The sequence below is a fragment of the Kribbella sp. NBC_00382 genome (assembly GCF_036067295.1).
Lineage (GTDB): Bacteria > Actinomycetota > Actinomycetes > Propionibacteriales > Kribbellaceae > Kribbella.
In genome coordinates, this window is sequence record NZ_CP107954.1 from 506140 (window position 1) to 561824 (window position 55685).

The 55685-nt window shown below is 67.1% G+C and carries 60 protein-coding genes and 1 pseudogene (2 of these 61 only partly in view); 30 read left to right on the forward strand and 31 right to left on the reverse strand.

Features of this window, described 5'->3' with window-relative positions:
• From OHA70_RS02465 to OHA70_RS02480, 4 genes are all read left to right on the forward strand, one after another.
• Positions 1-9 carry the end of a hypothetical protein gene (locus OHA70_RS02465; protein WP_328328027.1) on the forward strand. The gene continues 285 nt to the left of window position 1, outside the view, so only the last 9 of its 294 coding nucleotides appear in the window; the start codon falls outside the window, past its left edge; its stop codon occupies positions 7-9.
• Entirely contained in the window at positions 9-812 is an 804-nt protein-coding gene (locus OHA70_RS02470; protein ID WP_328328029.1) for a hypothetical protein, read from the forward strand. Before OHA70_RS02465 ends, OHA70_RS02470 begins: the two co-directional genes overlap by 1 nt.
• Positions 813-845: 33 nt before the next feature.
• On the forward strand, positions 846-2729 hold the full coding sequence (locus OHA70_RS02475) for a fumarate reductase/succinate dehydrogenase flavoprotein subunit (RefSeq protein WP_328328031.1): 1884 nt from the start codon (positions 846-848) through the stop codon (positions 2727-2729).
• Positions 2730-2798: 69 nt separating this feature from the next.
• Positions 2799-3551 (forward strand): succinate dehydrogenase/fumarate reductase iron-sulfur subunit, encoded by a 753-nt coding sequence (locus tag OHA70_RS02480; protein ID WP_328328033.1) that lies wholly within the window; start codon positions 2799-2801, stop codon positions 3549-3551.
• A gap of 454 nt (positions 3552-4005) precedes the next feature.
• Here the strand turns inward: OHA70_RS02480 and OHA70_RS02485 are convergent, their stop codons facing one another.
• The 3 genes from OHA70_RS02485 to OHA70_RS02495 are packed head-to-tail and all read right to left on the reverse strand — an operon-like array spanning position 4006 to position 6706.
• Complete coding sequence (locus OHA70_RS02485) at positions 4006-5049, reverse strand: ABC transporter substrate-binding protein (RefSeq protein ID WP_328328035.1); 1044 nt, start codon at positions 5047-5049, stop codon at positions 4006-4008.
• An 18-nt stretch (positions 5050-5067) separates the two neighbouring features.
• Entirely contained in the window at positions 5068-5913 is an 846-nt protein-coding gene (locus tag OHA70_RS02490) for an ABC transporter permease (protein WP_328328037.1), read from the reverse strand.
• Complete coding sequence (locus OHA70_RS02495) at positions 5903-6706, reverse strand: ABC transporter ATP-binding protein (RefSeq protein ID WP_328328039.1); 804 nt, start codon at positions 6704-6706, stop codon at positions 5903-5905. Before OHA70_RS02495 ends, OHA70_RS02490 begins: the two co-directional genes overlap by 11 nt.
• Before the next feature lie 175 nt (positions 6707-6881).
• Here OHA70_RS02495 and OHA70_RS02500 point away from each other — a divergent pair, with 175 nt between their 5' ends.
• On the forward strand, positions 6882-8474 hold the full coding sequence (locus tag OHA70_RS02500; protein ID WP_328328041.1) for a sensor histidine kinase: 1593 nt from the start codon (positions 6882-6884) through the stop codon (positions 8472-8474).
• Complete coding sequence (locus OHA70_RS02505) at positions 8471-9133, forward strand: response regulator (RefSeq protein WP_328328043.1); 663 nt, start codon at positions 8471-8473, stop codon at positions 9131-9133. The genes OHA70_RS02500 and OHA70_RS02505 overlap by 4 nt, the downstream gene beginning before the upstream one ends.
• Here the strand turns inward: OHA70_RS02505 and OHA70_RS02510 are convergent.
• Positions 9125-9952 carry a deoxyribonuclease IV gene (locus OHA70_RS02510; protein ID WP_328328045.1) on the reverse strand — a complete coding sequence of 276 codons (828 nt, stop codon included), beginning with the start codon at positions 9950-9952 and terminating at the stop codon, positions 9125-9127. The two genes, OHA70_RS02505 and OHA70_RS02510, sit on opposite strands and share 9 nt — an antisense overlap.
• A gap of 120 nt (positions 9953-10072) precedes the next feature.
• On the opposite strand from OHA70_RS02510, the gene OHA70_RS02515 reads away from it, so the two are divergent.
• From OHA70_RS02515 to OHA70_RS02535, 5 genes are all read left to right on the forward strand, one after another.
• Entirely contained in the window at positions 10073-12043 is a 1971-nt protein-coding gene (locus tag OHA70_RS02515) for an ABC1 kinase family protein (RefSeq protein WP_328328047.1), read from the forward strand.
• Positions 12044-12077: 34 nt separating this feature from the next.
• Positions 12078-13472, forward strand: a complete 1395-nt coding sequence (locus OHA70_RS02520; protein ID WP_328328049.1) for an MFS transporter — start codon at positions 12078-12080, stop codon at positions 13470-13472.
• A gap of 14 nt (positions 13473-13486) precedes the next feature.
• Complete coding sequence (locus OHA70_RS02525; protein WP_328328051.1) at positions 13487-14065, forward strand: TetR family transcriptional regulator; 579 nt, start codon at positions 13487-13489, stop codon at positions 14063-14065.
• 2 nt (positions 14066-14067) lie between these two features.
• Positions 14068-15648 carry a carboxylesterase/lipase family protein gene (locus tag OHA70_RS02530; protein ID WP_328328053.1) on the forward strand — a complete coding sequence of 527 codons (1581 nt, stop codon included), beginning with the start codon at positions 14068-14070 and terminating at the stop codon, positions 15646-15648.
• Positions 15649-15822: 174 nt separating this feature from the next.
• Positions 15823-16110 carry a 4a-hydroxytetrahydrobiopterin dehydratase gene (locus tag OHA70_RS02535; protein ID WP_328328055.1) on the forward strand — a complete coding sequence of 96 codons (288 nt, stop codon included), beginning with the start codon at positions 15823-15825 and terminating at the stop codon, positions 16108-16110.
• Positions 16111-16167: 57 nt separating this feature from the next.
• On the opposite strand, the gene OHA70_RS02540 is transcribed toward OHA70_RS02535, so the two are convergent.
• The 4 genes and pseudogenes from OHA70_RS02540 to OHA70_RS39750 form a co-directional block, all read right to left on the reverse strand.
• Positions 16168-16710 (reverse strand): GNAT family N-acetyltransferase, encoded by a 543-nt coding sequence (locus OHA70_RS02540; protein WP_328328057.1) that lies wholly within the window; start codon positions 16708-16710, stop codon positions 16168-16170.
• Positions 16711-16720: 10 nt separating this feature from the next.
• Positions 16721-17068: a VOC family protein gene (locus OHA70_RS02545; RefSeq protein WP_328328058.1), complete on the reverse strand. Its 348-nt coding sequence runs from the start codon at positions 17066-17068 to the stop codon at positions 16721-16723.
• 45 nt (positions 17069-17113) lie between these two features.
• A complete protein-coding gene (locus OHA70_RS02550) occupies positions 17114-17482 on the reverse strand; it encodes a helix-turn-helix domain-containing protein (protein ID WP_328328060.1) in 369 nt (122 codons plus the stop codon).
• A gap of 86 nt (positions 17483-17568) precedes the next feature.
• Positions 17569-17859, reverse strand: a pseudogene (locus OHA70_RS39750) (DUF6597 domain-containing transcriptional factor); the annotation flags it as partial.
• A gap of 93 nt (positions 17860-17952) precedes the next feature.
• On the opposite strand from OHA70_RS39750, the gene OHA70_RS02555 reads away from it, so the two are divergent.
• Complete coding sequence (locus OHA70_RS02555) at positions 17953-18780, forward strand: acyltransferase domain-containing protein (protein WP_328328062.1); 828 nt, start codon at positions 17953-17955, stop codon at positions 18778-18780.
• On the opposite strand, the gene OHA70_RS02560 is transcribed toward OHA70_RS02555, so the two are convergent.
• The 4 genes from OHA70_RS02560 to OHA70_RS02575 all read right to left on the reverse strand — a co-directional run bounded on the left by OHA70_RS02560 (position 18770) and on the right by OHA70_RS02575 (position 24451).
• Positions 18770-19951, reverse strand: a complete 1182-nt coding sequence (locus OHA70_RS02560) for a hypothetical protein (RefSeq protein ID WP_328328064.1) — start codon at positions 19949-19951, stop codon at positions 18770-18772. The genes OHA70_RS02555 and OHA70_RS02560 overlap by 11 nt on opposite strands.
• Positions 19952-20026: 75 nt before the next feature.
• Positions 20027-20665, reverse strand: a complete 639-nt coding sequence (locus OHA70_RS02565) for a DedA family protein (protein ID WP_328328066.1) — start codon at positions 20663-20665, stop codon at positions 20027-20029.
• A 53-nt stretch (positions 20666-20718) separates the two neighbouring features.
• Positions 20719-21690, reverse strand: coding sequence for a hypothetical protein (locus OHA70_RS02570; RefSeq protein ID WP_328328068.1), 972 nt, complete (start codon positions 21688-21690; stop codon positions 20719-20721).
• A 40-nt stretch (positions 21691-21730) separates the two neighbouring features.
• On the reverse strand, positions 21731-24451 hold the full coding sequence (locus OHA70_RS02575; protein ID WP_328328070.1) for a helix-turn-helix transcriptional regulator: 2721 nt from the start codon (positions 24449-24451) through the stop codon (positions 21731-21733).
• Between the two features lie 92 nt (positions 24452-24543).
• On the opposite strand from OHA70_RS02575, the gene OHA70_RS02580 reads away from it, so the two are divergent.
• The 4 genes from OHA70_RS02580 to OHA70_RS02595 are packed head-to-tail and all read left to right on the forward strand — an operon-like array spanning position 24544 to position 28672.
• On the forward strand, positions 24544-25611 hold the full coding sequence (locus tag OHA70_RS02580) for a class I SAM-dependent methyltransferase (protein ID WP_328328072.1): 1068 nt from the start codon (positions 24544-24546) through the stop codon (positions 25609-25611).
• A 55-nt stretch (positions 25612-25666) separates the two neighbouring features.
• Positions 25667-27886 carry an alpha/beta hydrolase gene (locus tag OHA70_RS02585; protein WP_328328074.1) on the forward strand — a complete coding sequence of 740 codons (2220 nt, stop codon included), beginning with the start codon at positions 25667-25669 and terminating at the stop codon, positions 27884-27886.
• 41 nt (positions 27887-27927) lie between these two features.
• Positions 27928-28245 (forward strand): ArsR/SmtB family transcription factor, encoded by a 318-nt coding sequence (locus tag OHA70_RS02590; RefSeq protein ID WP_328328076.1) that lies wholly within the window; start codon positions 27928-27930, stop codon positions 28243-28245.
• The gene (locus tag OHA70_RS02595) at positions 28235-28672 is read left to right on the forward strand and encodes an SRPBCC family protein (RefSeq protein WP_328328078.1); all 438 of its coding nucleotides are present in this window, start codon (positions 28235-28237) and stop codon (positions 28670-28672) included. Before OHA70_RS02590 ends, OHA70_RS02595 begins: the two co-directional genes overlap by 11 nt.
• Here OHA70_RS02595 and OHA70_RS02600 read toward each other — a convergent pair.
• From OHA70_RS02600 to OHA70_RS02635, 8 genes are all read right to left on the reverse strand, one after another.
• Positions 28632-29429, reverse strand: coding sequence for an ABC transporter permease (locus tag OHA70_RS02600; protein WP_328328079.1), 798 nt, complete (start codon positions 29427-29429; stop codon positions 28632-28634). The genes OHA70_RS02595 and OHA70_RS02600 overlap by 41 nt on opposite strands.
• Positions 29413-30267 (reverse strand): 2-aminoethylphosphonate ABC transporter permease subunit, encoded by an 855-nt coding sequence (locus OHA70_RS02605; protein WP_328328081.1) that lies wholly within the window; start codon positions 30265-30267, stop codon positions 29413-29415. Before OHA70_RS02605 ends, OHA70_RS02600 begins: the two co-directional genes overlap by 17 nt.
• Positions 30267-31304, reverse strand: coding sequence for an ABC transporter ATP-binding protein (locus OHA70_RS02610; RefSeq protein ID WP_328328083.1), 1038 nt, complete (start codon positions 31302-31304; stop codon positions 30267-30269). Before OHA70_RS02610 ends, OHA70_RS02605 begins: the two co-directional genes overlap by 1 nt.
• Positions 31301-32344, reverse strand: a complete 1044-nt coding sequence (locus OHA70_RS02615; RefSeq protein ID WP_328328085.1) for a 2-aminoethylphosphonate ABC transporter substrate-binding protein — start codon at positions 32342-32344, stop codon at positions 31301-31303. The genes OHA70_RS02610 and OHA70_RS02615 overlap by 4 nt, the downstream gene beginning before the upstream one ends.
• Positions 32344-33024, reverse strand: a complete 681-nt coding sequence (locus OHA70_RS02620; protein WP_328328087.1) for a phosphonatase-like hydrolase — start codon at positions 33022-33024, stop codon at positions 32344-32346. The genes OHA70_RS02615 and OHA70_RS02620 overlap by 1 nt, the downstream gene beginning before the upstream one ends.
• Positions 33021-34121 carry a TIGR03364 family FAD-dependent oxidoreductase gene (locus OHA70_RS02625; protein WP_328328089.1) on the reverse strand — a complete coding sequence of 367 codons (1101 nt, stop codon included), beginning with the start codon at positions 34119-34121 and terminating at the stop codon, positions 33021-33023. The genes OHA70_RS02620 and OHA70_RS02625 overlap by 4 nt, the downstream gene beginning before the upstream one ends.
• Positions 34122-34410: 289 nt before the next feature.
• On the reverse strand, positions 34411-35112 hold the full coding sequence (locus tag OHA70_RS02630) for a GntR family transcriptional regulator (protein ID WP_328328091.1): 702 nt from the start codon (positions 35110-35112) through the stop codon (positions 34411-34413).
• Between the two features lie 166 nt (positions 35113-35278).
• On the reverse strand, positions 35279-35458 hold the full coding sequence (locus OHA70_RS02635) for a DUF5302 domain-containing protein (protein ID WP_328328093.1): 180 nt from the start codon (positions 35456-35458) through the stop codon (positions 35279-35281).
• Between the two features lie 166 nt (positions 35459-35624).
• Here OHA70_RS02635 and OHA70_RS02640 point away from each other — a divergent pair, with 166 nt between their 5' ends.
• On the forward strand, positions 35625-36272 hold the full coding sequence (locus tag OHA70_RS02640) for a LysE family translocator (RefSeq protein ID WP_328328095.1): 648 nt from the start codon (positions 35625-35627) through the stop codon (positions 36270-36272).
• A gap of 291 nt (positions 36273-36563) precedes the next feature.
• On the opposite strand, the gene OHA70_RS02645 is transcribed toward OHA70_RS02640, so the two are convergent.
• Positions 36564-37283 carry a class I SAM-dependent methyltransferase gene (locus OHA70_RS02645; RefSeq protein WP_328328097.1) on the reverse strand — a complete coding sequence of 240 codons (720 nt, stop codon included), beginning with the start codon at positions 37281-37283 and terminating at the stop codon, positions 36564-36566.
• Between the two features lie 194 nt (positions 37284-37477).
• Here OHA70_RS02645 and OHA70_RS02650 point away from each other — a divergent pair, with 194 nt between their 5' ends.
• On the forward strand, positions 37478-37870 hold the full coding sequence (locus OHA70_RS02650; RefSeq protein ID WP_328328099.1) for a type II toxin-antitoxin system VapC family toxin: 393 nt from the start codon (positions 37478-37480) through the stop codon (positions 37868-37870).
• A 17-nt stretch (positions 37871-37887) separates the two neighbouring features.
• Here OHA70_RS02650 and OHA70_RS02655 read toward each other — a convergent pair whose 3' ends face one another.
• From OHA70_RS02655 to OHA70_RS02680, 6 genes are all read right to left on the reverse strand, one after another.
• Complete coding sequence (locus OHA70_RS02655) at positions 37888-38580, reverse strand: DUF5984 family protein (RefSeq protein WP_328328101.1); 693 nt, start codon at positions 38578-38580, stop codon at positions 37888-37890.
• Between the two features lie 3 nt (positions 38581-38583).
• A complete protein-coding gene (locus OHA70_RS02660) occupies positions 38584-38865 on the reverse strand; it encodes a hypothetical protein (protein WP_328328103.1) in 282 nt (93 codons plus the stop codon).
• Between the two features lie 194 nt (positions 38866-39059).
• Complete coding sequence (locus tag OHA70_RS02665; RefSeq protein ID WP_328328105.1) at positions 39060-40286, reverse strand: DUF6357 family protein; 1227 nt, start codon at positions 40284-40286, stop codon at positions 39060-39062.
• Positions 40283-40927: a hypothetical protein gene (locus tag OHA70_RS02670; RefSeq protein ID WP_328328107.1), complete on the reverse strand. Its 645-nt coding sequence runs from the start codon at positions 40925-40927 to the stop codon at positions 40283-40285. Before OHA70_RS02670 ends, OHA70_RS02665 begins: the two co-directional genes overlap by 4 nt.
• 85 nt (positions 40928-41012) lie before the next feature.
• Positions 41013-42089: a redox-regulated ATPase YchF gene (gene ychF, locus OHA70_RS02675; RefSeq protein WP_328328109.1), complete on the reverse strand. Its 1077-nt coding sequence runs from the start codon at positions 42087-42089 to the stop codon at positions 41013-41015.
• A gap of 34 nt (positions 42090-42123) precedes the next feature.
• A complete protein-coding gene (locus OHA70_RS02680; protein ID WP_328328111.1) occupies positions 42124-42645 on the reverse strand; it encodes a GNAT family N-acetyltransferase in 522 nt (173 codons plus the stop codon).
• A gap of 70 nt (positions 42646-42715) precedes the next feature.
• Between OHA70_RS02680 and OHA70_RS02685 the strand changes: the two genes are divergently transcribed.
• From OHA70_RS02685 to OHA70_RS02725, 9 genes are all read left to right on the forward strand, one after another.
• Positions 42716-43600: a DUF817 domain-containing protein gene (locus OHA70_RS02685; protein WP_328328113.1), complete on the forward strand. Its 885-nt coding sequence runs from the start codon at positions 42716-42718 to the stop codon at positions 43598-43600.
• A 74-nt stretch (positions 43601-43674) separates the two neighbouring features.
• A complete protein-coding gene (locus OHA70_RS02690) occupies positions 43675-44454 on the forward strand; it encodes a polysaccharide deacetylase family protein (RefSeq protein WP_328328115.1) in 780 nt (259 codons plus the stop codon).
• A gap of 58 nt (positions 44455-44512) precedes the next feature.
• The gene (locus tag OHA70_RS02695; protein WP_328328117.1) at positions 44513-45928 is read left to right on the forward strand and encodes an MFS transporter; all 1416 of its coding nucleotides are present in this window, start codon (positions 44513-44515) and stop codon (positions 45926-45928) included.
• 62 nt (positions 45929-45990) lie between these two features.
• Positions 45991-47217 (forward strand): DNA recombination protein RmuC, encoded by a 1227-nt coding sequence (locus OHA70_RS02700; protein WP_328328119.1) that lies wholly within the window; start codon positions 45991-45993, stop codon positions 47215-47217.
• A 218-nt stretch (positions 47218-47435) separates the two neighbouring features.
• A complete protein-coding gene (locus OHA70_RS02705) occupies positions 47436-47723 on the forward strand; it encodes a YiaA/YiaB family inner membrane protein (RefSeq protein ID WP_328328121.1) in 288 nt (95 codons plus the stop codon).
• Positions 47724-48165: 442 nt separating this feature from the next.
• Entirely contained in the window at positions 48166-49356 is a 1191-nt protein-coding gene (locus OHA70_RS02710; RefSeq protein WP_328328123.1) for a glycoside hydrolase family 64 protein, read from the forward strand.
• 98 nt (positions 49357-49454) lie between these two features.
• Positions 49455-49592, forward strand: coding sequence for an ArsR family transcriptional regulator (locus tag OHA70_RS02715; protein WP_328328125.1), 138 nt, complete (start codon positions 49455-49457; stop codon positions 49590-49592).
• A complete protein-coding gene (locus OHA70_RS02720) occupies positions 49592-50029 on the forward strand; it encodes an SRPBCC domain-containing protein (RefSeq protein ID WP_328328127.1) in 438 nt (145 codons plus the stop codon). The genes OHA70_RS02715 and OHA70_RS02720 overlap by 1 nt, the downstream gene beginning before the upstream one ends.
• 7 nt (positions 50030-50036) lie before the next feature.
• Positions 50037-51152 (forward strand): aromatic ring-hydroxylating oxygenase subunit alpha, encoded by a 1116-nt coding sequence (locus tag OHA70_RS02725; RefSeq protein ID WP_328328129.1) that lies wholly within the window; start codon positions 50037-50039, stop codon positions 51150-51152.
• Between the two features lie 22 nt (positions 51153-51174).
• Here the strand turns inward: OHA70_RS02725 and OHA70_RS02730 are convergent, their stop codons facing one another.
• The gene (locus OHA70_RS02730; RefSeq protein WP_328328131.1) at positions 51175-51783 is read right to left on the reverse strand and encodes an NAD(P)-dependent oxidoreductase; all 609 of its coding nucleotides are present in this window, start codon (positions 51781-51783) and stop codon (positions 51175-51177) included.
• Positions 51784-51873: 90 nt separating this feature from the next.
• Here OHA70_RS02730 and OHA70_RS02735 point away from each other — a divergent pair, with 90 nt between their 5' ends.
• The 3 genes from OHA70_RS02735 to OHA70_RS02745 all read left to right on the forward strand — a co-directional run bounded on the left by OHA70_RS02735 (position 51874) and on the right by OHA70_RS02745 (position 53557).
• Entirely contained in the window at positions 51874-52287 is a 414-nt protein-coding gene (locus OHA70_RS02735; protein ID WP_328328133.1) for a winged helix-turn-helix transcriptional regulator, read from the forward strand.
• Between the two features lie 81 nt (positions 52288-52368).
• Positions 52369-52920 carry a SigE family RNA polymerase sigma factor gene (locus OHA70_RS02740; protein ID WP_328328135.1) on the forward strand — a complete coding sequence of 184 codons (552 nt, stop codon included), beginning with the start codon at positions 52369-52371 and terminating at the stop codon, positions 52918-52920.
• A complete protein-coding gene (locus OHA70_RS02745; RefSeq protein WP_328328137.1) occupies positions 52910-53557 on the forward strand; it encodes a hypothetical protein in 648 nt (215 codons plus the stop codon). Before OHA70_RS02740 ends, OHA70_RS02745 begins: the two co-directional genes overlap by 11 nt.
• Here the strand turns inward: OHA70_RS02745 and OHA70_RS02750 are convergent.
• The 3 genes in view from OHA70_RS02750 to OHA70_RS02760 are tightly spaced (at most 42 nt apart) and all read right to left on the reverse strand, a layout consistent with a single transcriptional unit that may run on beyond the window.
• On the reverse strand, positions 53554-54585 hold the full coding sequence (locus OHA70_RS02750) for a 4-hydroxy-3-methylbut-2-enyl diphosphate reductase (protein WP_328328139.1): 1032 nt from the start codon (positions 54583-54585) through the stop codon (positions 53554-53556). The two genes, OHA70_RS02745 and OHA70_RS02750, sit on opposite strands and share 4 nt — an antisense overlap.
• Positions 54586-54627: 42 nt before the next feature.
• Positions 54628-55263: a response regulator transcription factor gene (locus OHA70_RS02755; protein ID WP_328328141.1), complete on the reverse strand. Its 636-nt coding sequence runs from the start codon at positions 55261-55263 to the stop codon at positions 54628-54630.
• Positions 55260-55685, reverse strand: partial view of a sensor histidine kinase gene (locus OHA70_RS02760; RefSeq protein WP_328328143.1) — the 3' end only. 780 nt of this gene lie beyond the right edge of the window; the window shows 426 of its 1206 coding nt (coding positions 781-1206); the start codon falls outside the window, past its right edge — the gene reads right to left on this strand; it ends in the stop codon at positions 55260-55262. The genes OHA70_RS02755 and OHA70_RS02760 overlap by 4 nt, the downstream gene beginning before the upstream one ends.

The following is a 55685-nucleotide window of genomic DNA, read 5'->3' on the forward strand; positions in this document are numbered from 1 at the left end:
GCTCCCTGATGGCGACGACGGGCGTTGGCGCGCCGGGTCGCGCAGAGATCAAGCAGAAGACTCTACGGACCGATCGCTGGTGGCTCGCGCCGCTGCGGATCGGTGTGATCCTGGGCTTCTTCGTCGTCTACGCGACGGTCCGGATCTTCATGAACAAGTACTACTGGGTCGACGCGTACCACTACCTCACCCCGTTGTACTCGCCGTGCGTGACCTCGTCCTGTGTCGAGGGCTCGAGCCATCTGGGCACCTGGTTCGGGGACTTCCCCCGGGTCATCCCGTTCAGCATCATCACGTTCGCCGTGCTGGCCGGCTTCCGCGGTACTTGCTACTACTACCGCAAGGCGGGCTGGCGCTCGCTGCTGCTCGCCCCGGGCGCCTGCGCAGTGCCGGAGCCGCACAAGAAGTACAACGGTGAGCGCAAGTTCCCGATCACCGCGGTGAACCTGCACCGGTACTTCTTCTACGGCGCGCTGCTCTTCGGCCTGCTCAACGTCTACGACGGCACCCAGGCCTTCCACGGCAAGGACGGCGGCTTCGGCATCGGCCTCGGCACCGTGATCATCTGGGTCAACCTGGTGATGCTGTGGATGTACACGCTGTCGTGCCACGCCTGCCGGCACATCGTCGGCGGCCGGCTGAAGAACTTCTCCAAGCACCCGTTGCGCTACCGGTACTGGACCTTCGTGTCGAAGCTGAACCCCAAGCACGGCACGTACGCGATGATCTCGCTCTTCACCGTGATCATCACCGACGCGTACATCATGTCGGTCTCGGCCGGCTGGTTCTCCGACCTGCGGTTCCTCAACTGACGCAGCATCAACTGATTCGGACGTTTGATTTTTATGACTGAGCTGGAACGACACCAGTACGACGTGATCGTGATCGGCGCCGGCGGCGCCGGTCTCCGCGCGGCGATCGAGGCCCGTGAGCAGGGCAAGCGCACCGCGATCATCTGCAAGTCGCTGTTCGGCAAGGCGCACACCGTGATGGCCGAGGGTGGCTGTGCCGCGGCGATGGGCAACGCGAACTCGAACGACAACTGGAAGACGCACTACGTCGACACGATGCGTGGCGGCAAGTTCCTGAACAACTGGCGGATGGCCGAACTGCACGCGCAGGAAGCCCCCGACCGGGTCTGGGAGCTGGAGACGTACGGCGCGCTGTTCGACCGGACGCCGGACGGCAAGATCAGCCAGCGCAACTTCGGTGGGCACACCTACCCGCGGCTCGCGCACGTCGGCGACCGCACCGGCCTGGAGCTGATCCGCACCCTGCAGCAGAAGATCGTCTCGCTGCAGCAGGAGGACTTCAAGGCCACCGGCGACTACGAGGCCAACCTCAAGGTCTACGCCGAGTGCACGATCACGGAGCTGCTCAAGGATGGCGACGCGATCTCCGGCGCCTTCGGCTACTGGCGTGAGTCCGGCCGGTTCGTACTGTTCGACGCACCGGCCGTCATCCTGGCCACCGGCGGCGTCGGCAAGTCGTTCAAGGTCACCTCGAACTCGTGGGAGTACACCGGTGACGGTCACGCCCTCGCGATGCGGGCCGGCGCGACGCTGATCAACATGGAGTTCATCCAGTTCCACCCGACCGGCATGGTCTGGCCGCCGTCGGTGAAGGGCATCCTGGTCACCGAGTCCGTCCGTGGTGACGGCGGTGTGCTGAAGAACTCCGAGGGCAAGCGGTTCATGTTCGACTACGTGCCGGACGTGTTCCGCGCGCAGTACGCGGAGACCGAAGAAGAGGCCGACCGCTGGTACAAGGACGCCGACAACAACCGGCGCCCACCGGAGCTGCTGCCGCGGGACGAGGTCGCCCGGGCGATCAACTCCGAGGTCAAGGCCGGCCGCGGAACCCCGCACGGCGGCGTCTTCCTGGACGTGTCCTCGCGGCTGCCCGCCGAGGAGATCCAGCGCCGGCTGCCGTCGATGTACCACCAGTTCAAGGAGCTGGCGGACGTCGACATCACCGCGGAGCCGATGGAGGTCGGCCCGACCTGTCACTACGTGATGGGTGGCGTCGAGGTCGAGCCGGACACCGCACAGTCGTCGGTCAAGGGCCTGTACGCCGCTGGTGAGGTTGCCGGTGGCATGCACGGGTCGAACCGGCTCGGTGGCAACTCGCTGTCCGATCTGCTCGTCTTCGGCCGTCGCGCCGGAGCCGGTGCGGCGATGTACGTCGAGTCGCTCGGCGAGAACCGGCCGAAGATCTCGGAGGCCGACGTCGACGCGGCTGCCGCCGAGGCCCTCGCGCCGTTCGAGCTCGAGGGCGGGGAGAACCCGTACACGATCCACCAGGAACTGCAGCAGTCGATGAACGACCTGGTCGGCATCATCCGCAAGGCCGGTGAGATCGAGCAGGCGCTGGCCCGGCTGGTCGAGTTCCGCGGCCGGATCGCGAAGATGACGGTCGAGGGCCACCGGCAGTTCAACCCGGGCTGGCACCTCGCGCTGGATCTCCGCAACATGCTGACCGTGTCGGAGTGCGTCGCGAAGGCCGCGCTGATCCGCGAGGAGTCCCGTGGCGGTCACACCCGCGACGACTTCCCGGGGATGAACGCGGAGTGGCGCAAGCTGCTGCTGGTCTGCTCGTTGCAGAGCACCGACGACGGGGTGACCGTGGTCAAGAAGGACCAGATCCCTATGCGCGAGGACCTGCTGGAACTGTTCGAGCGCGACGAGCTGAAGAAGTACCTCACTGAGGAGGAGCTGCCTCGTGGCTGAGCGAAGCGAAGACACCAATTGGCACAGCGAGCTCCGCTCATCGGCGCCCGCAGCGAAGCGAGGACGGCGATGAGCTACCTGGCGAAGTTCCGGGTCTGGCGTGGGGACGCCGAGAGCGGGGACCTCAAGGACTACGAGGTCGAGGTGAACGAGGGCGAGGTCGTCCTCGACGTCATCCACCGGCTGCAGGCGACCCAGACCCCGGATCTGGCGGTCCGCTGGAACTGCAAGGCCGGCAAGTGCGGCTCCTGCAGCGCCGAGATCAACGGCATGCCGAAGCTGATGTGCATGTGCCGGATGAACACGTTCGAGGAGGGTGAGACCGTCACGGTCACCCCGATGCGGACGTTCCCGGTGATCAAGGACCTGGTCACGGACGTCTCCTTCAACTACCAGAAGGCGCGCGAGGTACCGGCGTTCTCTCCCCCGGCCGACCTGAAGCCGGGCGAGTACCGGATGCAGCAGGTCGACGTGGAGCGCTCGCAGGAGTTCCGCAAGTGCATCGAGTGCTTCCTGTGCCAGGACACCTGCCACGTGATCCGGGACCACGAGGAGAACAAGGAGTCCTTCTCCGGTCCGCGTTTCCTGATGCGGATCGCCGAGCTGGACATGCACCCGCTGGACTCCGCGGACCGCCAGAAGGCGGCCCAGGACCAGCACGGCCTCGGCTTCTGCAACATCACCAAGTGCTGCACCGAGGTCTGCCCCGAGCACATCAAGATCACCGACAACGCCCTCATCCCGATGAAGGAACGCGTCGCCGATCGCAAGTACGACCCGATCGTCTGGCTCGGCAACAAGATCCGCCGCCGCGACAGCTGATCCTCGCAGCACAGCGAAAGGCCGCCCGCAGCTACCAGGCTACGGGCGGCCTTCTGCGTCCCAAGACAACACAACAAGGGAAACAAATCCAAGAAAGAAAAATAGAAGACAATTACTCGACAACACTAAATCATGAAGAACAAAAATATAAGGAAAAAGAAGAAGAGAGAGAAATATAGCGGGCTGGGCGCCTGGCAGGGTTCGGCGTGCGGGCGCCGGTCGGCAGGCTGACCGGGCAGGAGAACAGCCAGGGCCCTGAGGTGCTGGTGGTCTGGCCCGAAGGGGCCGAGCGCGAGGCGGGGGTTCCGACAACCTCAGCGCCAGACTGCCGCAGGTCGGCAGGCGACCTGCGGCAGCACAACTAACATCTTCTTTTTTGCAGTTTGCTCTTTAAAGCTCTTCTGTATTCTTTTCTCTGTTTTATTCTCTTTTTGTTCTTTTGGTTCTTTTTTTGTCAGCTCTTGGCGGCGGTGGCGAACTCGGTGGTGTAGGTCTTGGTGATGTCGATGGTGTCCTTCTTCGGCTTGACCGCCGGCGAGAACTTGCCGAGCACGGCCAGCGCGTTCTCGGCGCCCTTGGCGTCCATCACGCCGGTGGCGTTGAACATGCCCTTGGAGTCGGTGATCGACTTGACGTACAGGTCCTTGTCGGTGCCCGCGTAGTCGGCCGGCATCTTCGCCGCGATGGTGGCGGCGTCGTTGCTGGTTATGAAGCCGAGCGTCTTCACGAAGGCGTTCGCGAGCTTCTGTACGACGTCCTTGTGCGAGGCAACATAATCGCAGGACATGTAGAGCGAGCTGGCCGGATACAGCCCACCCAGCGCCGCCTTCGTCCCCTCCTCGGTCCGCAGGTCGAGCAGGATCTGCCCTTCACCCGTCTTGGTCAGCCTGGCCACCGTCGGGTCCGTCGTCATGCCGGCGTCGATGCCACCCGAGTTCATCGCGGCGATGAAGGTCGAGTCGGCTCCCGCCTTCACCGTCGTGTAGTCCGCGGTACTGACTCCGGCGTTGCCCGCCAGGTACTGGGTCAGGAAGTCCGTCGAGGACCCGGCACTCGTCACGCCGAGCTTGCGGCCCTTGAAGTCCGCGGGGGTCTTGATCGTGCCGGCCTGAGCCTTGGACACCATCTCCACCTCCCCCGGCACGTTCGCGAACTGGACGACGCTCTGCAGGCACTTGCCCTTGGCCTGCATGTCGATCGTGTGGTCGTAGAACCCGACGACGCCCTGGGCCTGATTGGCCAGCAGCGCCGTCTCGGCCGTGACGCCGGCCGGGGTGTCGACGAGCTCGACGTTGAGCCCCTGATCCTTGAAGTAGCCGAGCTGTTCGGTCAGCTTGGCCGGCATGTAGATCACCTTGGCAGCGCCACCGACCATGATGGTGACCTTGTCGGACGAGGAGCCCGAGCCGGACGAAGTACCGGATTTGTTCTGGGTCTGACAGCCGGTCAGGACGAGGACAGCGGCCAGTGCTGGGAGGGCGAGTACACGGATCTTCACGATTGTCTCCTAGGGAAGTCAGATGGCGGCGGCGAAGGATGCCTGGGCGGGAGGTCGCCAGCGCAGCAGCCGCCGTTCGGCCAGGCCCAGGACGACCTCGGCCAGCAGAGCGAGCACGGTGGTGATGAGCATTCCGGCATAGATGCCGGCTGCGTCGAAGGAGCCCTGGGCGGTGCTGATCAGCAGGCCCAGGCCCCGGGTGGCGCCGGTGTACTCACCGACGATGGCGCCGATCAGCGCGAACCCGAAGGCGGTGTGCAGCGACGCCAGGATCCACGAGGTCGAGCTCGGTACGACGATCGACCAGAGCACCTGGGCCCGGCCGGCGCCCAGGATGCGCGCGTTGTTCACCAGGTTCCGATCGACCTCGCGAGCGCCCTGGAAGGCGTTGAAGAACACCGGGAAGAACACCAGCACGAACGCGGTCGCGATCTTGGACTCCATCCCGAGCCCGAACCAAATCACGAACAGCGCGGCCAGCACGATCCGCGGTACGGCGTTGAGCGCCTGGATATAAGGCGACACCACCTCGGCGAGCAGCCGGGCGCGGCCGAGCAGGATGCCGAGTACGACGCCGGCCAGCGAGCCGAGGACGAAGCCCGCGGCCGCTTCCTCCAGGGTGACCGCGATCTGCGCCCAGATGGAGCCCTGCGCGGTGCCGTCGGTGAACCAGATGACCAGCTTGTCCCAGATCAGGCTGGGCTTGGAGTAGAAGAACGGATCGAGCCACAGGCTGACCGACAGTTCCCAGCCGCCGAGGATGACCAGCAGCAACAGGAGTCTGAGCGCGTAGACGAGCGCTTTGTGCTTACGGCGTACGACGGCGGCGGTCTGGGCCGTCCTGGCCGGGGCTTTACGCAACACGGGTGGCTCCTGTCTGGCGGGCGATCGCGACCTCGGCGGACAGCGAACTCCACACCTCGCGGTAGATCGCGATGAACTCGGGCGTCATCCGGATCTCCTCGACGTTGCGGGGCCGCTCGAGTTCGATCGGGAAGGCGTCCTTGATCCGGGCCGGACTGGCGGTCATCACCACGACCCGGTCGGCCAGCGTGATCGCTTCCTCCAGGTCGTGGGTGACGAAGATGACCGCGGCGCTGGTCCCCGACCACAGGTCGAGCAGCTCGTTCTGCATCAGCGCCCGGGTCTGCACGTCCAGCGCCGAGAACGGCTCGTCCATCAGCAGGATCGACGGCTCGTTGACGAGGGTCTGAGCCAGCGCCACCCGCTTGCGCATGCCGCCGGACAGCTGGTGCATGTAGTAGTCCTCGAAGCCGGCCAGCCCGACCCGGGCGACCCAGTCCCGGGCCGCCGCGTCAGCCTGCTCCTTCGGTTTGCCTCGCCAAAGGGGGCCGGAGGCAACGTTTGCCAGTACGGTCCGCCAGGGCAGCATCGCGTCGGCCTGGAACATGTACCCGACACCGTCCGGGATGCCGCGTACCGGCTGTCCGTTGACCTCGACGGTGCCCTCGGACGGCGGCTCCAGCCCGGAGACCAGTGACAAGGTGGTGGACTTGCCACACCCGGTCGGCCCGACGACGGCCACGAACTCCCCGGCGCTAACCTGCAGGGTGATGTCCTGTACTGCGGTGTGGGCGGTCCCCGCGCTGGTCAGGAACCGCTTGGTCGCATGGTCGATGTCGACCAGATAGGTCATGGCGCCCTCCTACCTCTCCTCGTACCCGCCTGCGGTGTTACCGGCGGATCACAGCTCTGTTGCTCGAAAGGTAGGGAGGATCGGGCGGGAGCGGATCCCTTGCTGTCGTTACCCGCCCATTCCCCATAGTCCGCGTTCTGCGCATTCCGCTCACGGGCGGGTTTACGGTGGGCGGATGATGGCTCGATTGCGCGGGATGCGCTTCACGCGGCAGCTCCTGCTGCTGCAGATCGGCCTGGTCACGTTGATCGTCGGCATCGGTTTCGGACTGGTCGCCTGGCTGCTCGACCAGAGCCTGGAGCACCAGTACGAGCAGCGCGCGCTCAATGTCGCCAGGACGGTCGCCGCCGAGCAGCACCTGGGCGACCTGGTCCGCGACGGCGACCAGCCCGCGGTCCAGCAGATCGCCATCGCCGCCTCCCGAGCCACCGGCGCGCTGTTCGTCGTGGTGACCGATGCGCGCGGCATCCGGCTGGCGCATCCGACGCCCGACCAGATCGGCAAGCCGGTCAGCACCGATCCGTCCGGGGCGCTGTCCGGGCAGGAGGTGGTCAACATCGAGCGCGGCACGCTCGGCCTGTCCGCGCGCGGCAAGGTCCCGGTCCGCGACACGTCGGGCGCGATCGTCGGCGAGGTCAGTGTCGGCTTCGACGCGGCCGACATCCGGCACGCCCTGCTGGACCTGATCGGCGCGACCGCTCCGTTCGCCGTCGGCGCCCTCGCGCTCGGGGTGGCCGGCTCGACCTGGCTGTCCCGGGTGCTGAAACGACGGACGTTCGGCCTCGAGCCCGCCGATCTGGCCGATCTGGTCCGCGAGCGGGAGGCGGTCCTGCACGGCGTCGGCGAGGGAGTCCTCGCGGTCGACACCGACCGCCGGGTGACGATGTGCAACGACGAGGCGATCCGGCTGCTGGGCCGCCCGATCCACGCCGGGACGCCGCTCGACGACCTGCAGCTTCCACCGCGGTTGAGATCCGTCCTGGACGGCGACCGGGCGGACAACATCCTCACCGTGGCCGGCGACCGGGTGCTGGTGGCTAACCACCGACCGGTTCACCGCGACGGCCGCGATCTGGGCAGCGTACTGACGCTGCGGGATCGTACCGACCTGGAGCAGCTGACGAGCGAGCTGGACGCGGTACGGAGCATGACCGGCGCTCTTCGCGCGCAGCGGCACGAGTTCGCCAATCGCATGCACACGGTCCTCGGATTGCTGCAGGCGGACGCGCACGCCGATGCGCTGGAGTATCTGCGCTCCGTGACCCAGTTCCAGGAGGCCGACGCGATCAGCGAGTCACCGGCCGTCCGGTCGGCGACGATCCGGTCGTTCATGGCGGCCAAGACCGCGCGGGCCACCGAGCTGGGCGTGACGCTGAAACTGTCCGAGGCCAGCTGGGTCCAGCAACGGCTGGTCGCACCGGTCGAGGTCGTCACGGTGCTCGGCAATCTCGTCGACAACGCCCTGGATGCGGCTCATGTCTCGACCCGGCGGCCGGGTGGCGTCGAGGTCGACCTGCTGTCCGACGGAACGCGGCTGGTCATCTCGGTGGCCAATACCGGCGACGGGGTCTCGCCCGAGCAGACCGAGGCGATCTTCGTCGAAGGCATCTCCACCCGCGGCACCGATCGCGGGCTCGGGCTGGCGATCGCCCGGCAGACAGCCCGTGGGCTCGGCGGCGACATCACCTTGGCGAATCCGGGCTGTGACGGCAGCGAGACGGTGTTCGTCGCGCAACTGCCCGACGTACTGGAGGAGGCCGGCGCATGATCGGCGTACTGGTGGTGGAGGACGACTTCCGCGTCGCTCAGGTCCATGCACTGTTCGTTGCCCAGGTCATCGGTCTTGAGGTTGTCGGCGTTGCCCACACCGCGGCCGACGCGCTGCGGCTGGCCGCCGAGCTCAAGCCCGACCTCGTGCTGCTGGACAGCTATCTGCCCGACCGGCCGGGGATCGAGCTCGCGACGGACCTGACGGCCGACATCTTCATGGTCACCGCGGATTCGTCGGCAACCTCAGTTCGGGCCGCCTTCGCTGCGGGTGCACTGAACTACTTGATCAAGCCGTTCAGCTCCGAGCAACTGACCTCGCGCCTGCGTGCGTACGTCCGCTACCGCACCCTGCTGGGCGGTCAACTGGAGGAATTGAGCCAGCAGGCTATCGACCGAGCGGTGGACGCCCTGCACGACGCCGACCGCCCGCCGACACCGAAGGGCCAGTCGCCGGTCACTGCCCGGCTGGTGACGAGCGCCCTGCGGAAGGCCGGTGAGCCGCGGACCGCTGCTGACCTGGCGGCGCAACTCGGAATCTCCCGGGCGACTGCCCAGCGCTATCTGGCCGCACTGGCCGACGACGGCCGCGCAGTACTGAGTCTGCGCTACGGATCGACCGGACGCCCAGAACATCAGTACCACTGGGCATCACGCTGAGTACTTGCTACAAGCAACCTTTCGGGTGGCGCGCAGGTTCTTGAGCAGGGCAACATCGCGTACGTGGGTCGGGGTCTCCACCAGAACCGGTACGTCCACCAGTGCCGGATGGGCGAGGAAGGCGGCCAGTGTCGGCAGCCCGATGGTGCCGACGTCGAGGGATTCGTGCCGGTCCCGGTGCGAGCCTCGAGGGTCTCGGCTGTCGTTGACGTGGATCAGCTCGATCGCGCTCGCCAGACCGTCGATCAGCTGCGGATCGGCGAGATCCTCACCGGCGGCATGCAGGTGGCAAGTGTCCAGGCAGAGGCCGACCCGCTCGTCGTCGACGGCCCCGAGGTACTCGATCGTGCTGCCGATGGTCGACGCCATCGATTCGCCCGCACCCGCGGTCGGCTCGATCAGCAGGCGGACGGCCGGATCGGCCCGATCGACGAGCGGGCTGATCAACCCGGGCAGGGCAGCCAAGGCCGTCGTACGCCGTCCCGGGGTGACCGATGACCCGGCGTGGACGACGACTGCGGTGGCGCCGAGGTCCGACGCACGTTGCAGGGTCAGCTCCAGGGCAGCCAGCGAACGGGACAGCACCAACTCCGACGGAGCACCGAGGTTGATCAGGTGTGGGGCGTGCACCACGACCGGCAGCGCGCGCTCGGCACACGCGGCCCGGAAGGCCTCGTCAGCGGCGGGGTCGGCGGCTCGCGGCGCCCAACTGCGTGGGTTGCCCGCGAACAGCTGGATGATCTCGGCACCGACCTCGTCCGCCTCCGCCAGCCCGACCTTCACCAGCCCACCGCCGACTGCCACGTGCGATCCGATCACTGCCCCAGCCTAGGCATGCCCTCCACCCGAACGTCCGGCCGCTCCGCTCACCTGAGCGATTGGGTTGGGTCCCCCGCGTGGGTGAGGCGGGTGGACTGGTGGACGTCCTAGGGTGCGGGGATGGACGTGGCGTTGGTCGGCCTGGTCAATATCGGGATCTTCATGTTCTTGTTCGTGCCGGTGTCGCAACGGTTGCTGGGGGTGCGGTTCGGGTTCGGGCGGCTGGCGGTCGGGGCCGCGCTGACGCTGGCCATCGCCGGGCCGCTGGCGACCGCGCTCTCAGGACCGCAACCGTGGACCGGGTCGAACGGGGCCGCGTTTGCCTTGCTGGCTTTGACGGCGCTGTGTTCGATGCTTGCCGGACTCATCTTTCTCGTCCTCGCCGAGGCGCTGGTACCGACCGGATCGTTGCCCAGGGCCCGTGACCTCCGCCGGGACCTGACCGGCCGGATCGCACGCACCCGGCGGTACCTGCAGATCCTCCGGATCGCGATCAAGCACGGCCTCGGCCCATACCTGCGTGGCCGCCGCCGACCCGGTCACGAGAACGCAGCCGGGCAGGCGGATCTGGCCCGATCGCTCCGGCTCGCGCTCGACGAGGCCGGCGTCACCTTTGTGAAGCTCGGCCAGGTGCTGTCCACCCGCAGCGACGTGATCCCGGCCTCGGTCGCGCTCGAGCTCAGCCGATTGCAGGACCAGGTCTCCCCCGCGCCATGGGATCAGATCGAGGCCGTACTCACTGAGGAACTCGGTGCACCACCCCAGCAGGTGTTCGCCGACTTCTCCACCGAGCCGCTTGCCGCCGCATCGGTGGCTCAGGTCTACACGGCCCGGCTGGACGGTGTACCGGTCGTCGTGAAGGTGCAGCGTCCCGGGATCGCGTCGGTCGTCGAGCGAGATCTGGACATCGTGCAGCGGTTGGCCCGGTTGCTCGAGCGCAACACCGACTGGGGCAAGTCGATGGGCGTGCGTTCCCTCGCGACCGGGTTCGCCGATGCGATGCGCGAGGAACTCGACTTCACGGTCGAGGCAGGCAATATGGCCAGCGTCGCGGCCGGTAAGTCGGTGGTGGGCAACCGCGACATCGTCGTACCGGAGTTGTATCCGAAGTACTCCACCCGCCGTGTGCTGACCATGCAGCGCCTCGACGGGATCGGCCTCGGTGGCGCCGCCAAGTCGATCGCGGAGCGCGGGCTGGACGCCGCCCGGCTGGCGAAGGTGCTGTTCGAGTGTCTGCTCGGCCAGGTCGCGATCGATGGCGTCTTCCACGCGGATCCGCATCCGGGCAACTTCCTGCTGCTCACCGACGGCCGGATCGGCATGCTCGACCTGGGCTCGGTCGGGCGGCTCGATCCGTCCACGCGCGAGGCGTTGCAGCGGTTCCTGCTCGCCGTCGACCACGGCGATCCGGTGGCCGCGACCGATGCGCTGCTGGAGATCGTCTACCGGCCGGACGTGATCGACGAGCAGAGCCTGGAGCGCGCGGTCGGGCAGTTCATGGCCCGGCACCTGGGCGCCGGCGCGGCGATCGGGCCGGCGATGTTCAACGACCTGTTCAAGATCATCACCACACATGAGTTGGGTGTTCCGCCCGAGGTCGCCGCGGTCTTCCGAGCGCTGGCGACCGTCGAGGGCACGATCGCGCGGATCTTCCCTGCCTTCGACCTCGTTGCTGCCTCACGGTCGTTCGCCGCTGCCCACGTCACCGACCGGCTCGCACCCGACGCACTCCGCCGTACTGCCACCGAGGAGCTGGCCACGTTGCTGCCGATGCTCCGCAGGCTGCCGCGCCGGATCGACCGGATCGCGGCCGCCGCGGAGAGCGGTCGGCTCGGCCTCAACGTCCGCCTCTTCGCCGACGAACGCGACCGGCGGCACCTGACCGGTCTCCTCCACCAGGCGCTGCTGGCTGTCCTCGGCGCGACGGCGGGCCTGATGGCAGTACTCCTCCTCGGTACCCCGGGCGGCCCCAAGGTCACCGATACCGTGACGCTCTACCAACTCTTCGCCTACAACCTGCTGGTCATCTGCGCCGTTCTGGTGCTCCGGGTTCTCGTTCTGGTGTTCCGGCTGCCTGATTCCCGCAGTTGACCTCAAGCGCGCTTTAAGTCCAACGATGGGGGCCATGTCTGTGACCGAGGTCCCCACGAAACCGCCGCGCCTGTTCAGCGGGCCGCATCTCCCCCTCGTCTTCGGCGCCGTCGCCCTGGTGACGCTGAGCGCGTTCGAGAACCGGGCGGTGGGGACCGCGTTGCCGACGATGGTCCGGGAGTTCGACGCGCTCGGCCTGTTCGGGCTGGCGAGTGCGGCGCCCAATGCGAGCTACCTGGTCGCGCTCGCGATTGCCGGCCAGTGGAGTGATCGTCGCGGGCCGATCCCGACCCTGCGGGCAGGCGCGATCGCGTTCGCCCTCGCCCAACTGCTCGTCGGTACTGCGCAAGGCATGCCGATGGTGGTGGCCGGGCGGTTGCTGAGCGGGCTGGCGGAAGGGCTGCTCGACGTCGGATTGATGGTGCTCGTCGCCAGGGCGCTTCCCGCCGTACTGCGGCCGCGGATGTTCTCGTTGTTCGCGGCGATGTGGATCCTGCCGTCGGTGGTCGGGCCGGTGCTGACCGGGTTCGTGACCGAGCAGGTTGGCTGGCGATGGGTCTTCCTCGGCGCGGTCGTCCTGCTCGTGCCGAGTTGGTTCCTGCTCCAGCCTGCGATGCGGCTCGCCAGGCGGACGCCCGCGCCTGAGCGCAGTACGGAGGATGCTGCGGAGTTGGCCGCGTGGCGGGCGGCCATGCCGTGGGCGTTCGCGGCGTCCGTCGCGCTCTTCTCGATGACGCTGGCGGGCGATCATCTCGAGCGGCACCATCTCCTTGCAGGGTTGACGATTCTGGTCAGTTTGCTGGTGCTCGGCGCTGCGGCGGTACGGGTGATGCCTCGCGGCACCTTCGTACTCCGTCGCGGGTTCCCGTCGGTGGTCGCCGTCCGCGGGCTGACCGGCGCGGCCTTCGCGGGCACTGGCGCCTACCTGCCCCTGCTCCTGACTTTGCGCCACGACTTCAGCCCGTCGCGCGCGGGCATCACGCTCTCGATCACCGGCGTCAGCTGGGCGTTCGGCTCTTGGCTGCAAGGCCGCGAGCACGGCATCCAGCGCGTGACGGTACTCCGAACAGGCCTGACCGTGATGACCGTCGGGCTGGCCGGCACCTCCCTCCTAGCGTGGGCGGGCGACGTCATCTGGCCCGGCCTGATCGGCTGGATGATCTCGGGCATCGGCATGGGCCTCAGCTCGTCCAGCCTCTCGGTGCTCACTCTCGGACTGTCGGACGACAGCAACTCCGGCCGCAACGTCAGCGCCGCCCAGATGGCCGGCACGATGAGCATCGCCACGGCTCTCGCGGTCAGCGGAACCCTGCTCGCCCTCAACGCCGACGCCCCCGGCGCCTGGGTCTTCGGCGCCATCATCACCGCCAGCTCCGCCCTCGCGCTGGCGGCGCTGGCCACCGCCGCCAGGATCCGTTTGCTTGAGTAAGCTAAGGTTTGCTCATGCGAGCAAATCGGACTCTGACCGAGCAGGCGCGGCGGGCGCAGATCGTGACCGCGGCGATCGAGGTGATCGCGCGCGACGGGGCAGCGCAGGCGTCGTTCAAGTCGATCGCACAGGAAGCCGGGCTGAGTAGTACGGGGATGATCTCGTACCACTTCGCCGGCAAGCAGGAGCTGATCGCGGAGGTCGGCCGGGAGATCCTCGAGCGGTTCGGCGAGTTCGTCCTGGCCCGGACGAGCGGCGTCGAGGAGCCCGCTGCGATCCTCCGCGGTTTCGTCGAGGCCAACGTCGAGTTCCTCCGAACCCACCGCAGCCACGCCGCCACGCTGATCCGGATCAAGAGCGACCTCGCCCCGGTTGAACTGGCCCTCTCCGACCAGGCCGCCCTCGCCGCTGTCCTCCAGCAGGGACAGACCGACGGCGTACTACGAGACTTCGACCCCCAGTTGATGGCCGTGATGATCCTGTCGATCCGCGACGGCCTGGTCCGCCAGTTCGACCTCGACCCCGCCCTCGACCTCGACGCGGCAGCCGCGGAGTTCACCGCACTGGTCGACCTCGCGACCAGGAAGGCGTGACAATGCGACGTCTACTCGGACTAGGAGCCGTCCTGCTCCTGCTCACCGCCTGCAACAAAAACGCTGTACCAGGATCTGACACACTGGATCCGGTCGTCCGTACCGACGCCGGCGACGTCCGCGGCGTGGTGCACGACGACCACCGCGTCTTCAACGGCATCCCGTACGCCGCGCCGCCCGTCGGCGACCTGCGCTGGACCCCGCCCGCGCCAGTCAAGCCCTGGACCGGCGAGCGCGCAGCCATCAAGCCCGGCAGCCCATGCCCGCAGGTCAAGAGCGCCATCGCCGACCTGTCCAGCGACAACGAGGACTGCCTGTTCCTCAACCTGACCACGCCCCACAGCGCGTCCCCGCAGAACAAGAAGCCGGTGATGGTCTGGATCCACGGTGACGGCGCGATCGGCTCGGGCGACCAGTTCGACCCGACCCGGCTCGCGGTCGACGGCGACGTCGTGGTGATCACCTTCAACTACCGGCTCGGTGTCTTCGGCGCCTTCGGCCACCCCGAACTCGAGGACTCCGGCACGATCGGCCTCCAGGACCAGCGCGCCGTACTGCGCTGGGTCCAGCGCAACGTGGCCGCCTTCGGTGGCGACCCCGGCAATGTGACGCTCTTCGGTGTCTCGTACGGAGCGACCGCGACGGGTGCGCACCTAATGTCGTCGCTGTCGCGAGGGCTGTTCCACAAGGTGATCATGCAGAGCGGGTTCACCCTGATGGACCTGCCGGCCGGCGCGCTCTACCCCGGCATCCCCGCACTGCCGTGGCTCGGCTGGACCACAACGGCAGGCTCCGCTTCGCAAGGTCAGGCTCTCGCGAAGCAACTCGGGTGCGAGGACCTTGCCTGCCTGCGCAAGGTGCCCGTCGCGAAGATTCTCGCGGTGCCGCAGGTGATGAACATCTTCCAGGCGTACGCCCTCGGCAATGCTCAACTGCCTGCGGATCCGGCTCAAGCACTTGCCGACGGCAACTTTGCTGAGGTGCCCGTGTTGGCGGGGACGACGCGGGACGAGCACACCACCTTCGTCGCCTTCTTCCGTGAGTTGGCCGGGCAGCCGGTGACGGCCGCCGGGTATCCCGAGTTGCTCCGGACCGCGTTCGGCGCCGATGCGCAGAAGGTCTTGGCGGAGTACCCGTTGAAGGACTACCCGACGCCAGCGAGGGCTTGGGCGTCGGTGATCACGGACCGGATGTGGGCCCAGGCTCAGCTCCGGCAGAACCAGTTGCTCTCGGCGAAGAACCCGTTGTGGTTCTACGAGTTCGCCGATCGGGACGCTCCGACGGACATCCCGTTCCCGAAGGGGTTCGATCCGGGCGCTTGGCACGGCGGCGACGTCGGCTACCTGTTCCGGGACGCGGAGGGCGCGGCGGCGATGCGGCCCGACCAGGTCGCCCTGTCCGACACGATGATCGCGTACTGGACGAACTTCGCGCATCGCGGAGATCCCAACGGTTCCGGCGTACCGGAGTGGAAGCGATTCAGCACCCCGGACACCGTCCAGTCGCTGGCCCCCGGCAAGATCGCGCCGGTCGGCTACTCGGCCGAGCACCAACTGGAGTTCTGGCGGGGTCTGGGGCACTAGTGCCCCGAGTTCGAAGTTGTTTGACAGTGGGAGGTGTCCAGGTGCGTGCATCGCGGTGCTTGAGGAGCGTCCTCGATGCGGAGCATCGTGGATGATTCTCAAGTGCCGTGAGGTGCGTGCCTGGGCGCCTCCCACGTCAAAGAACTTCGGACTCGGGGCACTAGAGTGTCGGCTATGGCTGAGCTGCTGACGGATGACCAGATCGATGCCGCGTTGCGCGACCACCTGCCGGAGTGGAAGGTCGTGGACAACGCGCTGGTGCGCAGCGTGAAGAAGGACTCGTTCATGGACGGCATCCGGCTGGTCGCCACCGTCGCCCAGCTGGCCGAGTCGATGAACCACCACCCGGACATCGACATCCGCTACACCACGATCACCTTCAAGGTCACCAACCACGAGGCCGGCGGCCTCACGGACGACGACCTCGTCCTGGCCCGCCACATCGACACCGCCGCCGGCTGACCTCAGCCTGCTCAACCGAAGTCCAGCCCCAGCCGGTCAGCGCCGAGCTGCCGTCAGTCAGGTCGCGGGGTTGAGCTGTGCTGCGTCCGGCCATGCCATCCGCAGTCCGTTGGGAGTGCCGTTGAGCCGGTCCGGATCACCTCCAGGCGGAGCCACAGGCGCGGTCTCCACGCACTCGGCTCCGACCGCGACGTAGAACTGCTGCGCCGCGACGTTCTGCTCGAGCACCCACAGATACATCGCGTCGCCGCTCGCCTGATCAACCACGGCCTGCGCCGCACGCCCCAGCAACTGCCGGCCGATCCCGCCCCGCCGCCGGTCGTGCACCACATGCAGGTTGTCGACCAGACTCCCCCACACCGGGTCGAGATCGAACATCACATGGACGAACCCAACGAACTCGCCATCCTGCTCAGCAAGAATCGTCGCCGTACCACCCGGATCGATCAGCCGCTTCGACCACACCGACACCCGCTCCGCGACCAGCTCCCCATCGAGGAACGCATCGGCGAACGCCCCGCGATAATTCCGCCGCCAACTATCCGCGTGCAGCCCCGCAACCCGCTCCGCATCACCAGCACCCGCCGACCGAAACTCCACAGCCTCGATCCTATTGGCCTCTGAGCCCCACCAACGTGCCTTCCGGATCGCGGACATAGACAACCCGCCCCTGCCCAGGAATCTCCTGTACTTCGCCCGCCACGCTCCCACCGGCTTCCCGTACCGCAGTCAACGTCGCGTCAAGATCATCAACCTGAAGCCAAGCGATCGTCGCCTGCTCCTGGTACGCCCGCGCCATGATCGCCCCATCGATCCCCTCACCGGCACCCGTCGTCGCGACCAAGTACTCGTCGACGAACGGCGACGACTCGGTCTTCCACCCGAAGGCTTCGGCGTAGAAGGCAGCCGCCCGGGCAGTGTCCGTAGCGGTCAGCTCGACGTGAATGATGCGTCCCACAATGCTCTCCTCTGCTTCGACACTGGAAGCATCTCCCGGCGAGCATCAGCCGTCTTGGACAGATCTTCCATGCATCAACGCGGCGATCCCGTTCTGTACTGCGCGGAACGACGTCGCGCTGACCCCGGTGTAGCGCTTGAAGTCCCGAGCCGCATGCGCCTGGTCGTAGTACCCGTGCAACGCCGCGAGCACGGCGGTCGCATCAGCCGGTCCGTCCAGCAATCCGCCGACGAACCGGAAGTACCGGACGATCTCACCGAACTGCTTCGGCCCGATCCCCGTCGCTGCGACGAACACCCGGTAGAGGCTGCTGTACGAAACCCCGATGCTGTCAGCCAACTCACCGACAGCCGCCGACCCGCCACTGTCCTCGAGCAGAGCCACCGCCTGCGAGACCACCCCGACCCCACGCACCGGCCGAAGCTGCCCCTCCACGAAGTCCGCCAGCCTCGCCGCCCGCTCTGACCCAAACACACACTCGGCAGGCCGAGGGCGGCGATGCCCCACGGTTTCAGCTCGGCGCCTACATAGCTCGACATCCCGGTCTGACTGAGGACGTGCGGCCGCGTCATGATGCCGAACACCGCCGCATCGTTGACCCAGGTCGCGCCCCTCACCGGATCCTGCCGGGCCCCCGGCTCGGCCAGCGAAACGGCCAACCCCGGACGTCCGTTGGGGATCAGGATCTGCTGCTTAAGCTCCGTCGCCGAGCCCGGCATCTCGAGCATCCAGTAGTGCTCGACGACGTCGCGTTGGGCCGCCGGTGGCGGAAAGCGAAGGTACCCGGACACAGCGCAACGATAGGCCCGGACCCCTCGGTTTCTGTGCGCCGCTTGGCGAGAAATAGCGCGGACTCGTAACTATCCAACGACTACGGTTGGGCTGTGACCACCGTTGAGGAGTACCGACTGCTGGGTTTCACCGAGGCCGATCGGGAGGCCGCGGAGAAGTTCGAGGCTGACCCGGCCGTGGTCGAGGAGCTGGCCGGGCAGATCCGGGCCGCGATCGGGACGTTCCCGGCCGAGGGCGAGTCGGTCAAGATGCCGGACGACCCGCGGAACACGGTGGCGGCGCTGCTGGAGACGCTGCCCGACATCCGGCGGTACCACCAGCAGCGCGGCATCAGCGACGAGATCAGCTGGGCGACGCTGGCCGACCTGGGCAAGCAGTTGGACGTCCATCGGCGGACCTTCGGGGAGTACGGGCTGGCCACGCACTGGTGGATGGGGATCCACTGGACCGGGATGATCTTCGCGCTCGGTCGGCTGCAGTTCCTGCTCCACCAGGTGCCGGACGGCAATCCGGTACCCGGCACCGAGCCCGGCGAATGGGTGATCGGCGTCCACATTCCGGAGACGGGTCCGCTGACGCCCGAGGCGATCGACGACAGCTTCGCGCGGGCTCGTGAGTTCTTCCCGCGGATCTTCCCGGAGTACCCGGTGAAGACCGCGACTCTCGGCTCCTGGCTGCTCGATCCGTACCTGCTCGACAACCTGCCCCAGGACTCCAACATGGTCCGCTTCGGCCGCCGCTTCACCCCGTACGGCGAACCGCGGGACTCCCAGGACAGCGCGGTCTTCTTCACCTTCCGCAGCCACGACCTCGACCACCTGGACGACTTCCCCCAGGACACGACGCTGCAGCGCCTGATCGTCGCCCGGATCAAGGCCGGCGGCACCTGGCAGAACGCGTTCGGCTACCTCAAGCTTTAGGTACGCCGTACCGGGTCAGCCAACTCACTAGCTCGATGTTGGAGACGCAGCGGACGTCCGGTTGCGTGCAGGTCTCCTGGACGAAGCTGGTGAGCGCATCGGAGTACACGCTGTTGTTCCAGCGGTTGAAGTGGTTGCCGAGGAACAGCGGCGGGTTGCCGCCCGCACGGGAGCGGGCCAGCGCCATGCGGTAGGTAGCGAGCACCTGTGCCTTCAGTGCGGGCGCATGCGCGGCCGGAGCCTCGTGCGCCTCCGTCTGGCTGTACCAGAGGTTGTAGTCCATCGTCAGCGTGTTCTTGTGGGTGCCTGCGAGCTGCACGGACTGCAGTGGGAAGTTCCACAGCCCGTTCTCCTTCTTCGGCCACGCGATGTAGCCGGGCTCGGAGGCGTCGTACAGCATCCCGCGCTGCTTCATCACTGCCCGGTACGCCGGCCTGTTGCCCTCCAGGCACGGAGTCCGCATCCCCTTGACCGTACTCGGATCGAACGGCGGTGCCAGCGTCTTGCCCGCAGCCAGCGACGGCCCGTTGCGCACCATCGCGTCGAAGGCTGTCAGCTCGTTGGTCCACTGCGGGCCGGTCCAGCGGTCGATGCCGTCCTTGCCGCAGAAGTGCCCGTTGGCGTGCGTACCGATCTCATGGCCTTCGGCGATCGCCTGGCGCAGGACGACGGCCCGCCGCTGGATCTTGTCGGGATCACCCCAGCCGATGTCCGACGCGCCGGGCTTCTTGTACGGCGGCTTGTAGTTGGTCTTGCGTGATTGCGGGTAGAGGTACGGGCCGGACAGGAAGAACGTCATCCGGGCGTTGACCTGCTTGGCGATGGACCGCCAATGCGCCCACAACGGGAGATCGCCGGCGCCGTCGAACGAGATGACCACGAAGAGCGGCGGCTTGCCGTTCCGCAGCGTCTTCGGGAACCTCCGCGTGACCGGTGCGGCGGCCGGCGCCTTCACACCTGGAGTCAGCGTGGTCGAAGGATCCGGCGTCGCACTGGGAGTCTTGCTGGGTGGCTTGCTCGGGGTCTTCGAAGGAGGGTGGCCCGTGCTGGGCGGCTTGGTCGGGTTCTCCCCCGGACCGGCGCCTTCGAGCGGGACGTCGGCGCAGCCACCGACCAGTGCCGCCATCACGACGGTACAGGTCAGCAAACGCAGTACTGCGGGCCTCACCACGCCTCTACTGACGCACGAAAGGGCAACCGGGTTGGCCCCGGACACGCGCTCGCGCGGAAAGCAAACGGCTGATCGTTACCCGGCTGTGACCTTCGCCGCGGCCATCGCCTTGCGCTTCATCGCGATCCGGCGGGTCGTCTCGACCACCGTGCCGATCGTGAACGCCAGCCCGAGGCTGAACGCGAGCGCCTTGAGCGAGTCGTGCGCGAACGCACCGCCGCCCAGGTAGCCGAGCAACGCGACGTAGGTGTAGGCGATCGTGACCCCGGCGATGGTGAACAGGATGAACTTGCGGAACGAGTACGCCGTCGCGCCCGCCGTCAGCGTCGCGACCATCCGCGCGCCGGGGATGTAGCGCACCGTCATCAGGATCAGTCCGCCGCGCGAGTGCAGCGCCTTGGAGACCTTCTCGAAGATCCGTTGTCGCTTCTCCTGGCGCCGCATCCAGCGATGCAGGGCCGGCCCGGAGCCGCGGCCGAGGAGGTAGCAGACGGACTCGCCGATGACGGAGCCGACCATCGCGGCGACGATCACGAGCAACAGGTTCTGATGACCGGCCGCGGCCGCCATCCCCGCGGTGAGCACCAGGCCCTCGCTCGGTACGACCGGGAAGACAGCGTCGACGGTCGCGGCCACGAAGAGAACCAGGATCAGCCAATGCGATGCCGTGGCGATCCCGAGGAGGTGCCGAACGGCGTCCATCAACTCTGTCACCTCAGGAAGCATGCCATCAGATGTCAACCCCGACCCAATCGACGAAACCTGTCTCAGGCGGGGAAGTGCCAGGAATTCATCCGTAAGGACCACAGGGTTTCCAGTGGTGCGTCGGCGTACTCGCCCGGGTCGCCGTGCAGGGAACGCTCCCAGACCAGCGCGCGGGCGACCTTGCCGATCCAGCAGGCCAGGTCGAGTTCGGCGACCAGCTCGGCCGGATTCCCGAACACCTCCAGGTAGGCGTCGCGCGGCCGGAGTACCCGGTCGTCGTCCGGGCCGACTTCGAGCAGCTTGGTGAGTGCCAGCAACGGGACCAGCATGGTGCTGAACGAGTGCGCGAGCACGCTGTCACCCCAGTCATAGAAGCGCACAGCGTCGTCCGGGCCGCCGAGGATGTTGTTCGTGTGCAGGTCGTTGTGGTCGAGGCTGGCCCGATCGGACAGGTCGGCGCAGCGCGCGGCGAACTCAGTTCGCTGCCCGGCGATCCAGGCGTACCGCTCCTTGGCCTCTGCGTCACCCGCTGAATCGACGTACCGGCCGGTGGCCTCCAGCGCCTCGTCGAACCGCTGCGGCATCACGGCCGGTCGCATGTCGGTGACACCGGCAGCCAGGAGATCCTCGGCATGCGGCATCAGCTCGAGCTGCAGTTCGGCGTACTGCGGAAGTACTCGCGTCATCACCTCGGACAGGTCCCGGTCCCCCAACTGCTCGCGCAGCGTAGGGCCGCCATCCGGCAGGAGCACCCAGCCGCGCTCCACATCGACAGCGATCGGTTCCAGCACGAAGCGCGGTACGAGCATCGCCAGCAGCCGATAGAGCGGTACTTCGAAAGCCGTGTGCGGACCAGGAGCCTTCAGCCAGACCGGGCCGGCAGTCGTGTCGGCGCGCAGCACAGTCCCCCACGCCCGGACCCGCGGCTGAGCCAACTCGCCCACGCGCTGGGTGCCGGCAGCCGCCAGCTGTTCGTCGAGCCAGGCTTGTGCCTGACTGAGCCACTCGTCAGAGGTCCACGTCGCAGCATCCACAGTCGGACCATGCCATGCCCCGGCCCAGATCGCCCGGCAATTACCGGCCTCCACCCTGATCCCTGCTCTCGAGTACTGCAGCCAGCTCCGGGCGGGAGTGGATGCCTAGCTTCGTGTAGACCTTCCGCAGGTGGTACTCGACCGTCTTGGGACTCAGGAAGAGGCTGGCCGCAACACTGCGGATGCTCTGGCCACCAGCGAGCAGTAGTGCGATCTGCCGCTCTTGTGGAGTCAGGTCATCCGCAGTACTGGGCTCGCGACGGCGTGCTGTCTCCCCTGTCGCCTTGAGCTCCGCAGCAGCCTGGTCAGCCCAACCAGGTGCGCCTAGCCGGTCGAAGGCCGCTACTGCTTCCCGTAGCTGCCCTCGGGCGTCCACTCTCCTTCTAGCCCTGCGCAGCCAGCCGCCATAGGCGAGGCGAGTGCGTGCGGTCTGGAAGACGTCCAGTGTCCGCGCATGCCACTCCAACGCCTCCTCGAACCGGTGCTCGTCATCCTCAACCAGCCCGAGCACCCGAGCAGCGCGCGCCTGTGCCCACGGCTGCCCTTTCTCCCCGGCCCGCACAGCGAATGCCCTTGCCACCCTTGTTGCTTCGTCGGCTCTCCCAAGTCGCAGGTAGACCTCCACCAACTCGGGCGCCGGCGACAGGTCGGGGTCCAGCACCCCCAGCGAAGCCAGTACCTCCGCCAAGCGCTCGTACTGCGGTAGCGCCTGCTGCGGATCGCCTTTGCCCAGCTCGAGATCGCCTAGCGCGAACAGCGCCCAGACCAGCCCGAGATGGATCTGCCGTTCCGCGCAGATCTCCATCGCTTCGGTCGCATTCGCCCGGCACTCCTTCTCGCGGCCTTGGTGGGCCGACAGCCACGCCAGGCCGGCCAGGTTGATCGCGAGCTCGGTCGTCTGCCCGGTCTCCCGGCTCAGCCGGACCCCTTCGTCGTACGACGTCGCTGCGTCGGCCCAGCGGTCGGTGGTGGCGTCGTCACGCGCCAAGTGGAAGAGCACGCCAGGTAGTACTCCTACTGCGACCTGGTCACGGCGTTCCCGCATCGCCTCTTCGATCAGTGCGCGGCCGGTGCCTGTCTCGCGCAGGAAGAGCGGCGCGAGCATCATCCAGATCTGCCGTCGCCTGTCGTGGTCCAGGGCGACCGATGGTGCCAGCGCGATGGCTTGGCGGATCTCCTCCGTACCACCGCTGCCCCCGAGTACCTTGGCGATGCCGCTGGCGAGTAGGCCGATGACACGGGTGCCTGGGCGCTCGACCTGCGGCAGTAGCTCGGTCAGGCCGGCTCCGGCCTTCAGCGCTGTCGATGCGTCGCCTAGACGGAAGCAGGCGCTCACTACGTCCGCGAGGAGGCCTACCGCTGCTTCCGGGTCGGTGGTCTCAGCTGCTGCGGCCATGAGGATGTCGCGGGCGCGTGCTGGGGATCCGCACTTCACTGCGATGTCGCCGCGCAACTCGTCCGCGTGGGTACGGACGGGTCCGGGCGGATCGAGGGTCAGCGCCTCGTTGAGGAGGTCGTCGGCCCGCTCGGCGATACCAGCGAACCAAGCAGCCTGACCGGCCGCTACCAGCCGCAGGGCGCGTGCGTTCGTAGTACCGGTGAGGCGGGCGGAGCGTTCGTAGGCGGTTGCTGCGACTGCATGTGCTCCTCTGTCGACGGCGTGGTCGCCTGCTAGCTCCAGTGCTGCGGCTACTGCGTCGTCTGTACCGAGCACTGTCTCGGAAAGATGCCAGGCGCGGCGGTCGGCATCCTGTACTGCGTTGGCCACCGCTAGGTGCACTGCTCGACGGTGTGCGGGCTCGGCGCTCGCGTAGATGGCCGAGCGGACCAGAGGGTGTCTGAACTCGACTCGTCCGTCCTTGAGGTGGATGAGGCCGGCCTGCTCGCCTTCAGCCAGTACTGCGATGTCTACCTCAAGGTCAGCGCAGGCTTTCGCTACCACTCCCAGGTCGCCGTCTTCCATGGAGGCGACGAGCAGTGCGCGCTGTGCTGCATCGCTGAGCTTGTCAGCCCTTGCAGTAAAGGCTTCTGCGAGCAGTGCTGGTACGGGCACCGGCACACCGGGCGGTACCCGCTGCAGTTGCTCTGGATCCCTGGCCAGCTCCAAGAGCGCCAACGGATTCCCTGCCACGGTCCGATGCAGACTCGCCACCAGATCCACGGGCAACCCACCCACCAACTCGTGCGCCGCCGCCAGCCCCACCCCGCTCAACCGCAGCTCCGGCAGATCCGCCTGAGCCAGCGGATGCGGCTCCCCCGACCGCGCCGCGATCACCAGCCCGATCGGATCCGCCACCAACCGCCGAGCCGCAAACAAGATCGCCTCCGCCGACGGCAGATCCACCCACTGCGCATCATCCACCAACACCACCACCGGCGCCCCCTCGGCGTATCGGCAAACCAGGCTCAACACAGCAGCCCCCACAGCAAATCGCTCCTCTGGACTTGTATGTACCGAGGTCGTCCGCAGGGCAAGAGCAGCCGCCAGCGCATCCCGTTGGGGAGCTGGGATGCGAGGTAGTTCTCCCAGTGCTGGGCGGAGGAGTTGGAGGAGGGTGCCGAAGGGGAGTTCTTGTTCTGCTTCGGTGCCTTGGGCTGTGAGGACGCGCAGACCTGCGGCGAGCATCGCCGTCTCTGTCACGAGAGCTGTCTTGCCGATCCCCGGTTCCCCGGTGATCAGCAGTACCCCGCTGGATCCCACCCGCGCCCCCGCGACCAGCCGTTCGATCGCCCGCCGCTCGGTGTCCCGCCCGATCAGCATGTCTGGCAGTACACACCAGGTGGGCCACCTGATGCGAGGGGGTTACGACGACTTCTAGGTTCGCAGTACAGATCCAGGGAGGGAACTGAGAGATGACCACAGTTGCGATCGACATGGACAAGCTGATGGCCTTCGTGGGCCAGGCAGTGGGCGAGGTGGGCGCGACACTCAACGCTGCGCTCGTGGTGATGGGGGACCGCCTCGGCTACTACCACGCACTAGCGGACGGCGGTCCGACCACACCGGCCGAGCTGGCGGAGAAGACGAGCACCAGCGAGCACTACGCCCGCGAATGGCTCAACGCCCAAGCAGCAGGCGGTTTCGTCGAGTACGACCCGAGCACAAGCAAGTACCTACTGCCACCGGAGCAGGCAGTAGCCCTCACGGACGAGACCAGCCCGGCATTCCTGCCCGGCTTCTTCCAGATCGCTCTCGGCACCGTGCAGCACACCACCGAGACGATCGAGGCCGCCCGCAGCGGCGCAGGGATCGGCTGGCACGAGCACAACTCCGACGTACACCTGGGCTGCGAGCGCTTCTTCCGCCCCGGCTACAACGCCAACCTGATCGCCGGCTGGCTGCCCGCGCTCGACGACGTGGTGCAGAAGCTGCAGACGGGAGCCCGGGTGGCCGACATCGGCTGCGGGCACGGCGCCTCGACCATCCTGATGGCACAGGCGTTCCCGCAGTCCACCTTCTTCGGCTCGGACTACCACCCGGAGTCGATCGAGACGGCTCGCCAGCGCGCGGCCGAGGCGGGGGTCTCGGATCGCGTGACGTTCGAGGTCGCGGCAGCGACGAAGTACAGCGGAAGCGGGTACGACCTGGTGACGACGTTCGACGCGCTGCACGACATGGGCGACCCGGTCGGCGCTGCCAAGCACGTGCGCGAGTCGCTGGCGTCCGACGGCACCTGGATGGTCGTCGAGCCGATGGCAGGCGACCGCGTCGAGGACAACCTCAACCCGGTCGGCCGCGCGTACTACGGCTTCTCCACGCTGCTCTGTACTCCGGCTTCGCTGTCCCAGGACGTCGGCCTGGCCCTCGGAACGCAGGCGGGGCCGGCCCGGATCCACGACGTCACCACCGCGGCCGGCTTCACCCGGTTCCGTACCGCCGCCGAGACCCCGTTCAACCTGGTCTTCGAGGTCCGCCCCTGAGACAGTGCCGAGGTGGGGGAATGTACTGACAGGCAAGGCCTTGGGGGTTAGGCAGATGGAACCGGAGCGTCCCGCTCGACCGGCAGACCACGTGGGGACGGTCGAGCGGGGCGGGGTGACGATCGCGTACCACGTGTGGGACGGACCGACGCCTGAGCAGGGGTGGGACGGGCCGATGCCCGGGCAGGGGGACGACGGGCCCGCCGTCGAGAGGGGGAACGGCGGGCCCACGGTCGTGCTGATGCCGACCTGGTCGATCGTGCCGTCCCGGATGTGGAAGGCACAGGTGCCGTACCTGGCCAGGCACTTCCGGGTGATCACCTTCGACGGCCGCGGCTCCGGCGCTTCCAGCAAGCCGGTAGGAGCCGCGGCGTACGCCGAAGCGGAGTACGTGGCCGACACCCTCGCAGTACTCGATGCTGCCGGGGTTGCGGAGTGTGTGCTGGTCGGCTTCTCCCGTGGTGTTCCGTGGGCCCTGCAGGTGGCCGCGGCTCAACCGGATCGGGTGCGGGGCGTCGTGTGCGTGGGCAGCGCACCCGGTCTCGTCCCGGACCCGAAGGGCTTGTGGGGCAAGCGCCAACCGACTGACGAGGGGTGGGCGAAGTACAACCGCTACTACTGGCAGGAGGGCGGCTACGGGGACTTCATCGGGTTCTTCTTCGGACAGGTCTTCAGTGAGCCGCACTCCACCAAGCAGATCGAGGACGGCATCCGCTGGGGCCTGCAGATCGGCCCCGACCGCCTGGTCGACACAGAAGCCGCCCGCCAAGCCCAGCAGCCGTCTCTTCCGCCGGTGCAGTGCCCGGTACTCATAGTCCACGGCTCCGACGACACAGTACGTCCGCTAGCCGAGGCCCAACGCCTTGCCGAACTGACCGGCGGCACCCTGGTCACCATCGAAGGCGCTGCCCACGCCCCGCACGCCCGAGACCCAGTCTTCTTCAACCGCCTCCTCAAAGACTTCATCACCACCAACCACCCATCCCGCCAGGCGAGCGCAGCCGCACGCCAGCCGGGGCTCGCCGCTGCGGGCCAGCCGGCGCGGCGCACCTGGGTTCGTGCGCTCAACCGCCCTCGCCGAGCCCTTTATCTCTCGTCACCGATCGGACTCGGCCATGCGAAGCGCGATCTCGCCATCGCCCGCGAGCTCCGCCTACTGCGCCCTGAGCTGCAGATCGACTGGCTCGCGCAACATCCGGTGACCAGAGTGCTGCACGATGCCGGCGAAATATTGCACCCAGCATCCTTGCTACTGATCAGCGAAGCCGCGCACGTCGACTTCGAGGCAGACGACCACGACCTGCACGCGTTCCAGGCGATCCGCCGGATGGACGAGATCCTGGTCGCGAACTTCCTCACCTTCGCCGACATCGTCGACGACCAGTACTACGACCTGGTGATCGCCGACGAGGCCTGGGAGGTCGACTACTTCCTGCACGAGAACCCGGAGCTCAAGCACTTCAGCTACGCCTGGCTCACCGACTTCATCGGCTGGCTCCCGATGCCCGAGGGCGGCACCGCCGAAGCCGCCCTGACCGCCGACTACAACGCCGAGATGCTCGAACACCGGGCCCGCTATCCCCGCCTCCGCGACCACTCGCTCTTCGTCGGCGACCCAGAAGACATCGTCACCACCACCTTCGGCTCCGGCCTCCCCTCGATCCGCGACTGGGCCACCACCAACTACACCTTCACCGGCTACATCAACGGCACGGCACCGAGCTCTCCCGCGGCCACAGGAGGCGGGCGCGAGGAGTTGGGGTATCGCAGCAATCAACTGCTGTGCGTGGTCAGCGTCGGTGGATCAGCGGCCGGCCAGGCTCTGCTCCACCGGGTGCTGGACGCAGTACCGCTGGCCCGTCGCCTGGTCTCCGGTCTGGAGTTCGTGTTCGTCACCGGCCCCCGCATCGACCCAGCCGACCTACCGCCAACCGAAGGCGTCACCATCCACGGCTATCTACCGGACCTGAACCAGCACCTGGCAGTGGCCGACCTCGCCATCACCCAAGGCGGTCTATCCACCTGCATGGAGCTGACAGCACTCCGCATCCCCTTCATCTACGTCCCTCTCGAGCACCACTTCGAGCAGAACTTCCACGTCCGTACCCGCCTCGAGCGCCACAACGCCGGCCACCACCTGCCCTACGCGGCAGCCAGCAACCCACAACTCCTCGCCGAGGCGATCGCCAAACAGCTGACCCAGCCAGTCGACTACCTCGAGATCCCCACCGACGGCGCCACCCGCGCCGCCACCCTGCTCAACCAGCTTCTCTGAGCGCCTTGACATTCACTTCACCGTTTGGTGAAGTATCGTTCATGCCCCTGGCCACCACCTTCGCCGCGCTCGCCGACCCGACCCGGTTGGCGATCGTGCAGCGGCTCAGCCAGGGCGAGGCGACGATGAGCGAGCTCACCACCCCGCACGCCATCACTCCACCCGCGATGACCAAGCACGTCGGCGTCCTGGTCGACGCCGGCCTGGTCATCCGCCGCAAGGTGGGTCGCTCCGTCGTCTGCAGGTTGCAACCAGCCGCGCTCACCGAAGTACAGGCTTGGCTCGGGGATCTCACCGCGTACTGGAACAGCAGCATCGATCGGCTGGAAGAACTCCTGGAGAGTGACGATGAGCACTGATGTCCGGATCGAGCGCTTGCTCAAGGCAACGATCGATCGCGTGTACGACGCCTGGACCCAGCCCGGTCTGTTGACCCAGTGGTACTGCCCCAACCCGGCGCTGGATCTGAAGGTCGAGGCGGATGTGCGGGTCGGCGGCGAGTACGTCGTGACGATGGGCCCGTACGTCGTACGCGGCCACTACACCGAGGTCGATCCGCCGAAGCTGCTCGGGTTCACCTGGCAATGGGACCACGAGGGTGAGCCCTCGCAGGTCCGGGTCGAGCTGACCGAGGTCGAAGGCGGCACCCGGATGCTGCTCAACCACACCGCGTTGAGCAGCCCCGAGGACGCCGCCGGTCACCTGGAAGGCTGGGAGCTCCAGCTGACCAGGCTGGCCGACCTGGTCAGCGCTCCACCGAGCGACCACGTAGACGATCCAGTGTGACAACCAGTACCACCGTCACCGCGAGCAGCACCAACGACTCGGCCGCCGCCGTGAAGGTCTGGCCGCGATCGGTCAACGCGAACACACTGACCGGCAAGGTGCGCCAGGACGCCGGGTAGACCATGATCGTCGCGCCGACCTCGCCCATCGAGAGCGCGATCGACAGGCTCGCGGCGGAGACGATTGCCGGACGCAACATCGGCAACCGGATCTGCCAGAGCACCCGGGCACTCGACGCACCGAGTGACGCGGCGACATCGGCGTACGCGTCGTCGGTTCGTTGCAGTGCCGCGGCAACTGTTCCGTAGCTGAAGGCAACCATCAGGACGAGGTGGGCGATCACCACGATCCACTTGGTGCCGTTGAGCAGTACCGGTTGGCGCGAGAAGGCAACGAGCAGGCTGAGGCCGACGACCACGGACGGTACTGCGATCGGCAGGTGATGCAACGCGTCCGCCAACCGGGCCAGCGGTTTCGGCGCACTCCGCGCGGCGAGCGCGGCCCACGTTCCGAGGACGACCGCGAGCAGCCCGCCGAGGAACGCGGTCTGCAGACTGACTGTGAGTGAGGCCAACTCGTCACCGGACAATGCTTCGGACAGGTGGGAGCCGGTCGGGCTGGACGGGAGGACGCCGTTCCAGCTGCCCGCGAAGGCAGCCGCCGCGACCACGACGAACGGCGCGAGGACGAGTACGCCGAAGACCAGGGCGAACGCGATCCAGGTGACGATCTTGCCGGGCTTAGTCCAGAGCAGCACGGCGGCCTCCTTGCCGGTTCAGGACAGCGCGCATGGCGACGTACAGGCCGATCGACAGCAGCACCTGGACGACGGCGATCACGCAGGCGCCCGGGTAGTCGAACATCACGATGCCCTTGGTGTGCACGAGCATCGGCAACGTCGTCGTGTCGCGCGCACCGAGGAACAGCACGATGCCGAACTCGTTGAGCGTCAGCAGCAAGGTCAGCCCACCGCCGGCGGCGAGGGCCGGCTTGACCTCGGGCAGCACGACCTGGCGAAGTACGCGCCAAGGACCACCGCCGAGACTCGCCGCGACGTCGAGCTGGACGCGCGGGATCTGAGCCATTGCCCCGAGCAACGGCCGCATCACGAACGGAGTGTAAAAGGTGATCTCGGCAAGGATCACCGCCCACGGCGTCGTCAGGAATACGCTGTCACCAACCAGCGCCCCCAGCACGCCCGCGGATCCGTAGATGAACGTGAACGACAACGCCACCAGGAACGACGGCAAGGCCAGCATCGCGTCAACCAACCCGGAGATCACCCGCGCCCCCGGAAACGGCACGAAGCTGATCACCACCGCAAGGAACGTCCCGACGACCATGCACCCGACCGTCGAGCAGACCGCGATCTGCACGGTACGGACGAGCGCATCACGAAACTCCACCGAGCCGATCACCTCCCGCCAGGTCGCGAACCCACCGGTGAACGACTCCTGCGCCACCAGCACCAGCGGATAGACAACCAGCCCCGCCAGTACCAACAACGGCGGCAACAACCACACCGTCCGACTCACCCGCTTGCTGGACGCTTGATTGCCCAAGGCAAGAGGTGTCCCCAGCGCCTCGACCGCCATCAGCGCCCCTCCGCCGCAACCAACGTGCACGCCTCAACCGGCAACTCGATCGACACCTTCGCCCCAACCTCAGGCAACCGCCCATCAGCCGGCACATCAACCTGCACCGGCACCCCCGGCAACCCATCGATCGTGCAAGTCAACCGACTAGAAGCCCCCCGCCACTGAGCCGCCACCAACTGCGCCGGCCACCCCTCCGTACCGAGCTTGATCGCATGCGGGCGGATGCACAGCAACTGCGGCGCTTCACTCCCCTGCGTCAACCCTTCAACCTTGCGTCCGGCCAACGTGACGCCATCGCCGGCCCGCTCGACCGGCAGCAGGTTGGCTCCACCCAGAAACGATGCGGTGAAGGCCGACGGCGGAGCGGCGTACAGGTCGGCGGCAGGTGCGATGTCGACAAGTCGAGCATCGCGCATGACTGCGATCCGGTCGGCGAGCGCGAGCGCCTCCGACTGGTCGTGCGTGACATAGACGATCGCGACATCAGGTACTTCGCGCCGAAGCTTCTGCAACTCACCCAGCATGTCCGCCCGCAACTGAGCATCGAGTGCAGCGAGCGGCTCGTCCAGTAACAAGACCGGCGGCTGGATAGCGAGCGCCCGCGCGATGGCAACCCGCTGCTGCTGCCCACCGGACAGCTCTCGCGGGTACCGTCGAGCGAACTTCGCCATCCCAACCATCTCAAGCATCTCGGCCACCCGCCGCGACACCTCAGCCTTGGGCTTGCGAGCCGCCTTCAACCCGAAGGCGACGTTGTCGGCAACCCGAAGATGCGGGAACAGCGCGTACTGCTGAACCACCACCCCGATCCCCCGTCGAGCAGGCGGTACGTCGGTGACGTCCTGCCCGGCCAGCCAGATCCGCCCCCGACTCGGCCGGACAAACCCCGCGACAGCCTTCAACGCAGTCGACTTGCCCGATCCCGAAGGCCCGAGCAACGCCACCGTCTCACCGGCTGCGACCGTGAGATCGAGCCCTTCCAGCGCGACTGTGTGACCGAACTGCACGGTCACGTCCTCGAGCCGAACGGTCATCCCTGAACTGCCTTGTTGTACGCGGCAACATCCGCGTCGAGCGACGCGAGCACCGCGTTCCAGTCCGGCTGCCAGATCTCGACACCGGTCGTTGCCTTCTGCACCGAAGCGAAGTTCGCGTCCGTCGGCTTCACGTCCGATCGGGCCGGGATCCCGAAGGCGTCACCGGAGACCGTCTGCTGCGCCTCGGGCGAGAGCAGGTACGTCATCAGCTTCTCGCCACCATCCTTGTTCGGCGCACCCGCGCCGAGACCCATGACGTACGGCAGTGCGACGGTACTGCGCTTGCCGTCAGCGGTCGCCGGGAAGAACACCTGGAAGGCCGACTTGTCGTTGGCGATCGAGGTCAGGTTCATCTGGACGTCGCCGTTGGCCACGTAGATCTCGCCCTTGCTCACCTTCGGCTGCAGCTTGCCGGTCGACGCCGACGGACCGACGTTGTTCGCCTCGAGCCTCTTCAGGTAGTCGAGCGCACCCTGCTTACCGAGCAGGTGCTGCAGCAGCAACAGGACCGCAGTACCGTCGCCGGCCTGGCCGGGCGTCGAGTACTGGATCTTGCCCTTGAAGCGCGAATCCAACAGATCGTCGAACGTGCGAGGCAGCGCGCCCTTCGACGGGTTGCCGATGAAGCTCAGGTAGTTGTCGATCACGGTCACGTAGTCGGCGGCCTTCGGTCCCTTGACCTGGTCGCTGCCCGGGACCTGGTAGTCCTGCAGCAGCTTGTCGGCCGACGCCTTCTGGATGAACGGCGGCAGCGTGATGACGACATCGGCCTGCGGGTTCGACTTCTCCTTCTGCAGCCGGGAGACGACCTCGCCCGAACCGGCCTCGACCAGCTGGACCTTGGTACCGGTCTGCTTCGTGAAGGCTTCGAACCGGGTCTTGTACCAGTCGGCCAGACCGTCGGCGCTGTAGACGGTGACGACCTTGCTGTCGCCGCCACCGGAGGCGGTGGACGCCGCGCCGGTACCACCGCAGGCGACGAGTGAGGTGAGCAGGGTACCGGCGAGCAGACCGGTGAGGGCACGCGAGCGGAACATCACAACTCCGTTTTGGCTAGCAGGCCGGGCAGGTCCCGGACCGACTCGAGTACGTGCGTGGCGCCGGCGGCAACGAGTTGATCGTTGCCGTGGGCACCGGTAAGGACCCCGGCGACGATCCCGGCGCCGGCCCGGACCCCCGTGGTCATGTCGTACGCCGTATCACCGGCCACGGCCACGTTGGCCACGGCATCAGCTTTCAGTTCGAGCAATGCTTTGAGGACCATGTCCGGGTACGGCCGGCCGCGACCCGCCTGCGCCGGACAGAGGGTGAGGTCGGCCAGGTTCTTCCAGCCGAGCGCGGCGAGGATCCGCTGCTGCGTCGTCTCGGAGAACCCGGTGGTCAGGCAGACCTTGATACCGCGGCTCTTGATCTCACGGATCGCGTCCTCGGCGCCGTCGATCGGTGCGCTGTGCCCTTCGTCGACGAGCGTTCCGTAGGCGGTCTCGAAGGCCTTGTTCGCCTGCTGGGCAGCCGCTTCGTCATTGTCGAGGAGATGACGGAAGACGGTGATCTTCGACTCCCCCATCGTCGCCCGGACGTGGGCCAGCATCTCGTTGTACTCCGGACTGCCCTGCTCGATGCCTTGGGCACCGATCGCCTGCGTGAAGGCCTTCTCCACCAGACCGTCGTCGGCGACCGTGGTACCGGCCATGTCGAGCACTACGAGCTGGATCACAGTCCTGCCTCCAGGTAGCTGGTTTCGGCGATCGCGGGGGACATCGTCATACCGCGGCCGCCGGGGCCGGTGACGAGCGTGACGCGATCGGCGACGGTTCGGCGTACGGCGATCTCGCCTTCGGTGGACTGCGAGTAGACGCCGGCCCACCGGCGTACGACGGTCGGCAACTCACGCCCGAGCAGGCTCTCGACCGTCGCCTTCAGGTAGTCGTAGGGATCGCTCCGTACGTCGAACCCGAACGGCTCGGCGTATTCGTGCGTGTCGCCGAGCGTCAGCCCGCCGTCGGCGCGCTGGACCATCAGCAGCTGCATGGCGTTGTCGGCGGCAACAGTTGCCTGAGGCGTCTGATTGAGCGTGTCGAGCGCCGTCCCCTCGTACGCCGGGTAGTACCGGAAGCTGTCCGCGTCGGCGACCGCCGTGGTCAGCTGCTCGTCGAGCGGAGCCGTCTGCATCATCTGCAGCCGGACCCGGCGTACCGGCAAGTCGCCGGCCAGCTCGCGGATCAGCCCGCCATGCCAGGCGCCGGTGCAGAGGAAGATCTCGTCGGCCGCGTGGATCTCGCCGTGGTCGTCCCGCACCTCGCCGGTACTGACGTCGCGGACCTCACGCCCGGGGACGAACTGGTACCGACCGGACTTCTCCAGTTCGGCCCGGAGCTCGGGGAGCACCTTGCGCGGCTCGACGATCGCGTCGCGCTCACACCAGAGCGCACCGAGCAGGTCGCCCTTGAGTGCGGGGTTGCGGAGCCGGGTCTGCTCGGCGTCGAGCAGCTGGAATCCGCGGGCGGCCGCCTCGGACTTGCTGGCGGCCTCCTTCGCCACCGCCAACTCGTCCTCGGTCCGGCAAACCGTCAGCGACCCAGCCGGCCGGAAGCCGATCCCCGGAACGCCGTCCCACAACTCCCGGGCCCGCAACGCGGTCTCGAGCTCGGCCCCGCCGGCCCGCCCGCTGACCCAGACCAGCCCGAAGTTCCGCACACTCGCGCCGCGCCCCTCGCGCTCCCGCTCGATCTGCACCACGTCGTACCCGCGCCTCACCCCCTCCCAGGCGTGAAACGTCCCGAGTACGCCGCCACCCACCACCACAATCCGCATGCCGACAAGATTGGTCCGGACCAATTACGCCCAGCCCGACTCCCCTCAACCACCAGATGAACCCCGGCCAAACAACCGGTGCCCCACCCAACAGCCCCACCCAACAGCCCCAACCAACCAGCCCCAGCCTCACGACCACCCACCCGCCCACCCCGCGACGTTTCAGGGGTTAACCCCGCAGATGGTGGGTGGCCCCATGAGATTCTCGGGGGGCAACCCGCCGTTTCAGGGGTTAACCCCTGAAACGTCGCGAGGTGGGCGAGGCTGAGCGCGGCGTTCGTAGTACCGGCTAGGGGCGGAGGGTGGCGCGGAAGCCGACGCGGTCGCCCCGGTAGAGGGAGCGGACCGCCTCGATCGGGCGGCCGGCGGTGTCGCGGCTGGTGCGGTGGAGGAGCAGCATCGGGAGGGACTGGGTCGCCTTCAGGAGATCAGCCTCGCGCGGGGTGGCGATGACCGTCTCGACCAGCTCCTCGCCTTCGCCGAAGCGGACGCCGAGCTCGTCGGTCAGGCAGCGATACAGCGAGCCCTCCGGCTTGAGGACGTCGCGCAAGGTCGGGAAACGCGCCACTGACATGTACGTCGTCTCCAGCCCGATCGGCTGACCATCGGCGAGCAGCACTCGCTCCAGCAAGTGGACCGGATCGCCGACCGCGATCCCGAGCTGCTCGGCCAGCGACTCGTCCGCCTCGATCTGCTCGAAGGCGACCAGGTCGCGCCCGGGCTCCTGCCCCTGCGCCCGCAACGCCTCCGTGTAACTCACCAGCGCCAGCGGCTGGATCAGCTTCGGGGTCGCCACGAACGTCCCCTGCCCCTGGCGCGCACGTAGCCGGCCGTCCGCGATCAGCTCCCGGATCGCCTGCCGCATCGTCCACCGGGAGACGCCGAACTCCTTCGCCAGCGTCCGCTCCGGCGGCAACGCGGCGCCCTCACCGAGCCGTTCGAGCAGCTCGACGAGCCGGGTCTTGACGGCGAAATGCAGCGGCACGGTCACCCGCCCGACGATATCCGAGCTTGCGGCGGTACCGGGAAAGCTGCGGCGGAGGTACTGGAAAGCAACGGCCGCGCGGCGGAGGTACCGGCTGCGGCGGAAGTACCGGGAAAAGCTAGAGCCCCGGGCGGCAACCCGGGGCTCGAGGTGGATGGATGGGCGGCGGAATTCAGCTGCCGGACTTGCGCCGGAACTGGCGCTTCTGCTTGTCGTTGTGCGCCTCGCCAACACCCTCGTGCCGCGGCCCACTGCCGGGGTGCGAGTCGTGCTGCTGGTTCTTCTTGGCGAGTGCCTCGCGGAACTTCTTCTGCAGATCGTCCTTGGCCGGCTCGCTGGGCGTGTCGCTCATACCGTCTCCTTCAAACCGTCAGGCAATCAACCTCTAGCTAACCAATTGTGCCTACCCGCACGCCACCGATTATCAGCGGCCCCCATCTCAGCCCCCGAAAATGCCTCCGACCCGCCTCCGGCCGGCTGTTAGCGTCGCGACGACGCAACGGCGAAGGGGACGGTTCATGGTCAGCACGGAAGCACTCGTCGGGATCGCGCTGGTCGAGCTCGGCCTGGTCGTCATCCCCGGCCCGAACATGATCTACCTCGTCTCGCGTTCCGTCGTCCAAGGCCGCCGCGCCGGGCTCACCTCACTCGCCGGCGTCGGGGTCGGCTTCCTCGCGTACCTGCTCGCCGCATCCGCCGGGCTGGCGACGCTCTTCGCGCTCGTACCGGAGATCTATCTGACCCTGAAGCTGGCCGGCGCCGCGTACCTGCTCTGGCTCGCCTGGAACGCCCTCCGCCCCGGCGGCAGCTCAGCCTTCACGCCTTCCGAACTGACTCCGGATCGCCCGCGCAAGCTCTTCGGCATGGGCCTGCTGACCTGCCTGCTTAACCCGAAGATCGCGATCCTCTACATCTCGCTGCTCCCCCAGTTCGTCGACCCGTCCCGCGGCCACGTCGGCACCCAGAGCCTTCTCCTCGGCCTGACCCAACTGGCGGTCGGCGTCGCGGTGAACGCGATCTTCGTCATCACCGCCGGCTCGGTGGCAGCCTTCTTCAGCCGCAAACCCCTCTGGTCCCGCATCCACCGCTACCTGACCGGTACTGCGCTAGCCGTCTTCGCCGTGAAGCTCGCCACAGACCGCGCGCAACCCATCGCCGCTCCGTAGCCCCCGCGATACCGCCCGCAGTCACCAAGGCCCCACCCTCACGCCCAGCCACCGCGCGGGCACAAACCCCTGCATCTCAAGCGCTTGAGCCCCGCGCCCGCCGTTTGGCCCCCCACGTACATTTATTGATACGGCCCCCGGACCACCGGTACACCCCGATCGCCCCACTCAGCGCAGCGATCCCCACCGGCCCAACGCTCCGCCGCGCCGCCCACCACCCCCGCGTGGTCCCCCTGACAGGTCAGGGTGCCGGTGATCCCCATCCCCTGCCCGGCACCCTGGCCGCTCCACCTACCTGGCGATGAAGACCCACTCGAGCCCCGGCCGATCCGGCGCATCCCGTACTTCGTCAACCGCGAACCCGGCCCGCGCCAGCGACTCCTCGATCTCCTCCCGGGACCGAAACCGCAACGTCGACTCCGACGTCAACGTGGTCCCGTCGCTCGCAAAAACGTAGGTCCCCCTGAACGTCACCAACGGCAACTCGACCGCCAGCAACTCGGTCCAGTTCTCCACCACCCCAACCCCAGGCAACTCAACCCGCTTGTAGGTCTCCTCCCGATTCCACCTCAACCAAGCCTCCCGCCCCGGATCCCTTGCCTCAAAGACAAACCGCCCACCCGGCGCCAACGCTTTCCGAACACCTTCCAGCGTCGCCACCCACTCCTCATCCCCCACAAACACCTGCGCCACATTCCCCGTCATCGCCGCCAACTCAACCTGCAACGGCGGCAGCGCCCCAGCATCCCCATGCACCCACCGAACCCGCTCAGCCCCCGCCTTCCCCCGAGCCACCTCCAACGAAGCCAACGCCGGATCCACCCCCACGACCTCGATCCCCCGCTTGGCAAGCATCAACGCAAAGACGCCAGTCCCACACCCCACATCCAGCACCCGCCGCGCCCCAAACTCCTCCACCATTCCCGCATAAGCCTCGAGATCACCCCGGCCCGGCTCCAACGCGTCATAGAGCTCAGCCAACCGAGGTACCGCAAAAAGCGCATCAGCCATACGCCGGACCCTAGGTAGATCCACCCCAGAAATCCCACCGATTAATCGCAAGGTTCGAGGTCGAGGCTTGAAGCCGCGCTGCGCAAGGAGCGGGCCGCAGCGATGCGTCGCGCTGTCCTGCGGATGCCGCTCGGCGAACCGGACGGCATCGACATCGCCGCCGAGATCGCCCGCGACCGCGAGGACGACGGCCGATGATCTATCTCGACTCGGCCGCCATCGTGAAACTCGTCCACGCCGAGACGGAAACCCAGGCGCTGCGCGACTGGCTCGACGAACGGGCGGACACCGGCTGGACGAGCTCGGTTCTGGCGGAGATCGAGTCATCGCGCGCGCTCGCCCGCCACGCCCCAGAAGCCGTCACCCGACTCCACCTGGTCCTCGACCTCATCGACTTGGTGGAACTGGACGCCAGCATTCGCATCCTCGCCCAGACGGTCAAACCAGCGATGGTACGGAGCCTGGACGCCATCCACCTGGCAACGGCTCTCCGCATCCGTTCCCAGCTCACCTCATTCGTCACCTACGACAAACGCCTAGCCGACGCCGCCCAGGCAGCCGGTCTGACCGTCGACATCCCGACCTGACACAGCAAGACCTAGCTTCAGTACTTCGACAGTAGAGCAGCACCTGCTCGGATGGCGTTCCAATCAGTAGCGCGTTGCCAGCTGCGAGCTCTCTGCAACCAACCTGACCGATCCTCGTGCTCACGGCGAAGCTGCTCGAGGTCAATCTCGACACCGACCAACGGAGAAGCTTCTACCTCTGCGATGCGGGCTGCCATCGCCGCCAGCAACTCCCGGTCGAACTCCTCGATCGCGGCAACGAACTGCCCGGCATCGACCGCCACGGTGCCTGTCCTCGGTACGGCAAACTTGTTCGGCTCCGGCATCTCCCAGTCGATCGTCACTTGGCCGTCGCGGCGGCTGAAACAGATCGCCGGACTGTCGCGCAGGTATCCCAGGTACAGCCAGTGGTCCGAGTACCAGTTCATCGCAGCGTCCGCCGCTTCCGACTCCACGTCATTCCAGCCAAGGGAATCGCCGCTGACGAAGCCGACCAGATCCTCGGGTACATCCTCAAGCAGCGCGGGAAGCAGCTGGAGCAGGTCCTCCCACAGCCGAACGACGTAGTAGTCGATGCCGGACCCATCGGCGTACTGGAGCAGCCGCAACTCACCGACTTCGATCCAGTACCAGCCATCGGTCAGCCCGAACCAATGCAACCGAGGCGCCTCCCCACCCCAAACCCCAACCTCCGCCAACCCCCGAAACTCAAACCCGAACCGGATCGACACCGGTCAATCATCCCGGGTGACGACAGCGAAGAAGTCGCGACACCAGAAGGCGAAGAACCCCTCGCCTTCTGCGACGCGGTAGCTGGTGTGCTCCAACTGGTGAGCATCAACGTCCCTGATGTCGATGACGTCCAGCTGTGCGGGTACGAAGTGTGGCCAGGACACCTGCAGGTCGACCACCCCCAAGAAGGTCACCTCCAGCCGCGACCGCCCATCCGCCGACTCGGTGTTCAACCTCAGCGTCTGCCCAGACTGCTCCTGGCAGACCCCAACGGTCTCGATCATCCGGAAACCTCCATGCCACCTGCGATCGGCCCTCCGCCCTGTACCAGGCAGGGCCGATGTTAATGCGGGCCGTCGATACCGGCGGTCGAGCCAACGCTCCTGCTGCCATCCGCAGTAGCCAGGCGTACGTTGCGAGATCGTGCCGGCCAGGTCTTCACGTCTCAGACGTTGAACGCGGACTCGCCCAGTCACGGTCAGCGCTTGTCGGCGTCACGCTCTCGGCGGGCCTGCTCGAAATCGGCGACATCCGACATCCACGGGCCATGCTGGTCGAGCGCGGCGCAGCCGCCGCTGACGAAGGCGCGGACCAGGATCCGGTATTCGTCCAGCCCGTCGACCAGGCCGTACTCGACCCGGTGCTCCGGGGCCGACCCGCCGCCGGCCACGGTCGTGATCCGGGCGAGCGAGTTCGCGTAGAAGTGGAGCTGGAGTCCTTCGCCCTGCTCCTCGTTCTCGATGGTGAAGACCTCGTTGTCCGCGGCAGATCGACCGCCGACGAACTCCCAGAACTCCGTGCTGGCCGGACGGGGACTGCCCGGGAGCCAGATCTCCTCGCCGTCCTTGTCGTCGGTGAAGATCAGCTTCGTACTCCCGGCAACGCCCTCATCCTCGAACAGCGTGCCCCTGGCACGCCCCGCGGCCTCCGAGCAGATCAGAAACTTCACGGTGGCCACCGCGTCGTCGACGAGCTCGGGGTGTGTACTGCGCACCGCCGCGTCGACCGTCGCCGCCATCCGGTCCCACGCACGTTTGTCCGTGGCACGCCCTCCCCGGCGCGGATCGCGACCGATCCGCATCCCGACGCACGCTCGCTCCGCGGTGGCGATCACTCGCAGTACGTCGGGCAGCAGCGCCGGATCGACCGCCTCGGGACGGCGCCCAGGGATCGTCGCGCCGTGCAGGTACTGCCCCGTGTACTTCAAGATCGCCGCGTCGAGCGGAGCCAGCCTCACACCGCGCTCAGCGCGTCGACGGCTCGCGTCGTACTCCTGAACCCGAGCCCAGTCAGCCGTCTCCGTCGCCGAACCCATCGCGGCCCAGATCTGGCCGCGATCGAGCAGGTCGATGTCGGCACCGTGAGCGATCAGCTGGCCCCTGCTCCACCTGGTGCGTTGGAACAGTGCCTCGATGTCAGCAGGCGCGGCGAAGAGGATCGGATCCAGCAGCGCGACGGCAGCATCCTCGTCCAGCGGGCCCCGGGTACCGGCGGCGTCGCACAGCGGCAGGATCGCGCTCCACAGCAGCAGATGCCGCGCCAGATCGTCCCGGATCACCGCAAGGTGGGTGTCGTCGATCGGGAACGTGAAGGTGCGAGGGTCGTGGTTGGCATCGGCCCCGGCACCGAGTTCGATCCGCAGTACGCCGTCGTCCCGGACCACTTTCGGGATCCACCCAGAGCGGGCGAACACGACCTCTGTCATGACCACCGTTCGAGTTCGGCGTCGAGGCGTGAATCCGTGCGCACCCAGACTTCGCCGTCGGCAGCCTCGGCCGGGGGGTCGCCTCGTTCGAGCCCGAGGAACTCGATCAGGACGAGCAGCGCGGCTCGTTCGGCTCGGTCGTCGTCGGCACCGTGCGAGTCGAAGAAGACGCACCACTGATCGCTCGGGTCGACGATGCCCGAATCCGCCCAGATCCGGCCGATCTCTTCGAGGGCCGCGGTTTCGGTCGTGATCGTGGCGGCGCGGGCGGCCCCGCGAGCCTCCGGCGACGCGTCGAGGTCCGCCAGGTTCGAGAGCCACTGGCCGAAGTGGTCGAGACCCGCGTACCCGTTCTCGAAGAACAGCATCGCGCTCGGCGTGTAGCGATTGGGCCTGTCGATCTTGAGGTACTCGAGGTTCGCCCCCGAGCTCCGGGCGATCACCCCTTGACCACGCATCAGCACCAACCGCTCACCCGCCGGTTCGTCGTCGATCGTGCAGGTGTCACCATCGCGCTCCCTGAAGAACGCGGAGAACGCCACATAGGCTTCCTGAGCGTCGGGTACGACGACCCGCTGATCGTTGCCGTCTCCGACACCGAAGACGAACTCTTTCGGGCCAGGGCTGTAAGGGCGAGCCATCGGTGTCCTCACTCGAATCCGTCGTACGAACGGAAAGGCTGGTCGGCGGCAATCACGTGCCGGACCAGCCTCTTGCCGCGCGGGGCTAGACGTTGAAGCGGAATTCCACGACGTCGCCGTCTGCCATGACGTAGTCCTTGCCTTCTATGCGGACCTTGCCGGCGGACTTGGCGGTGGCCATGTTGCCGGCTTCCATCAGGTCGGTGAAGGAGACGATCTCGGCTTTGATGAAGCCGCGTTGGAAGTCGGTGTGGATCACGCCGGCTGCCTCGGGGGCGGTGGCGCCCTTCTTGATGGTCCAGGCTCGGGATTCTTTGGGGCCTGCGGTGAGGTAGGTCTGCAGGCCTAGGGTTTCGAAGCCGACTCGGGCCAAGACGTCCAGGCCGGGCTCCTCGACACCCATCTCGTTGAGCATCTCGCGGGCTTCGGCCTCGTCGTCGAGCTCTACCAGTTCGGCCTCGAACTTGGCGTCCAGGAAGATCGCCTCGGCGGGGGCGACCAGGTCGCGCATGCTCTGCTTCAGGGTTTCGTCGGCGAGCTCGTCGGCGTCGCAGTTGAAGACGAAGATGTACGGCTTGGCCGTCATCAGCATCAGTTCGCGGATCGCGTCGCGGTCGACGTTGGTGGCGATGATCGGCGTACCGGCCTCGAGGTGCTTCTGCGCCTCGCGGACCGCTTCGAGGACGGCGACGCTCTCCTTCTTCAGCCGGGCTTCCTTCTCCAGCCGCGGGATCGCCTTCTCCACGGTCTGCAGGTCGGCCAGGATCAGCTCGGTCTGGATCGTCGAGATGTCGTCGGCCGGTGAGACCTTGCCGTCGACGTGGGTGACGTCGTCGTCACGGAACACCCGGGTGACCTGGCAGATCGCGTCGCCCTCGCGGATGTGGCTGAGGAACTTGTTGCCCAGCCCCTCGCCCTCCGACGCGCCGCGGACGATGCCGGCGATGTCGACGAACTGCACCGTCGCCGGGATCACCTTCGCCGAGTCGTACAACGTCGCCAGCTTCGCGAGCCGCGCGTCCGGTACGCCGACCACCCCGACGTTGGGCTCGATCGTCGCGAACGGGTAGTTCGCCGCGAGCACGTTGTTCTTGGTCAGCGCGTTGAAGAGCGTGGACTTGCCCGCATTGGGGAGCCCGACGATTCCGATGGAGAGTGCCACGGGCAGCAAGACTACGCGGCGTGGCCCACTCGACCTAAATCACAAACGACTCCAGCTCCGCGTCGTACCAGCGGGAAGTCAGTCCCAGGGGCTGCATGCCGAGGCGCTTGCACACCGCGATCGACGGGCCGTTGTCCGGCCGTACGACGGCGTAGATCTCCCCCAGCCCCGCCTTGAACCCGTGAGCGATCGCCCCCTGCGCCGACTCCGTCGCGAGTCCCCGTCCCCACGAGTCAGGGTGGAAGTGCCAGCCCACCTCGACCTCGCCCTTCGACGAGGGCCCGTCAGGCAGCGGTACCAGCAACACCGTCCCCGCAATCGTGCCGGTCGACTTCTCCTCCACCGCCCAGATCCCGTAGACAGCGTCCGCGTTGCGCGCGTTCCACCGCTCGATCGTCCGCGACGCCGCGTCGCGATGCGGCATCACCCGCGGATCGGCGCCGAGCCAGCGCGACACCTCCCAGCGCCGGTAGATGTCGAACACCCGGTCCCCGTCGCTCTCCGCCCAGTCGCGTACGACCAGCCGGTCCGTCTGGTAGACCACCTTCGGCTCCATCGCGACACCTCCTCCGTAGGGAGTGATCTATCCGTCCCAACCAGGCGATAGCAAGCAGCGTCTCCTTTCTGTGACCAGTTGGAGAAAACTCGCGCCCCACCGATCACGGATCGTGTTCGCCTGCTTGCAATTCCTGCGGTTCGGCTGGACCGAACTGGTCTCCTGCCTCTTCCCCGCCGCGCTGTTCGCCGGCCTGGCGCTCTCGAAGTACGTCGAACTGCCGATCGCCCGGTACGACGCGTTGCTGGTCTACTCGCTGCTGCTCACCCTCGGGTTCTGGCTGGCCGGGCTGGAGACCTGGCGCGAGATCGCCGTGATCTTCGGCTTCCACCTCGTCGGGCTCGGGCTGGAGCTCTTCAAGGTCCAAGTCGGCTCCTGGCAGTACCCGGGCGACGCGGTGACGAAGTTCGCCGGAGTACCACTCTTTGCCGGCTTCATGTACGCCGCAGTCGGCAGCTACATCTGCCAGGCCTGGCGCCGCTTCGACCTGCGGGTGAGCGGCTATCGGCCGATCCTCACCACAGTGCTCGCAGTACTGATCTATGCGAACTTCTTCACCCATCACTGGATCGCCGACCTGCGCATCCCGATCGCGCTGGCTCTTCTGCTCGTACTGCGGCGCACCTGGGTCTTCTACACGGTAGGCACCCGGCGGTACCGGATGCCGCTGGCACTCGGGTTCGCGCTGATCGGCTTCTTCCTCTGGATCGCGGAGAACTTCGGCACCTTCCTGGACGCCTGGAACTACCCCGATCAGGTGAATGTGTGGCACCTCGTGCACCCGGCGAAGTTCGGCGCGTGGGCGCTGCTGGTCAGCATGAGCTTCGTCCTGGTCGCGAGCGTGAAGTCGTTGGAGGGCAGGCTGTACCACCGTGGCACGCTCGCCACTGTTGCGACACCGAAAGCCACTGAGATCTCCCCGCAACACAGTGATGCCAACCAGGTCCGGATGTAAGGCGTCTTACCAACGAAAGCTCCTTGAGGGGGAGCGTGTCTGGGGAACATCCGCCTGATCTGCAAGGGAGCATCATGTCCCGAAAGCTCGCCGCCATCATCGCCACCGCCGCCGCCTTGGCGCTCGTCGTCGGCTCGTTGATCGCCTTGGCGCTGGGACACACGAACCAGCCCAAGCCGACCTCGGCGTCATCACCGAACACCCCGTCGTCGACACCCATCGAGACGCCGACGCCCACGCCGATCACCTCGGGCTCACCGGAGAGCGGCAAGCCTCGTAAGCCCGCCGGCGACCCAACACTCGCCGCGTCCGCGGGCAACAAGAAGGTGCTGTTCTTCAGCTTCGACGACGGCCCGGACCCGTACTGGACGCCGAAGATCCTCCAGGTGCTGAAGAAGTACGGCGCCCACGCGACCTTCTTCGAACTGGGCAACATGCAGGCCGCGCACCCCGGGCTGCGTGAGCAGATCCTTGCTGCAGGCAACACGGTCGGCAGCCACTCGATCTCGCACCCACAACTGACCGCGATCTCCGCGGCCAAGCGACATCACGAGATCTTCGACGGCCCGCAGTCCAAGTGCTTCCGGCCGCCGTTCGGCGCTTCGAACCCGAAGGTCCGCGCCGACATCAAGGCCGCCGGTATGGTCCAGGTGCTCTGGGACGTCGACCCGCGCGACTGGGCCCGCCCCGGCGTGCACGCGATCGTGAACAACATCATGACGCACGCTCACAAGCGCAACATCATCCTGTTGCACGACGGCGGCGGCGACCGCAGCCAGACCGTCGCGGCCCTCGACAAGGCGCTCCGGCTACTCAAGGCCCAGGGCTACAGCTTCCCCGCGATGGCCTGCTGAGCTCAGCCTGTACTTCAGGGCTTGAGCTCAAGCTCACTTGAAGTCGTACTGTCCAGCCATGGACACCCCGACGAACGGCTCGTGGCGCGAACTGCTCGGCCTCACCTACGCCCCGGTGGCGGTGGTACTGGCCGGCGGGGTGTTGATGGAGGCGAGCAACGTCTACCTCACCACCAGCCTGCTGCCGACGATCGTCGGTGACATCGGTGGTACCGGCTTCTACGCCTGGACGATGACGGCCTTCCTGGTCGCGTCGGTGATCAGCTCGATGCTGGTCAGCCGGATCCTCATCACCCGCGGCTCAATGGCCGCCTACCTGCTCGCCTTCGGAATCTTCGGCCTCGGCTCGCTCATCGCCGCGCTGAGCCCCGGCATCGGCGTCTTCCTGGCTGGCCGGGCCGTGCAGGGGTTCGGCGGTGGTCTGCTCGCAGGACTCGGATATGCACTCATCCAGCGGGCGTTGCCGGAGCGCTTGTGGGCGAAGGCGGCGGCGCTGGTGTCGGCGATGTGGGGTGTCGGCAACCTGGTCGGGCCGGCTGCCGGTGGCGCTTTCGGGCAGGTGGGGGTGTGGCGGCCGGCGTTCTGGCTGCTGGTCGCGCTGGCCGCAGTACTGATGGTGGTCGTCGTACGGGTGATTCCTCGTACTGAGCGTGCGGCCGCCGGGTCCGCCGTACCGGGGGTGTCGCTGGTGCTGTTGACCGCGGCCGTCGCGATGGTCAGCATCGCGAGCATCGTGCCGGCTGGCGTGCTGACTGCGGTCGTGCTGGTGATCGGGCTCGCGCTCGGTGTGGTCTTCGTCTTGTACGAGCGGACTGCGAAGGCGGCCGTCCTGCCGCGGGTGACGTTCGCTGCGGGCAAGTCGCTGAAGTGGGTCTACCTGACCGTCGGGATCCTTGCCTTTGGCATCGGTACCGAGGCTTTCATCCCGCTCTTCGGTCAGGAGCTGGGCGAGCTGTCGCCGTTGCTTGCCGGATTCCTCGGAGCTGCTCTGTCGCTCGGCTGGTCGCTGAGCCAGACGGTCAGCGCGAGTTTTGTGCGGATTGCGGTCGTACGCCGGCTGATCGTCGGCGGCCCCGTGTTGCTGGCGATCGGCCTCGCGGCGTACTCCGCCTTGCAGGTTGCTGGGCCGTCCGTGTTCGTGGTCGCTCTGTGGTTCGTCACCCTGTTCGCGGCCGGCGCCGGGATCGGGATCGCCTTCCCGCACCTGGCCGTCGCCGCCTTCAGCAGCGTCGAGGACACTGAGGAGGCTGCCAAGGCCTCGGCGGGGATCAATACGGTCTTCTTGATGTCGAGTGCGTTCAGCGCGGCCTTGGCCGGAGTACTGGTCAAGCTCGGTGAGCCGTCCGCCCTCTCTTCGGCCCACTTGTTGCTGTCGGTCTTCGCGATTGTTGCCCTGCTCGGCGCCTTCCCCGCCTGGCGGATCGCTCGCTCAGGGGCCACTCGGAAGCCTGTCGCGGCGCAGCTCACACACTGAGGTTCGGTGGTACCGGGCTTGTCGTCCGGAAATTGTCGGCGGCGTCTGCGACTGTCTGTGACATGACCGGTACCGCGGTTTTGTTGCTCTTGGTTTTCCTGCTGGTCGGGCTCGGGCTCGGCTGGGTCTTCGGCCTGCTCTGGTCGCGGGGACGCGACGGCGCCTCGCTCGCGCGGATCACGGCCGAGCGGGATGCGGCCGAGGATCGCGTGGTCGAGCTCACACAGGAGCGGACGACGGTCGGGCAACAGATGTCCGGGCAAGCGGTGGTGAAGGAGTCGCTCGACCGGTTGCATGCCCAGCTCAACCAGTTGGAGAAGGGCCGCGCCGCCTGGCAGAGCCAGTTGCACCAACAGGTGAACGAGGTACGGATGAGCGGTGAGGCGTTGCGTCGCGAGACCGCCTCACTGTCGACCGCGCTGCGCAAGCCACAGGTCCGCGGGCGATGGGGCGAGCTGCATCTCCGGCGTACGGTCGAGCTGGCCGGCATGGTCGCGCACTGCGACTTCACCGAGCAGACCACGACCACTGGCGATGACGGCCTGCTGCGCCCGGACATGGTGGTGAGACTTGCCGAGGGCAAGAATCTCGTCGTCGACTCGAAGGTACCGCTGGCCGCGTTCCTGGAGGCCGCCGAGAGCGACGACGCCGACTTCCGCGAGGAACGCCTGCGCGCCCACGCCCGCCATCTCCGTACTCACGTAGACCAACTCTCCGCGAAGGCCTACTGGTCACGGCTCCCGTCGACTCCCGAGTTCGTCATCCTCTTCGTCCCTGGCGAGTCCTTCCTCTCCGCCGCATTGGACGTCGAGCCGATCCTCCTCGAGTACGCCGCCGAGCGCCGGGTGATCCTCGCGACCCCCACCACCCTGATCGCTACCCTGCGCGCAGCCGCCTACGCCTGGAACCAATCCGCCCTCACCGAGTCCGCCCAACAGGTCTTCGAACTGGGCCGGGAACTCTACGAACGCCTAGGAACGATGGGCGACCACCTGAACCGCGTGGGCCGCTCCCTCACCTCAGCCGTGGACGCCTACAACAGCACCGTCGGCTCCTTCGAACGCCGAGTCTTCACCACCGCCCGCAAACTCCGCGACCTCCACGTGACGGAAGCCGAACTAACCGCCATGGAATCCATCGAAGCCTCCGCTCGCCCCCTCACCGCCCCCGAATTCCTGGCCGTAGAAGAAGACACCCCCGACACCCACCGCTGGCTCCCCGGCCCCACCATCGACAAAACCCACCGCGAGCCACCCCCACTCCCCGGCCTCGACTCCCAAACCGGCTGACCCCGAAGAACCCCCACGCCTGCTCCGCCCGTCCAGCGCCGCACCCCCACGGCAAGACAGACCCGAGCTGCGTCGCCGAGTCGGCCGTCCAACCCGCACCCCGGCGAACTCCTGCGCGAGCGTGCGAAGACGCCCGTACCACATACGACCGACGTCTCACTCGCGCATTGAGTAGTTCGCCTCATGCGCTGGGGCCGTGCCGCGCTGACGATTAGCCCATGACGAAACCGATCCAGCCCTCGCAGACCTCCGCGTTCTACCTCCAAGCGATCCTGTCCTTCGCCCTCTCGATGACCGCGATGACCATCGCCATCGTCTACCTCCCCGCCGCCGGCTGGATCCGCGCCTTCCTCGCCCTCGGCCTCCTCTACCTCGTCACCTCCACGGTCACCCTCTGCAAAGTCGTCCGAGACCGCCAAGAACTCTCCGTCGTCACCAACCGCGTCGACCAGGCCCGCCTCGACAAACTCCTCGCCGAACACGACCCGTTCAAGGTCGACGCGTAACCGACGACCTCGCCGGTTGCTGACTCACATCGCCCACCTCAGCCACAGGCTCGCTCGGCCACTGGCGGGTTTTTTGACCGCTGGCGTGCTGCTTCACGTCAGCGGTCAAAAAACCCGCCAGCCGACCCCGAAATCGCCTGCGGGGACCTCAACTGTCGGATCGCAGCTATTTCTGCTGCTGTCGCCTGCTGCTCTGGCCGGCATGTCGGGGGTAGGTCGGCATATCAAGCGTCGGAAAGCCGACAGGGGTCAGGTGTTGACAGGGGTGGAGGGGCGGCCAAGTATGAGAGCGCTCTCACTCATTCGGCGGCTCACCGTCCCTCGTCGGATGAGCAGTGGGTACCGCTCGCCCCCAGCGGTGACTGTGTCCTGGTAGCGCAGTCTCTTCGTGGTCGTCCGGTGCTCCGCCTTCTCTCGCACGGGACAAACCTGAGGAGGAGTTGTGCGCATCAAACACAAGTTGCTGGCGGTTCTGGCCGCCGCGAGTACCGTCGCCGCCGGGCTGGTCGCGACTGTCGCGATGCCGGCCCAAGCGGTGCCGGCGACCATTCCGCTGAAGATCACCAACAGTTCCGGCCGCGGCGACGCGGTCTACATCTACAACCTCGGCACAAATCTGCAGACCGGCCAGCAAGGCTGGGCAGACGCAGCAGGCAACTTCCACGCCTGGCCGGCCGGCGGCAACCCGCCGACCCCGGCACCTGACGCCTCCATCGCCGGCCCCGGCAACGGCGGGTCGATCACCATCCAGATGCCGAAGTTCTCGGGCCGGGTCTACTTCTCGTACGGTCAGAAGCTCGTCTTCAAGCTGACCACCGGCGGCCTGGTGCAGCCCGCGGTCCAGAACCCGAGCGACCCCAACCGCAACATCCTGTTCAGCTGGACCGAGTACACGCTGAACGACTCCGGCCTGTGGATCAACAGCACCCAGGTCGACATGTTCTCGGTCCCGTACGCCGTCGGCGTCCAGCAGGGCAACGGCAACGTACTGACCACCGGCCACCTCAAGCCAGGCGGCTACAACAACTTCTTCAACGCGCTCCGCGGCCAATCCGGCGGCTGGGCCAATCTGATCCAGACAGCACCCAACGGATCGGTACTCCGCGCACTCGCGCCGACCTACGGCGTCGAGACCGGCGCGCTGCCCGGCAACGTGATGGACGACTACATCAACCGGGTCTGGTCGAAGTACAGCTCACAGACCCTGACCGTGCAGCCGTTCGGCGACCAGCCGAACACCAAGTACTTCGGTCGCGTCTCCGGCAACGTCATGAACTTCACCAACACCTCGGGCCAGGTCGTGACGAGCTTCCAGAAGCCCAACGCACCCAGCATCTTCGGCTGCGCCGGCCTGCTCGACGCCCCGAACGACCTGGTCCGCGGGCCGATTTCGCGCACCCTCTGCGCCGGCTTCAACCGGTCGACGCTACTGACCAACCCGAACCAGCCCGACCCCAACAACTCGAACTTCTACCAGGACAGTGTCACCAACCACTACTCCAAGCTGATCCACGCGCAGATGGCCGACGGCAAGGCGTACGGCTTCGCCTTCGACGACGTCGGCAACCACGAGGCCCTCGTCCACGACGGCAACCCGCAGCAGGCCTACATCACCCTCGACCCCTTCAACTGATTCAAAAGCAGGAAGAAACAGACCCACCCCGGGTCCCCGCAGCTGCCCGCGGGGGACCCGGGGTGTTCCACGTCTTGACACCCGCAATGGTTAGTGGCATGCACGTACCAGTCAGCCGCCCCGCGATCTCCCAGCACCTCAAGGTCCTAGGCCAAGCCGGCCTCGTCGACCAGTTCTGGGACGACGCACTGGACGCGTTCGCGGCGTACGTCCGAGAGACCGAAGGGGAACAGTAATGAGCACCGCGCCACTCGTGAAGCGGGTGGTCGTCAAGACCACCCAGGAACGCGCTTTCGACTTGTTCACCAAGCACCTCGGTGCCTGGTGGCCGCTGAAGACCCACTCGATCGGCGAGGACAAGGCGACCAGCGTCGAACTGGAGGGCGCCGTCGGCGGCCGCATCGTGGAGTACGGCGAAGACGGCCCACACGGCTACTGGGGCACAGTGTCCGACTGGGACCCGCCGAACAGCCTCTCCTTCACCTGGCACCCCGGCAGCGACCCGAAGCAGGCAGGCAGCATCACTGTCAGCTTCAAGCAACTAGACGGCGGCACCGAGGTAGAACTGATCCACAGCGGCTGGGAGCGTCGCCCCGACGGCGCCGAAGCCCGCGAGAGCTACAACACCGGCTGGGACTACGTGCTCGACTTCTACGTCAGCCACAGCCGATAGTGGGCGGATGGCGAACGCTCCGGTCGATCCCAGCGCACTAGCCGCTTCACTCCGCCCGCACGGAGAGTCGGTGATGCTGCCGCAAGCGGCGTACACAGACCCCGCAGTACTGGCATGGGAGCGCCGCAACTTCTTCGCCGGCACCTGGACCTGCCTAGGCCGAGCAGAGGAACTAGCAGCCGGTACTACGTACAGCGCGACAACAGTCGGCGACATCGGCGTCCTTCTAACCTATGCAGACAAGCCCCGCGCATTCGCCAACACCTGCCGGCACCGCGGCCATGAGCTACTGCCACAAGGCGACTCCAGCCAACGCAGAGCCGTCGTCTGCCCGTACCACGGCTGGTCGTACGACCTGGACGGCGCAGTGAAGGCAGCCCCACGGATGGGCGACACCTTCGACCCCACGCCATACGGGCTCACCGAGCTGCCGACCGAGGTCTGGCAGGGCTGGCTGTTCGTCAACGCACTCGGTACCGCCCCACCGTTCAGCGAGCACGTTGGCGGCCTCACGGACCTCGTCGCGCCGTACCGACCCGAGGCGTTGACCCTCAAGGCTCGGCACAGCTACGACGTCGCGTCGAACTGGAAGACGATCGTGGAGAACTACCACGAGTGCTACCACTGCCCGTTGATCCACCCGGAGCTCTGCAAGGTCTCGCCACCGACCTCAGGCGACAACTGGAACCTGCCCGGCGCCTGGGTCGGCGGCCTGATGGACCTCCGTCCCGACGCCGAGACGATGTCCCTCGACGGCAAGTCGCACGGAATCCCCTTGCCAGGCGTCAATCCACGCACTGTGAACTACGTCGGCCTGTTCCCCAACCTGCTCATCTCCCTGCACCCCGACTACGTGATGACCCATCGCCTCGAACCCCGTACTCCGCGCCTGACGGCGATCGAGTGCTCCTGGTACTTCCCGGCCGAGGTGGCCGACCCGTCGTACGCCGTCGACTTCTGGGACATCACCAATCGCGAGGACTGGTCGGCCTGCGAGTCGGTCCAGCGTGGCGCCGACTCGCCCCACTTCCGCCCCGGCCCACTGGCTCCGGCCGAGGACGCCGTCTACCAATGGGTCACCATGCTGGCCAGGGGTTACCTAGGCAAAAGTCTTACCCAGTAAAGGAATTACCCGGGTAAAGCAATCAGTTCGCGACCGTGAACCGGCCACGCCGGTGCGCAGGCTGCTCGAGCTCGTCCACCAGCGCGACGGCATAGTCCTCGGCCGAGACCGCGCTGCCGACCGGCTCATCTGTTCCCAGCTTGAAGACACCTGTGCGCTCACCCGGAGCGATCACCGGCGCAGGCGAAAGCAGCGTCCAGTCGACGTCCGCCGGCGTCGCACGCAGGGTGTCGAGAACCCCGGCGACAACCAGCGCCTCAGCCTTGTAGATCTCCGGGAAGTCCGGCGAGTCCACCAGACGCTTGCCACCGGCAAGCAGACTGCCCGCCCCACCGACCACCACCAGCCGGGTCCCACCGACCGAGGAGATCAACGTGTCGATCGCATCCAAGAAGCCCTGCGGACCCTCGCCCGTCCGGCTCGGCCCCATCGCCGACACCAGAACATCGGCCGACGACGCGATCTCCTTCACGGACGCCGCATCGTTCGCCGACCCGACGACAGCCTCGACGCCGGCCGGCTGAGCGCCACCCGAGCGCGTGATACCAACCACCTCGTGTCCACGCCGGACAGCCTCAGCCGCGATCCGGCTCCCGATCATCCCGCTCGCACCGTAGACGGCAATCTTCACAACGAACTCCCCAAAGGCATCGGCAGCAATCTCAACACCGCTGACAGTAACCATTGGTAACTGGCTACTTCAACGTGCTATAAGTACCTGGTGGTTACTAATGCGGAGGACCTCGCGGCGAAGGATCTCGTGGCGCAGCTGAGCGACCGCGGCGATCTCTTCGATCCGAACTGCCCGACCCGGCTGATCCTGGACCGGATCGGCGACAAGTGGACCGTGCTCGCCGTGCTCCTGCTCAGCAACGGCCCGCTCAGATTCACCGAACTCCGCGACGGCATCGGCCGCGTCGCGCCCAAGGTCCTCACCCAGACCCTCCGACGGCTGGAGCGCGACGGCCTGGTCACCCGCGAGGTCTTTGCCGAGGTACCGCCCCGCGTCGTCTACACCCTGACCCCGATGGGCGAGTCCCTGATCGTCCCGATCCGGGCGGTCAGCGAGTGGGCCGAGGTCCACGTGCCGGCCATCACCGCCGCTCAGAACAGTTACGACCTCGACTCCGCCTGATCTCGACTCAACCTTTCGCCCCCACCCGGTCATCACACTGCTGACCGAGTACGAAACACACCTCGCTGGGGGCGACAAACGATGGATCCAGGGTTGGACGCGGAGTTCGCCGCATTCGTGGACGGGCGGTTCACCGCCCTGCAACGATTCGGCTATCTGCTCACCGGCGAATGGCATCTGGCCGAAGATCTGGTCCAGACCTCGCTGACGAAAGTGTGGTTCCACCGCAAGTCGCTGCGCAGCGGCACCGCGCTGGAGTCCTACACCCGGACGACGATGGTGAACACCAGCACGCAGTGGTGGCGGCGCAAGTGGAAGGGCGAGACCCCCACCGAGCAACTGCCCGAGCCGTCGAGTCCGTCCGAGTTCGGCACGGTCGACGACCGTGACCTGCTGCTCCGAGCGCTCGCCACGCTCCCCCGGCGTACCAGAGCAACGCTGGTACTCCGGTACTTCGAAGACCTGCCGGAAGCCGAGATCGCCCACATCATGGGCTGCTCGACCGGCACGGTGAAGGCGAACATCTCGCGCGGCCTGGCCAAGCTGCGCGAACACAAGCTCTTCACCGACCCCCTGATCGCCACATCTACCGACCGCCCCGGCCCACGAGGAGGGCTGTCCCATGACCGATGAGCTCAAGGAACGCTTCCAGCAACTGGTCGCCGACCCGCCACCCCCGACCGCGGTCCCGAGCGAGGCAGTCTTCGCCCGCGTCCGCACCGTACGCCGCCGCCGTACGGCCGGAGTCGCCATCAGTGCCGCGGCTGCCGTCGCCGTCGTCACCGTGGTGGCCGGCGGCCTCACCGACATCCGCAGCGGCCCACCGGTCTCGGGCCAGCCGTCGAACAAGGCAGCCACCACGTCACCACCGCCGCCCGCACCGCCGAAGATCGGGGCGACGGTGACGCTGATCCCGACCGTCAAGGGCCGCGTCGTGACGATGAAGGTGACCGTCGCAGGCACGGTCCTGGTGCCGATCGGGGCCGACGATCACAAGCCACTACCCACCAACGTCGGCCTGATCGACCTGGGCCTGGGCTCCGACTACAGCTACGGCGACGGCAGCGAGCCGGGCGGCTCGGACGGCGGTGCGATCACCTGCCAGGGCGCGAAGATCCGCAAGACCGCCAAGGAGACCTACACCCTGCTCGACGGGCCCCACGTCTTCACCAAGCCCGGGACTTTCACCTTCACGTACCGCATCTCGTTCTGCGGTGGCCCGAAGGGCAGCTTCACAGCTGCCAAGACCGCGAAGATCGTCGTCCGTTAGGCGTGGTCGGACGTGCCTGTGGTCGCCATCCCGGCGGCCTTCAGGTCCGCCCGCAGCTCACGCGGCAGTGAGAACACCAAGCTCTCCTCAGCCGTGGTGACCTCCTGCACCTCGCCGTACCCACGCTCAGCCAGCCAGCTCAGCACGTCCCGCACCAGCAGCTCCGGCACGCTCGCCCCGCTGGTGACGCCGACCGAGTCGACGCCCTCCAGCCAGGCCTCGTCGATCTCGGCCGCGTAATCGACCAGATGGCCGGCCCGGGCGCCGTGCTCGAGCGCGACCTCGACCAGCCGGACCGAGTTCGAGGAGTTGCGGGAGCCGACCACGATCATCAGGTCGACGTCCGGCGCCATCTTCTTGACCGCGACCTGCCGGTTCTGGGTGGCGTAGCAGATGTCGTCGCTCGGCGGGTTCTGCAGTTTCGGGAACCGTTCGCGCAACCGGCGTACGGTCTCCATCGTCTCGTCCACCGAGAGCGTGGTCTGGGACAGCCAGACCACCTTCTCCGGGTCGCGGACCTCGATATTCGGGACGTCGCCCGGGCCGTCGACCAGGTGGACGTGCTCGGGCGCCTCGCCGGCGGTGCCGATGACCTCTTCGTGCCCGTCGTGGCCGATCAGCAGGATGTCGTAGTCGATCGCGGCGAACCGCTTGGCCTCGTGGTGCACCTTGGTGACCAGCGGGCAGGTCGCGTCGATCGTCTTGAGCTGCCGCGCGGCCGCTTCCTGATGGACGATCGGGGCGACACCGTGCGCGGAGAAGATCACCGTCTCGCCCTCAGGTACCTCGTCGGTCTCGTCGACGAAGATCGCGCCGCGCGCCTGCAGCGTGGAGACGACGTGCTTGTTGTGCACGATCTCCTTGCGCACGTAGACCGGCGGCCCGTACAGGTCGAGCGCCTTCTCAACCGCCACGACAGCCCGGTCCACCCCCGCGCAGTACCCCCGTGGGGCCGCGAGCAGCACCCGCTTGCTCTTCAAGGCGGTCGGCGTACCAAGGTTCTCAGGCTGGGCAGTCACGGGGCCCATCGTACGGGGCGTAGCTGAACACCCCACCGGCCGTGGCGGACGTCACGATCCCGCCAGCAGACCCCGCTTGAACCCCTCGGCGACCGCGGCGGCCCGGTCGTTCACGCCCAGCTTGAGGTAGAGATTCAGCAGGTGACTCTTCACAGTGGCCTCGCTGATGAACAATTTCACCGCGATCTCGCGGTTCGTGTTGCCCGCCGCAACCAGTTCCAGCACCTCGACCTCACGCTGGGTGAGCGGCCCGGTCTCCGGCGTACGGACGCGGCTGACCAACCGGCTCGCGACGGTCGGCGACAGTACGGACTCCCCAGCAGCAGCCGCCCGTACTGCGCGGAGCAGCTCATCCCGTGGCGCATCCTTCAGCAGATACCCGGTGGCCCCGGCCTCGATCGCCGGTACTACGTAAGTGTCGGTGTCATAAGTCGTCAGCACCAAGACCCGCGCCCCACTCCCCTGCTTGGCGAGCTCGGTGATCGCGGTCACCCCATCCATCCCCGGCATCCGCAGATCCATCAGGATCACGTCGGGCCGAAGCTCCTTGGCCAGCGCGACCGCCTCGGCCCCATCCGCGGCCTCACCCAGTACTTCGAAGTCCGGGTCGCGCGCGAACATCCCGCTCAACCCATCGCGCACCACCGGATGATCGTCCGCGATGAGCAGCTTGATCGGCCCGCTCATCGCGCACCCGGCAACACCGGCACACTCGCGGAGATCGCCGTACCAGCGCCTGGCTCCGACTCGATCTGGAGCCGGCCGTCCAGGGCCTCGATCCGCTGCCGCATCGCGATCAACCCGAATCCGCCCTCTCCGTCGACCACACCAGCCTGGAATCCCTTGCCATCATCGCGGACGTCCAAGGCGACCTTGTCCTCCAGGTAGGACAGTGTGAGGCCGACCCGGGTCGCTTGCGCATGCTTGGCGACATTGGCCAACGCCTCCTGCGCAGTACGAAGCAGAGCGAGCTCCGCGTCGGGCGGTAGGGGGAGCGTAGTACCGGTCGTAGTGACCTGTACTTCGATGTTGTGCAGTGCAGTCCAGCGTTTCGCGACGTCGGCCAGTGCATCGCTCAGCCGGGCACTGTCGAGCGATCCGGGGCGGAG

Bases quoted from the DNA above. Each gene is read 5' to 3' on its own strand.
- OHA70_RS02505 (WP_328328043.1), top strand. From the start codon at position 8,471: ATGATCGGCGTACTGGTGGTGGAGGACGACTTCCGCGTCGCTCAGGTC.
- OHA70_RS02650 (WP_328328099.1), top strand. From the start codon at position 37,478: ATGATCTATCTCGACTCGGCCGCCATCGTGAAACTCGTCCACGCCGAG.
- OHA70_RS02705 (WP_328328121.1), top strand. From the start codon at position 47,436: ATGACGAAACCGATCCAGCCCTCGCAGACCTCCGCGTTCTACCTCCAA.
- OHA70_RS02745 (WP_328328137.1), top strand. From the start codon at position 52,910: ATGACCGATGAGCTCAAGGAACGCTTCCAGCAACTGGTCGCCGACCCG.
- OHA70_RS02700 (WP_328328119.1), top strand. From the start codon at position 45,991: ATGACCGGTACCGCGGTTTTGTTGCTCTTGGTTTTCCTGCTGGTCGGG.
- OHA70_RS02695 (WP_328328117.1), top strand. From the start codon at position 44,513: ATGGACACCCCGACGAACGGCTCGTGGCGCGAACTGCTCGGCCTCACC.
- OHA70_RS02590 (WP_328328076.1), top strand. From the start codon at position 27,928: ATGCCCCTGGCCACCACCTTCGCCGCGCTCGCCGACCCGACCCGGTTG.
- OHA70_RS02575 (WP_328328070.1), bottom strand. From the start codon at position 24,451: ATGCTGATCGGGCGGGACACCGAGCGGCGGGCGATCGAACGGCTGGTC.
- OHA70_RS02530 (WP_328328053.1), top strand. From the start codon at position 14,068: ATGCGACGTCTACTCGGACTAGGAGCCGTCCTGCTCCTGCTCACCGCC.
- OHA70_RS02750 (WP_328328139.1), bottom strand. From the start codon at position 54,585: ATGGGCCCCGTGACTGCCCAGCCTGAGAACCTTGGTACGCCGACCGCC.
- OHA70_RS02720 (WP_328328127.1), top strand. From the start codon at position 49,592: ATGAGCACCGCGCCACTCGTGAAGCGGGTGGTCGTCAAGACCACCCAG.
- OHA70_RS02610 (WP_328328083.1), bottom strand. From the start codon at position 31,304: ATGACCGTTCGGCTCGAGGACGTGACCGTGCAGTTCGGTCACACAGTC.
- OHA70_RS02495 (WP_328328039.1), bottom strand. From the start codon at position 6,706: ATGACCTATCTGGTCGACATCGACCATGCGACCAAGCGGTTCCTGACC.
- OHA70_RS02670 (WP_328328107.1), bottom strand. From the start codon at position 40,927: ATGGCTCGCCCTTACAGCCCTGGCCCGAAAGAGTTCGTCTTCGGTGTC.
- OHA70_RS02585 (WP_328328074.1), top strand. From the start codon at position 25,667: ATGGAACCGGAGCGTCCCGCTCGACCGGCAGACCACGTGGGGACGGTC.
- OHA70_RS02645 (WP_328328097.1), bottom strand. From the start codon at position 37,283: ATGGCTGATGCGCTTTTTGCGGTACCTCGGTTGGCTGAGCTCTATGAC.
- OHA70_RS02480 (WP_328328033.1), top strand. From the start codon at position 2,799: ATGAGCTACCTGGCGAAGTTCCGGGTCTGGCGTGGGGACGCCGAGAGC.
- OHA70_RS02515 (WP_328328047.1), top strand. From the start codon at position 10,073: ATGGACGTGGCGTTGGTCGGCCTGGTCAATATCGGGATCTTCATGTTC.
- OHA70_RS02595 (WP_328328078.1), top strand. From the start codon at position 28,235: ATGAGCACTGATGTCCGGATCGAGCGCTTGCTCAAGGCAACGATCGAT.
- OHA70_RS02715 (WP_328328125.1), top strand. From the start codon at position 49,455: ATGCACGTACCAGTCAGCCGCCCCGCGATCTCCCAGCACCTCAAGGTC.
- OHA70_RS02690 (WP_328328115.1), top strand. From the start codon at position 43,675: ATGTCCCGAAAGCTCGCCGCCATCATCGCCACCGCCGCCGCCTTGGCG.
- OHA70_RS02580 (WP_328328072.1), top strand. From the start codon at position 24,544: ATGACCACAGTTGCGATCGACATGGACAAGCTGATGGCCTTCGTGGGC.
- OHA70_RS02525 (WP_328328051.1), top strand. From the start codon at position 13,487: ATGCGAGCAAATCGGACTCTGACCGAGCAGGCGCGGCGGGCGCAGATC.
- OHA70_RS02665 (WP_328328105.1), bottom strand. From the start codon at position 40,286: ATGACAGAGGTCGTGTTCGCCCGCTCTGGGTGGATCCCGAAAGTGGTC.
- OHA70_RS02635 (WP_328328093.1), bottom strand. From the start codon at position 35,458: ATGAGCGACACGCCCAGCGAGCCGGCCAAGGACGATCTGCAGAAGAAG.
- OHA70_RS02625 (WP_328328089.1), bottom strand. From the start codon at position 34,121: ATGCGGATTGTGGTGGTGGGTGGCGGCGTACTCGGGACGTTTCACGCC.
- OHA70_RS02475 (WP_328328031.1), top strand. From the start codon at position 846: ATGACTGAGCTGGAACGACACCAGTACGACGTGATCGTGATCGGCGCC.
- OHA70_RS02470 (WP_328328029.1), top strand. From the start codon at position 9: ATGGCGACGACGGGCGTTGGCGCGCCGGGTCGCGCAGAGATCAAGCAG.
- OHA70_RS02605 (WP_328328081.1), bottom strand. From the start codon at position 30,267: ATGGCGGTCGAGGCGCTGGGGACACCTCTTGCCTTGGGCAATCAAGCG.
- OHA70_RS02535 (WP_328328055.1), top strand. From the start codon at position 15,823: ATGGCTGAGCTGCTGACGGATGACCAGATCGATGCCGCGTTGCGCGAC.
- OHA70_RS02725 (WP_328328129.1), top strand. From the start codon at position 50,037: ATGGCGAACGCTCCGGTCGATCCCAGCGCACTAGCCGCTTCACTCCGC.
- OHA70_RS02615 (WP_328328085.1), bottom strand. From the start codon at position 32,344: ATGTTCCGCTCGCGTGCCCTCACCGGTCTGCTCGCCGGTACCCTGCTC.
- OHA70_RS02520 (WP_328328049.1), top strand. From the start codon at position 12,078: ATGTCTGTGACCGAGGTCCCCACGAAACCGCCGCGCCTGTTCAGCGGG.
- OHA70_RS02640 (WP_328328095.1), top strand. From the start codon at position 35,625: ATGGTCAGCACGGAAGCACTCGTCGGGATCGCGCTGGTCGAGCTCGGC.
- OHA70_RS02755 (WP_328328141.1), bottom strand. From the start codon at position 55,263: ATGAGCGGGCCGATCAAGCTGCTCATCGCGGACGATCATCCGGTGGTG.
- OHA70_RS02740 (WP_328328135.1), top strand. From the start codon at position 52,369: ATGGATCCAGGGTTGGACGCGGAGTTCGCCGCATTCGTGGACGGGCGG.
- OHA70_RS02680 (WP_328328111.1), bottom strand. From the start codon at position 42,645: ATGGAGCCGAAGGTGGTCTACCAGACGGACCGGCTGGTCGTACGCGAC.
- OHA70_RS02500 (WP_328328041.1), top strand. From the start codon at position 6,882: ATGATGGCTCGATTGCGCGGGATGCGCTTCACGCGGCAGCTCCTGCTG.
- OHA70_RS02660 (WP_328328103.1), bottom strand. From the start codon at position 38,865: ATGATCGAGACCGTTGGGGTCTGCCAGGAGCAGTCTGGGCAGACGCTG.